Annotated in this window: 57 protein-coding genes (2 of these 57 cut by a window edge); 24 read left to right on the top strand and 33 right to left on the bottom strand. The window is 36.2% G+C overall.

Annotation, left to right across the window (positions count from 1 at the left end; translation table 11 throughout):
* The 6 genes from GWI68_RS08080 to GWI68_RS08055 all read left to right on the top strand — a co-directional run.
* Positions 1-875: the 3' portion of a BamA/TamA family outer membrane protein gene (locus GWI68_RS08080; protein WP_166539949.1), read on the top strand. Its footprint begins 268 nt before the window's first position; the window shows 875 of its 1,143 coding nt (coding positions 269-1,143); its start codon lies beyond the left edge, outside the window; it ends in the stop codon at positions 873-875.
* On the top strand, positions 875-2,029 hold the full coding sequence (locus GWI68_RS08075; RefSeq protein WP_166539948.1) for a DUF4056 domain-containing protein: 1,155 nt from the start codon (positions 875-877) through the stop codon (positions 2,027-2,029). The genes GWI68_RS08080 and GWI68_RS08075 overlap by 1 nt, the downstream gene beginning before the upstream one ends.
* A 275-nt stretch (positions 2,030-2,304) precedes the next feature.
* The gene (locus GWI68_RS08070; RefSeq protein WP_109408381.1) at positions 2,305-3,099 is read left to right on the top strand and encodes a protein bax; all 795 of its coding nucleotides are present in this window, start codon (positions 2,305-2,307) and stop codon (positions 3,097-3,099) included.
* A 163-nt stretch (positions 3,100-3,262) separates the two neighbouring features.
* Complete coding sequence (locus GWI68_RS08065) at positions 3,263-4,681, top strand: MBOAT family O-acyltransferase (RefSeq protein ID WP_166539947.1); 1,419 nt, start codon at positions 3,263-3,265, stop codon at positions 4,679-4,681.
* Positions 4,668-5,870: an SGNH family hydrolase gene (locus GWI68_RS08060; protein WP_166539946.1), complete on the top strand. Its 1,203-nt coding sequence runs from the start codon at positions 4,668-4,670 to the stop codon at positions 5,868-5,870. Before GWI68_RS08065 ends, GWI68_RS08060 begins: the two co-directional genes overlap by 14 nt.
* Positions 5,845-7,077: an SGNH/GDSL hydrolase family protein gene (locus GWI68_RS08055; protein ID WP_109408384.1), complete on the top strand. Its 1,233-nt coding sequence runs from the start codon at positions 5,845-5,847 to the stop codon at positions 7,075-7,077. The genes GWI68_RS08060 and GWI68_RS08055 overlap by 26 nt, the downstream gene beginning before the upstream one ends.
* Positions 7,078-7,143: 66 nt before the next feature.
* On the opposite strand, the gene GWI68_RS08050 is transcribed toward GWI68_RS08055, so the two are convergent.
* The 4 genes from GWI68_RS08050 to gntR form a co-directional block, all read right to left on the bottom strand.
* Complete coding sequence (locus tag GWI68_RS08050) at positions 7,144-8,082, bottom strand: CZB domain-containing protein (protein WP_166539945.1); 939 nt, start codon at positions 8,080-8,082, stop codon at positions 7,144-7,146.
* Positions 8,083-8,232: 150 nt separating this feature from the next.
* Positions 8,233-9,570, bottom strand: coding sequence for a gluconate transporter (gene gntU, locus GWI68_RS08045; RefSeq protein WP_088494488.1), 1,338 nt, complete (start codon positions 9,568-9,570; stop codon positions 8,233-8,235).
* Positions 9,567-10,121 carry a gluconokinase gene (gene gntK / locus GWI68_RS08040; RefSeq protein WP_166539944.1) on the bottom strand — a complete coding sequence of 185 codons (555 nt, stop codon included), beginning with the start codon at positions 10,119-10,121 and terminating at the stop codon, positions 9,567-9,569. The genes gntU and gntK overlap by 4 nt, the downstream gene beginning before the upstream one ends.
* A gap of 289 nt (positions 10,122-10,410) precedes the next feature.
* The gene (gntR, locus tag GWI68_RS08035; protein WP_109408387.1) at positions 10,411-11,406 is read right to left on the bottom strand and encodes a gluconate operon transcriptional repressor GntR; all 996 of its coding nucleotides are present in this window, start codon (positions 11,404-11,406) and stop codon (positions 10,411-10,413) included.
* Positions 11,407-11,637: 231 nt separating this feature from the next.
* Here gntR and GWI68_RS08030 point away from each other — a divergent pair, with 231 nt between their 5' ends.
* From GWI68_RS08030 to GWI68_RS08005, 6 genes are all read left to right on the top strand, one after another.
* Positions 11,638-12,669: an iron ABC transporter substrate-binding protein gene (locus tag GWI68_RS08030; protein WP_166539943.1), complete on the top strand. Its 1,032-nt coding sequence runs from the start codon at positions 11,638-11,640 to the stop codon at positions 12,667-12,669.
* Positions 12,666-13,664: an iron ABC transporter permease gene (locus GWI68_RS08025; protein ID WP_166539942.1), complete on the top strand. Its 999-nt coding sequence runs from the start codon at positions 12,666-12,668 to the stop codon at positions 13,662-13,664. Before GWI68_RS08030 ends, GWI68_RS08025 begins: the two co-directional genes overlap by 4 nt.
* A complete protein-coding gene (locus tag GWI68_RS08020; RefSeq protein ID WP_166539941.1) occupies positions 13,661-14,455 on the top strand; it encodes an ABC transporter ATP-binding protein in 795 nt (264 codons plus the stop codon). Before GWI68_RS08025 ends, GWI68_RS08020 begins: the two co-directional genes overlap by 4 nt.
* On the top strand, positions 14,442-15,266 hold the full coding sequence (locus GWI68_RS08015) for a class I SAM-dependent methyltransferase (RefSeq protein WP_166539940.1): 825 nt from the start codon (positions 14,442-14,444) through the stop codon (positions 15,264-15,266). Before GWI68_RS08020 ends, GWI68_RS08015 begins: the two co-directional genes overlap by 14 nt.
* The gene (gene modD, locus GWI68_RS08010) at positions 15,263-16,117 is read left to right on the top strand and encodes a ModD protein (RefSeq protein WP_166539939.1); all 855 of its coding nucleotides are present in this window, start codon (positions 15,263-15,265) and stop codon (positions 16,115-16,117) included. The genes GWI68_RS08015 and modD overlap by 4 nt, the downstream gene beginning before the upstream one ends.
* Before the next feature lie 269 nt (positions 16,118-16,386).
* On the top strand, positions 16,387-18,333 hold the full coding sequence (locus tag GWI68_RS08005; protein WP_166539991.1) for a TonB-dependent receptor: 1,947 nt from the start codon (positions 16,387-16,389) through the stop codon (positions 18,331-18,333).
* Positions 18,334-18,435: 102 nt separating this feature from the next.
* On the opposite strand, the gene GWI68_RS08000 is transcribed toward GWI68_RS08005, so the two are convergent.
* From GWI68_RS08000 to GWI68_RS07920, 17 genes are all read right to left on the bottom strand, one after another.
* Positions 18,436-19,494 carry an IpaD/SipD/SspD family type III secretion system needle tip protein gene (locus GWI68_RS08000; protein ID WP_166539938.1) on the bottom strand — a complete coding sequence of 353 codons (1,059 nt, stop codon included), beginning with the start codon at positions 19,492-19,494 and terminating at the stop codon, positions 18,436-18,438.
* Between the two features lie 2 nt (positions 19,495-19,496).
* Positions 19,497-20,345, bottom strand: a complete 849-nt coding sequence (locus GWI68_RS07995; RefSeq protein ID WP_166539937.1) for a type III secretion protein — start codon at positions 20,343-20,345, stop codon at positions 19,497-19,499.
* A 16-nt stretch (positions 20,346-20,361) separates the two neighbouring features.
* The gene (gene sctE, locus GWI68_RS07990; protein WP_166539936.1) at positions 20,362-22,467 is read right to left on the bottom strand and encodes a type III secretion system translocon subunit SctE; all 2,106 of its coding nucleotides are present in this window, start codon (positions 22,465-22,467) and stop codon (positions 20,362-20,364) included.
* Entirely contained in the window at positions 22,460-22,975 is a 516-nt protein-coding gene (locus GWI68_RS07985; protein WP_166539935.1) for a SycD/LcrH family type III secretion system chaperone, read from the bottom strand. The genes sctE and GWI68_RS07985 overlap by 8 nt, the downstream gene beginning before the upstream one ends.
* A gap of 134 nt (positions 22,976-23,109) precedes the next feature.
* Complete coding sequence (locus GWI68_RS07980; protein WP_166539934.1) at positions 23,110-24,165, bottom strand: EscU/YscU/HrcU family type III secretion system export apparatus switch protein; 1,056 nt, start codon at positions 24,163-24,165, stop codon at positions 23,110-23,112.
* On the bottom strand, positions 24,158-24,931 hold the full coding sequence (gene sctT, locus GWI68_RS07975; protein ID WP_166539933.1) for a type III secretion system export apparatus subunit SctT: 774 nt from the start codon (positions 24,929-24,931) through the stop codon (positions 24,158-24,160). The genes GWI68_RS07980 and sctT overlap by 8 nt, the downstream gene beginning before the upstream one ends.
* Positions 24,932-24,934: 3 nt before the next feature.
* Positions 24,935-25,189, bottom strand: a complete 255-nt coding sequence (gene sctS, locus GWI68_RS07970) for a type III secretion system export apparatus subunit SctS (RefSeq protein ID WP_166539932.1) — start codon at positions 25,187-25,189, stop codon at positions 24,935-24,937.
* Positions 25,189-25,848 (bottom strand): EscR/YscR/HrcR family type III secretion system export apparatus protein, encoded by a 660-nt coding sequence (locus tag GWI68_RS07965; RefSeq protein WP_166539931.1) that lies wholly within the window; start codon positions 25,846-25,848, stop codon positions 25,189-25,191. The genes sctS and GWI68_RS07965 overlap by 1 nt, the downstream gene beginning before the upstream one ends.
* 3 nt (positions 25,849-25,851) lie before the next feature.
* Positions 25,852-26,781 carry a FliM/FliN family flagellar motor switch protein gene (locus GWI68_RS07960; RefSeq protein ID WP_166539930.1) on the bottom strand — a complete coding sequence of 310 codons (930 nt, stop codon included), beginning with the start codon at positions 26,779-26,781 and terminating at the stop codon, positions 25,852-25,854.
* Positions 26,778-27,668: a hypothetical protein gene (locus tag GWI68_RS07955; protein ID WP_166539929.1), complete on the bottom strand. Its 891-nt coding sequence runs from the start codon at positions 27,666-27,668 to the stop codon at positions 26,778-26,780. The genes GWI68_RS07960 and GWI68_RS07955 overlap by 4 nt, the downstream gene beginning before the upstream one ends.
* A complete protein-coding gene (locus GWI68_RS07950) occupies positions 27,649-28,110 on the bottom strand; it encodes a type III secretion protein (RefSeq protein ID WP_166539928.1) in 462 nt (153 codons plus the stop codon). The genes GWI68_RS07955 and GWI68_RS07950 overlap by 20 nt, the downstream gene beginning before the upstream one ends.
* Positions 28,094-29,395 carry a type III secretion system ATPase SctN gene (gene sctN, locus GWI68_RS07945; protein WP_166539927.1) on the bottom strand — a complete coding sequence of 434 codons (1,302 nt, stop codon included), beginning with the start codon at positions 29,393-29,395 and terminating at the stop codon, positions 28,094-28,096. Before sctN ends, GWI68_RS07950 begins: the two co-directional genes overlap by 17 nt.
* Before the next feature lie 2 nt (positions 29,396-29,397).
* On the bottom strand, positions 29,398-29,811 hold the full coding sequence (locus tag GWI68_RS07940; protein WP_166539926.1) for a type III secretion protein: 414 nt from the start codon (positions 29,809-29,811) through the stop codon (positions 29,398-29,400).
* A 9-nt stretch (positions 29,812-29,820) separates the two neighbouring features.
* Positions 29,821-31,914, bottom strand: a complete 2,094-nt coding sequence (locus GWI68_RS07935; RefSeq protein WP_166539925.1) for an EscV/YscV/HrcV family type III secretion system export apparatus protein — start codon at positions 31,912-31,914, stop codon at positions 29,821-29,823.
* Between the two features lie 22 nt (positions 31,915-31,936).
* On the bottom strand, positions 31,937-33,025 hold the full coding sequence (gene sctW / locus GWI68_RS07930) for a type III secretion system gatekeeper subunit SctW (protein ID WP_166539924.1): 1,089 nt from the start codon (positions 33,023-33,025) through the stop codon (positions 31,937-31,939).
* 4 nt (positions 33,026-33,029) lie between these two features.
* Entirely contained in the window at positions 33,030-34,748 is a 1,719-nt protein-coding gene (gene sctC / locus GWI68_RS07925; RefSeq protein WP_166539923.1) for a type III secretion system outer membrane ring subunit SctC, read from the bottom strand.
* On the bottom strand, positions 34,732-35,442 hold the full coding sequence (locus GWI68_RS07920) for a helix-turn-helix domain-containing protein (RefSeq protein ID WP_227336109.1): 711 nt from the start codon (positions 35,440-35,442) through the stop codon (positions 34,732-34,734). Before GWI68_RS07920 ends, sctC begins: the two co-directional genes overlap by 17 nt.
* 324 nt (positions 35,443-35,766) lie before the next feature.
* Between GWI68_RS07920 and GWI68_RS07915 the strand changes: the two genes are divergently transcribed.
* Genes GWI68_RS07915 through GWI68_RS07885 form a run of 7 tightly spaced genes read left to right on the top strand, consistent with a single transcriptional unit; the run spans position 35,767 to position 39,864 of the window.
* On the top strand, positions 35,767-36,849 hold the full coding sequence (locus tag GWI68_RS07915) for a hypothetical protein (protein ID WP_166539921.1): 1,083 nt from the start codon (positions 35,767-35,769) through the stop codon (positions 36,847-36,849).
* A gap of 49 nt (positions 36,850-36,898) precedes the next feature.
* Positions 36,899-37,165 (top strand): type III secretion system needle filament subunit SctF, encoded by a 267-nt coding sequence (sctF, locus tag GWI68_RS07910; RefSeq protein WP_109408410.1) that lies wholly within the window; start codon positions 36,899-36,901, stop codon positions 37,163-37,165.
* A gap of 21 nt (positions 37,166-37,186) precedes the next feature.
* The gene (sctI, locus tag GWI68_RS07905) at positions 37,187-37,474 is read left to right on the top strand and encodes a type III secretion system inner rod subunit SctI (protein WP_166539920.1); all 288 of its coding nucleotides are present in this window, start codon (positions 37,187-37,189) and stop codon (positions 37,472-37,474) included.
* 2 nt (positions 37,475-37,476) lie between these two features.
* Positions 37,477-38,250, top strand: a complete 774-nt coding sequence (gene sctJ / locus GWI68_RS07900) for a type III secretion inner membrane ring lipoprotein SctJ (protein WP_166539919.1) — start codon at positions 37,477-37,479, stop codon at positions 38,248-38,250.
* Positions 38,228-38,785, top strand: a complete 558-nt coding sequence (locus GWI68_RS07895; RefSeq protein ID WP_166539918.1) for a type III secretion protein — start codon at positions 38,228-38,230, stop codon at positions 38,783-38,785. The genes sctJ and GWI68_RS07895 overlap by 23 nt, the downstream gene beginning before the upstream one ends.
* The gene (locus tag GWI68_RS07890; RefSeq protein WP_166539917.1) at positions 38,766-39,437 is read left to right on the top strand and encodes a type III secretion protein; all 672 of its coding nucleotides are present in this window, start codon (positions 38,766-38,768) and stop codon (positions 39,435-39,437) included. The genes GWI68_RS07895 and GWI68_RS07890 overlap by 20 nt, the downstream gene beginning before the upstream one ends.
* Positions 39,427-39,864 (top strand): hypothetical protein, encoded by a 438-nt coding sequence (locus tag GWI68_RS07885; RefSeq protein WP_166539916.1) that lies wholly within the window; start codon positions 39,427-39,429, stop codon positions 39,862-39,864. The genes GWI68_RS07890 and GWI68_RS07885 overlap by 11 nt, the downstream gene beginning before the upstream one ends.
* Here GWI68_RS07885 and soxR read toward each other — a convergent pair whose 3' ends face one another.
* Positions 39,865-40,314 (bottom strand): redox-sensitive transcriptional activator SoxR, encoded by a 450-nt coding sequence (gene soxR, locus GWI68_RS07880; RefSeq protein ID WP_088494455.1) that lies wholly within the window; start codon positions 40,312-40,314, stop codon positions 39,865-39,867.
* A gap of 110 nt (positions 40,315-40,424) precedes the next feature.
* On the opposite strand from soxR, the gene GWI68_RS07875 reads away from it, so the two are divergent.
* From GWI68_RS07875 to GWI68_RS07855, 5 genes are all read left to right on the top strand, one after another.
* A complete protein-coding gene (locus tag GWI68_RS07875; RefSeq protein WP_166539915.1) occupies positions 40,425-40,847 on the top strand; it encodes a DoxX family protein in 423 nt (140 codons plus the stop codon).
* A 45-nt stretch (positions 40,848-40,892) separates the two neighbouring features.
* The gene (locus GWI68_RS07870) at positions 40,893-41,999 is read left to right on the top strand and encodes an efflux RND transporter periplasmic adaptor subunit (RefSeq protein WP_166539914.1); all 1,107 of its coding nucleotides are present in this window, start codon (positions 40,893-40,895) and stop codon (positions 41,997-41,999) included.
* Positions 42,000-42,011: 12 nt separating this feature from the next.
* Entirely contained in the window at positions 42,012-45,089 is a 3,078-nt protein-coding gene (locus GWI68_RS07865; protein ID WP_166539913.1) for a MexW/MexI family multidrug efflux RND transporter permease subunit, read from the top strand.
* Between the two features lie 181 nt (positions 45,090-45,270).
* The gene (locus tag GWI68_RS07860) at positions 45,271-45,645 is read left to right on the top strand and encodes a type II toxin-antitoxin system RelE/ParE family toxin (protein ID WP_166539912.1); all 375 of its coding nucleotides are present in this window, start codon (positions 45,271-45,273) and stop codon (positions 45,643-45,645) included.
* Complete coding sequence (locus tag GWI68_RS07855; protein WP_166539911.1) at positions 45,617-45,916, top strand: helix-turn-helix transcriptional regulator; 300 nt, start codon at positions 45,617-45,619, stop codon at positions 45,914-45,916. Before GWI68_RS07860 ends, GWI68_RS07855 begins: the two co-directional genes overlap by 29 nt.
* 71 nt (positions 45,917-45,987) lie before the next feature.
* Here the strand turns inward: GWI68_RS07855 and GWI68_RS07850 are convergent, their stop codons facing one another.
* The 11 genes from GWI68_RS07850 to GWI68_RS07800 all read right to left on the bottom strand — a co-directional run.
* The gene (locus GWI68_RS07850) at positions 45,988-47,292 is read right to left on the bottom strand and encodes a protein-tyrosine phosphatase family protein (RefSeq protein WP_166539910.1); all 1,305 of its coding nucleotides are present in this window, start codon (positions 47,290-47,292) and stop codon (positions 45,988-45,990) included.
* Between the two features lie 203 nt (positions 47,293-47,495).
* Positions 47,496-47,822 carry a multidrug efflux SMR transporter gene (locus GWI68_RS07845; RefSeq protein ID WP_004245856.1) on the bottom strand — a complete coding sequence of 109 codons (327 nt, stop codon included), beginning with the start codon at positions 47,820-47,822 and terminating at the stop codon, positions 47,496-47,498.
* Between the two features lie 83 nt (positions 47,823-47,905).
* Positions 47,906-48,322 (bottom strand): multidrug efflux SMR transporter, encoded by a 417-nt coding sequence (locus GWI68_RS07840; RefSeq protein WP_166539909.1) that lies wholly within the window; start codon positions 48,320-48,322, stop codon positions 47,906-47,908.
* Positions 48,323-48,357: 35 nt separating this feature from the next.
* Positions 48,358-49,056 carry a hypothetical protein gene (locus tag GWI68_RS07835; protein WP_166539908.1) on the bottom strand — a complete coding sequence of 233 codons (699 nt, stop codon included), beginning with the start codon at positions 49,054-49,056 and terminating at the stop codon, positions 48,358-48,360.
* A 17-nt stretch (positions 49,057-49,073) separates the two neighbouring features.
* Positions 49,074-49,718 (bottom strand): phosphate propanoyltransferase, encoded by a 645-nt coding sequence (locus GWI68_RS07830; protein WP_166539907.1) that lies wholly within the window; start codon positions 49,716-49,718, stop codon positions 49,074-49,076.
* Positions 49,718-50,221, bottom strand: coding sequence for a BMC domain-containing protein (locus tag GWI68_RS07825; protein WP_166539906.1), 504 nt, complete (start codon positions 50,219-50,221; stop codon positions 49,718-49,720). The genes GWI68_RS07830 and GWI68_RS07825 overlap by 1 nt, the downstream gene beginning before the upstream one ends.
* Before the next feature lie 13 nt (positions 50,222-50,234).
* On the bottom strand, positions 50,235-51,185 hold the full coding sequence (cutD, locus tag GWI68_RS07820; RefSeq protein ID WP_109408425.1) for a choline TMA-lyase-activating enzyme: 951 nt from the start codon (positions 51,183-51,185) through the stop codon (positions 50,235-50,237).
* 100 nt (positions 51,186-51,285) lie between these two features.
* Positions 51,286-54,714: a choline trimethylamine-lyase gene (cutC, locus tag GWI68_RS07815; protein ID WP_166539905.1), complete on the bottom strand. Its 3,429-nt coding sequence runs from the start codon at positions 54,712-54,714 to the stop codon at positions 51,286-51,288.
* Between the two features lie 56 nt (positions 54,715-54,770).
* Positions 54,771-55,919, bottom strand: coding sequence for a 1-propanol dehydrogenase PduQ (locus tag GWI68_RS07810; protein WP_166539904.1), 1,149 nt, complete (start codon positions 55,917-55,919; stop codon positions 54,771-54,773).
* A 7-nt stretch (positions 55,920-55,926) separates the two neighbouring features.
* A complete protein-coding gene (locus GWI68_RS07805) occupies positions 55,927-56,190 on the bottom strand; it encodes a EutN/CcmL family microcompartment protein (RefSeq protein ID WP_036934514.1) in 264 nt (87 codons plus the stop codon).
* Positions 56,191-56,216: 26 nt separating this feature from the next.
* A protein-coding gene (locus tag GWI68_RS07800; protein ID WP_109408428.1) for an acetaldehyde dehydrogenase (acetylating) crosses the window boundary here: on the bottom strand, positions 56,217-57,671 show its 3' portion. 213 nt of this gene lie beyond the right edge of the window; 1,455 of the gene's 1,668 nt are visible here — the last part of the coding sequence; the start codon falls outside the window, past its right edge — the gene reads right to left on this strand; it ends in the stop codon at positions 56,217-56,219.

Here is a 57,671-nt window from a genome sequence, read left to right as displayed (position 1 = left end):
TCTCGTTAAGCGGTTTTGGCTCATCAACCGGTGCTTTTGGTATGACCTTTAGCAACTACACTTACCTAATGGATGATACGTGGCGCTTTTATCTCACAGGAACATTAAATAATGTTCCTACCAATTATTGGGGAGAGGGTTATCACGAAGGACGTGTAAAAGATCATTTCGGCGAATTTCGCTCTCAAGAATTGCGTCTAACGCCCACGTTACTGCGTCAAATTACCAAAAACACTTATATAGGATTAGGGTGGGATTATTCTAGTCTACAAGCTGCTGCCCCTGATAATCCCTTTAAAGCCTATATGAATGCACGTGATTTACCTTTGCGTTCAACTAGCTCAGGAATAACTGCTCGCTTTACTTACGATAGTCGCGATTTTTTACCAAACGCTTATCGAGGGCAGGCTTTTGATATCAGTTATACCCATTATTCATCGGATACTGGCAGTAATAACCGCTTTAATGCGACACAGATACAATATAACTACTATTATCCCTTAAGTGATACTGCGGTATTGGCATTTGATAATTATGCCCGTTTCACATCGGGTGATGTGCCTTGGAGCCAATTGTCTAAATTGAGCAATGGGCACCAAATGCGAGGCTATTATGAAGGGCGATATCAAGATAATCATGTCTTTTCAACCCAAGTAGAGTACCGTCAAAAGCTCAATTGGCGACATGGCATTGCTCTTTGGATGGGCGGTGGTACGTTAAGCGACCAAGCACGTGATTTAGGCAAAAGCCATTGGCTACCTAGTGTTGGTGTGGGTTATCGTTTTGAATTTAAACCACGTATGAATGTACGTCTCGATTTTGGCATAGGTAAAGAAAGTACAGGATTCTATTTTCAAGTAGGTGAAGCATTTTGATGTTTAAGCGGTTTCTTTTTATCAACACCATTGTCTTCTTCTTATTTATTGCAGGTTGCACTCAAGTCACCCCTGTAAAATCTCTGCATGCCAATCTTGATAGTGTTACCCATGAAGAAGCAACACAGCTTTGGCAAATACCTGAACCGCTAACAGCACCTAATGGCTTAAGGCCTTGTTGTGCTTTTGGTTATAACTTAAAAGTCAAAGCGTTTGAAATACCCGTTCCTTTTTATCGTATTGATAATGTAGTTGAAGCTTCGACACTAGGTAACCATCGTTATAACGATAGCTTTTGGCTGGGTGCAGCGGCCGTATTAGGTTTAGGAAGTGAAAAATCAGGTTTAATTTACTCTCATAAAGGAGGATTCCTTGATATCGCCCATATTCGTGATACCGCAGATTACACTTACTACCTCTTTAGCCATATCTATCCAAAGTTAGGTCAAGAGTGGACGCTAACGCTAAGCAATGAACTGGCACAACGTAAAATACACTTTAATGCTTTTACCCCACCTAAAGATGAAACAGAACGCTATACCTTAAGTGCTTATCTTGCCGCACGATTAGGTTATCGTCTTGCGGTATGGCATGAAATTGCACAATGGTATGGTTTTCGTTCTGTGCCGGGATTCTCTGAAGGTATCTCTGCATTTTCACCTGAAGATCTCTATTCCAATTTAATTGGAGCAAGGCTTTCTCTTACACTTATTTTAAAGGGTCATGCCACCAGCCTTGAGCAATATAATCAATCGATGCAGGGCATTATTCCTTCCGCACTCTACCAATTAGAAGCTCAACCCCGCCAATTAACGCAACAATGGTTTGATGTGATTGATGGACAATGGTGGGATAGTCAACAACGTGTTCCTGACAAATTTTTAGTTTTAATGCGTGATTATCACATCTCGGACAAGCGGTATCCGGTGTTACCTTTTGAGGAAACAGCATCTCCACATTACCTCACATTACCTAGTGCTTATTCTGGTTACGTTTTAGAACAATTAGCAGAATTTCAGCTTTGGCCGACAACGAAAATGGCAAGTTTACCTCATCCAAAAACCTATTGGCATGAGGCGGATTTTACTGATTTAACAGAAAAAGCGCGTGAAATTGATAATAAAATTAGACCAAAAACAACAAAAATTGACTAAATAATAAACAAAATTGACACATTAAAAACCCTTAATTTTACTAAATTTGGGTTAAGTCATGGCTTTTTACATAAGATAAATTTAAGTTTACATCAAAAAAGCATTTTTTGTTAAAGAAGAAAAGCGATTATAAAACGAGGCCTTCCAGTAAACCTTATACATTTATTTAACAAATCACTCGTAGTTATCCTAATGTGAGGTGATATTTTGTAGCTATGAAAAAAGTAATTTGCTAGTATTCGTTCGATTTTTATCCAGTTAAACGAGGAGAAGCAATGCCCTCTCAATTGATGAGGACAAGTGCCGTCTTCGCTTTCTTGATTTCACTACTATTTACTGGTGTAAGTTTTGCTTCAACCAGTACCAGCAGTTCCCAGATACTGCAGGCGTATTCTTTCAAAAGCACGTCAACACCGTTGCCAGATTTGAAAAGATACCCTTCGGGAACACAGCGTAAGAAAGCGTTTTTAAATGTCATAGTTCCTATTATTGACAATGTTAATAATAAGATAATGAGAGATCGTGAGTGGTTAACTGCTCAACGTAAAGCCCAGCACTGGGGCAGCGCAGATTTAAAAAAACTGCGTGAAATCTGTCAATACTATGGCGTCACATGTACCAGCCCTAAAAAAGTAAATTGGGATTCGTTACTGACTCGCGTTGATATTATTCCGACACACTTTGTCGCAACGCAAGCCGCTACAGAATCTGGCTGGGGAACATCAAAGTTGGCACAACAAAATAACAATCTATTCGGTATGCGATGTGGGAGTCAGTCTTGCAATAACGTTCCAGGGAAAACCAAAGGCTATGCAGCCTACCCTGATATTGAAGGCTCAGTGATTGCTTATATGCGTAATCTCAATACGCACCGCGCCTATAATTCATTGCGCTCCTCAAGAGCACAGCAAAGAATGACGCAGCAACAACTCGACTCTCGCCAGTTAATCACTGACTTGAAAGGTTACTCAGAATTGGGTTCAAGTTATAACGATTATCTGACCGAAATGTTCGACTCAAATAAAAAACTGATCACTCAAGTTCAGTTACAGTCGAAACAAGATAGTTAAGCCTTAACAGGCTTTCATCTGGCAAAAAGCCACTTTTCTTTCTAGAGAAAAGTGGCTTTTATTTATCACAAGATAATCTTTTGATTGAAAGCCAGCTTAGAATTCATAATATATGGGGTAACACGTTTGGTATGACTTTTAAATCACACCCTTAGAGCCATTTATGAATTTTTTTTCATTCGAGTTTCTCGGAGCCTTTGTTAGCTTTTTTATTCTATACTGGCTCTTCCAAAAGCACGTTAAGATCCAAAATATTCTACTGATTACAGTCAGTTATGCTTTTCTCTTTAATGTAGATTATCGTCCTGCGATTATCTTATTAAGCTATACACTGTTAATTTATTTACTGGCAAATATATTAACCAAGTACACCTCTTCTAAAGTCATATATTGGCTATTAGGGTTATTGGTGGGTGTCTACTTTACTGCCTTTAAATATTACTCCTTTTTCCAAGAAACGCTGACACAAGCATTCCAACAATGGGGACTCAGCATTGAGTTACCGCTGATTGAATTACTTGCGCCATTAGGGCTTTCATTCTATATATTCCACTCGGTAAGTTATGTGGTTTCTGTTTGTCGAAAAGAGATCCCCAAAGCGCCGTTTTTGGATGTGGTGCTTTATCTATGCTTTTTCCCAAGCATCGTAGCTGGCCCAATTAATCGTGCTAAAGAATTTCTTCCGCAAATTCAGGCTCCAACCCGAAAAATCATTGATTACAAAGGGGCGATTATGCTGATTGTGTTGGCTATCGCAAAACTCTTTTGGTTGAGTGGTTGGTTTTCAACAAACTATGTTGATCCGGTCTTTAATGCACCCGATTTAGCGCAAAGCGGACAAGTGCTGGCGGCAGTTTATGCCTACGCATGGCATATCTATTTCAATTTCTCAGGTTACACCAATCTTGTCACTGGTATTGCGTTATTACTGGGCTTTGTCGTGCCTCGTAACTTTAATGCCCCTTATTTAGCGATAAACTTAGCCGATTTCTGGCGTCGCTGGCACATCAGTTTATCTACCTTTATTCGTGATTACGTCTATATTCCTTTAGGGGGGAATCGTAAAGGCGTGATTAGGCAGAACTTTAATGCCTTTGCCGCGATGGTGATTTCTGGATTATGGCATGGCGCTGCCATGACCTTTATTATTTGGGGTGCTATTCATGGGATTGGTGTGGTGCTATTAAATATTAAACACCGCCTCTTTCCTGTGAAGAAAAATGCCCCACCGAGCGCGTTATCGTCATTAAATATGTTGTTGTCATGGATAATCACTTTCCACTTTGTTTGCTTTGCGTGGATATTTTTCCGCAGTCAAACTGTAGGTGATGCGTTTGTGTTAATACAACAACTCTTTAGTACAGGCGCTTGGGCATCATTACAAGCTGAAGGTTTAACGCTCTTTATGTTCTGGGGACTGTTCTTGCTTTATCCTTGCTTTGTGACCTTAAGAGATATAGTGGCTCGTCTTGAGAAAAGAGTGCCGTGGTATGTTTATCCTCTACCACTTGCGTTGATCCTCACAATTATTTTTATGTTGTCTCCAGATGGGGTGCCAGGATTTATTTATGCCAGCTTTTGATTTCTGCTCAAACCTAAAAAAGACAGCAAAAGTTACCTTAATGGTGCTGTTGAGTACCCTTTTGCTGATTTGGCTAAACCAAACATCACTAGAGCGCTTTTGGCAACAACAATATCATCGCCCTGCACCTTGGTCGGGGCTTTCTCATTATTACGCTTGGGAAGTGGGGGGACAACTGCGTGATGGTGTATTTGTTGCAATAGCAAGCTATGGCGATTATCTACAGGTTCACCATCCTGATAATCAGGCAAAACCTATTGTACAAACCTCCACACCAGAGCAACTTCCTGAAGGTTTTGCCGTTGGCTTGCACTTCTTTAATGGATATACGCGACCTGCATCTCAACTAACGCAACGCTTTCCGCAATTATTAGAGCGTAAGCAAACAATGGGAAGATTACCTTACCATTCTGTTACTGACGTCTCCGATGCGGCATTAGAAGCCTTAAAACCTATCGTTCAAAAAACAGAAATTATCTTATCACCAAAAGATAAAGTCCTATTTGCGGGTGACTCAATGATGCAAGGTGTCGCACCGTTACTTAAACGTCAACTGCAAACGGATTACAACATCAGCAGTATTGATTTAAGTAAACAAAGTACAGGGCTTGCTTATCCGCGCTTTTTCAATTGGCCACAAACTATCGCCACACGTTTAGCCAGTGATGACAGCATTAAATTACTAGTGGTCTTTTTAGGCCCTAACGATCCTTGGGATATGCCACCTGATGGTGGTGGGCGTTACTTAAAATTTGCTAGTGAAGCATGGGAATCAACTTATCGAGCGCGCATTGCAGGTATTATAGAAAATGCCAGACAGAATAATGTCACGGTTATTTGGGTTGGGCCACCCAATATGCGCAAGCAGAAGTTATCTGAAGGTATGGCATACCTTGATAAACTTTACCGAGAAGAAGCTGAGAAAATGGGTGAAATTTACCTTTCCGTCAATGATATGTTTAAATATGAGAAAGATATTTATTCTGATTATATGGGTGATGGTAGCAGCCGTGTTAAGTTAAGAGCTGGTGATGGTATTCATTTTAGCTTAAAAGGTCAGCAAATTATTGCTCAACAGGTATTTTCACGTATTCATCTTCAAGAAGAAACAAAAGAAGATAATGCAGTCGATGATGTAAAAGATAAAAACACGGTTATTGTAAATGAAACAATTAACGCACATCCTTGAGCGTAAAACTTTAGTCAGTAGCTCAATTATACTGGCTTTGGTTTCACTCTTAGTTGCTTGTAACCAAGACACTGAAAAAACAGTGAAGTTACCTACCCCCACAGTATTACCTGCTGATGGTTCAAGACAGCTCTACAACTACCACGATCCTCACTTTTCAAGCTTTGTTAAAAAGTTACAACAAGGCCGTCAAACAGTGCACATTGTTCAGTTAGGGGATTCTCATACTGCGGCTGATTTTTTCAGTGGTAAGTTGCGTGAACGTTTTCAAGCCGATTACGGTAATGGCGGTATTGGTTTTATTCCTCCGACTAATATCGCTGGGCAACGTATTGCAAACGTACAATACCAAAGTGATAAAAAAGCATGGACACTACTTTCAAGCAGAAAAGATAGCGATCCTGATTTCCCATTAGGTGGGTTTATTAGTGAACCACAAGCTAAATGGGCTAAATTACAGTTATCTGAAAACCCAGTAACTCAGCAACGTTATCAGTTACAGGCGCTCTATAAAACGCCAACTACAGCACAAGTAAATGTACAGTCATCAACAAGCAAAGTCCTTTCATTATCGCAAACACAAGGTAAATGGCAGTTTTCAAATCCAACAACGATAACTTTTCCAGTCAGTATAACGGTTAGTAAAAGCCAGCCAGTTAAATTAGGAGGTTGGCTGATCACCAACCAACAACCTGGTGTCATGCTCTCCTCATTAGGTATTAATGGCGCAACAATCAATATGATGGATAGATGGGGTACGCAATGGACAGAAACATTGGGCCAGCTAAATCCCGATATGGTCATTTTAGCTTATGGTACCAATGAAGCCTTTAATGATACCTTCGATTTGAATGCCTATCGCCAACAACTGACAGATAAAATTCGTCAAATTCGCCAACAAGCACCGAATAGCGCTATCTTATTAATTGGGCCGTCTGATTCAGTTAAAAATAAAGAAGCCCCTGATTGCCGTTCACAACAGCCTCAATGGCTCAGCGATATTGTCAGGATACAAAAAGAAGTGGCTCAACAAGAGAAAACACTATTTTGGGATTGGCGTGACTATATGGGGGGAGAATGCTCGATAAAAGCTTGGGCGTTGTATGATTTAGCAAGGCCTGATGGTGTGCATCTTTCTCGTGAAGGGTATGAGAGCAGTGCTAATACGCTGTATAGTCAATTGAATACCTTAATGAACAAAAGCTAATTCAGTCTTTCAAGATACCAAAAGGAGCTTATTGCTCCTTTTTACTTTTCTCATTGAGTGGATTAATCACTCATCAATGAGATTTAATAAAGCATCCACATACTTGATAACATCAACACTGGCTTGTTCCATATGTTCGATATACCGAGTTACCGCCTCTTGATTGCCCTCTATATTGGCGCTCAGCGCTAAACGACCACATTCATGCACTAACTTATGGGGTTCTTCTAGGCGACGAAAAGCCTCAGTATTTGCGAATTTCCGACCATCTCCTTGATAATACCATTTTCCTAATCGGCACTCTGTATGCTGATTAACACTGTTTTCATCATCATGATTAAGTAAGTGGATGTAGATAGCTTCTTTCCATAAAACATGATCCAGTTTGATGGTATTAAAAAACTGTTCCATCGCAATAAACGTAAAAAGATGTTTTAGGTCACCTGCTTGTTCTGATAATGACACCAAGTTCTGGTGGCCTTCTACAACCAATTGTTTAACTTGTTGTACATGTTCTCGGTTTTTTTCTGTGACTTCTTTAATAAGAGTAAAGCGAGCATCTAAATTATTATTAATGGTGGCAATAGAAGAGGCTTGTTGCTGAATTTCTAAGGATAACTTTTTCATCTCTTGAGCTAATACGGCAAAACCTGCACCTTCACGGCCGATATGACCAGCTTCAATCGCTGAATTTATCGATAAAATATTAGCCTGATTTGAAAGCCTATCAATATTGCAGGCGCTATCTTTGATTTTTTTTAACCAGCCTGAAAAATTGTCTATCTCTTCTCTGCTATGTGTAAAATGCGCATCAATTTCATTTAAAAATTGAGCTAATGACTGGGAATTATCTAACATTTCACTAAAGAGATGTTCCATTTCCTCAAGCAGATTAAGCTTGTCTTGTAGCTTATTGCTGGATATTAAGATGGAATTTCGAATAAGCGTGATTGTGTGAATATTGCAATCAGTGTGTTTAATAAAAAGCGAATTATAGTCAACCATAATATGACAACCCTAGTGTGCCCACCGAATAAAGAGCCTATAGGTTAATGAGAAATTTGGTATTTTCTGTCACATTTGATAGTCATTTATTGCAATGAAAAAAAACGCGTCAAAAGACGCGCTAAATAATGTGAAAATAAAGATTAGATATTAAAGAAAAGCGAAGAAGATCATGCCTATAACTGCACCCGTTGTGCCAAGAATAGTCTCCATTAAAGACCATGTTTTTAAGGTTTGTGCTTCTGTAGCACCAGTAAATTTACCAAATAACCAGAAACCTGAGTCATTAACGTGGCTAAGAATAATAGAGCCACCAGCGATACACACTGATAATGCCGCCATTTGAGCGCCACTGTAACCCAACTCATTGATAACGGGTAAAACTAAACCAACTGCGGTTAAACAAGCAACCGTTGCAGAGCCTTGAATAACACGCACAGCACCAGCAAGAATAAAACACGCCACCGCAATTGGCATACCAGCACCAATTAAAGCATTACCTAATGCAGGGCCAACACCTGAATCTACAAGTACTTGTTTAAAGACACCACCCGCGCCAGTAACCAGTAAGATGATCCCCGCAGGTTGGATTGCTGCAGAACAGATTTCCATTACTTTTTCTTTGCTCATACCACGACGGATCGCAAGACCGTAAATAGCCACTAAACAAGCCACAAGAATCGCAATAAATGGATGACCAACAAATTCAAGGATGTTGTACAGCTCTGAACCTTTCTCAACGAAACGCGCACCAATAGTTTTGCATCCCACTAACACTAAAGGTAATAACACCAGTGCAAGACTGAAACCAAAAGAAGGCATTTTGTTTTGGCCTAAACTTGGTTCAGACAAATCTTTTGGTAATTCTAAGGTAACGTAACGGCTGATAAAGTTACCGAAGATAGGACCTGCTAATAACATGCCCGGAATAGCCGCACACAGACCAATTAAGATCATCCAACCAAAATCAGCATTCATTTGGTCAGCTAACAGCATCGGTGTTGGTCCCGGTAATAAGAAGGCGGCAGCACCAGCAACACCCGCAAACAGAGGGATCGCCATTTTTACCACATTGCCACCAGTACGGCGAGCAACAGCAAATACAACACCAATTAACAAGACAACGGCGACATCAAAGAACAGAGGTAGAGCACAAATTAAGCCAGCAATACCCAATGCGTAGTTAGCTCGTTTCTCACCAAAATATTTTAATAATCGAACTGCGATTTGGTCTAATGCCCCAGTTTCGTGTAGCACTTTACCGAACATTGCACCCAGTGCGACCACGATAGAAAGGAAACCTAATGTTCCGCCCATTCCGTTTTGCATAGTTTGCGTGATTTTTTCAAGAGGCATTCCAGAGAAAATACCTGCGCCGATAGCAACAATCATCAATGCAATAAATGCATGCAAACGCGCATACATAACGAAAAAGAGTAATAATAGAACCGAGCCAACCGCAGTTAGCACAAGCGTTAATGTACTCATACTGTTTCCCCTTCAAAAGCCCCTTGTGTCACTGAATTTATTTTATTGATTGCACTTTCAATTACATCATCAAGTGGCATTGAAATATCAATTTCATACACATCATTTTCAGCGTTGGTTGGCTCTTCTAAGGTTTCAAATTGAGTCACTAACATTTGAGGTTTAAAGAAGTGCCCTTTACGTGCTTTTAAGCGGCTTTCAATCAGCTCATAGTCACCTTTTAAATATAAAAAGTGCAGGCATTGATTGCCGTCTCTTAACATATCACGATACTGTTTTTTCAATGCAGAACAGACAATTAGCGATACGCTATTAGTTCTTTGCATCGCAAAAGCAGCATCATTGAGTGCTTGTAACCAAGGTTTGCGATCTTCATCATTTAAAGCATGGCCTGATGCCATTTTTGTAATATTTGAGCGAGGGTGTAGGAAATCACCGTCTAAAAATGCGGCACCTGTACGTTGTGCCACACCACTTGCGACCGCAGATTTACCACTGCCTGATACCCCCATTAAGATGAAAACATGGTGTAGGGATTGGGTATCGTTCATAGAATGCTCCTTTAAGGCAGATATTAAGTCTTTTTTGTAATGTTACCCGTAACTGTTACGGGTAACATATCCGAAGTGGTAAGGTAAATACAACAACGAAAATCAACTAAGAAGTGAAAATGTGAGGCGACTCTCAAATGAAAGTAAGATGATCTACAAACTGACAACAAAATATTGGAGAAGCAACTCGATATTTATTTAAGGCTCAATAAAAAACCCTACTGTTAATTATTTCATAACAATAGGGTTATTAAATGATAAATCTAAATATTATCAATAACTTAAATTATTATATGCTTTCACCTGTAATAATGCGAAAACCAACATCAATAACTTGTCCTCGAGCAATTTTGCCTTTCATACGCTTAAGCAATAAATCTGCCGCTTGTTGTCCCATTTCATCACGCGGAGTAAAGATACTCGCCAGACGAGGTGTCATTACTTGCCCTACGTCATGTCCATGAAAACCAGAGATGGCGATATCATTAGGCACTGAAATACCTAAGCGCTGGCACTCAAAAACAGCACCAATAGCGATATCATCATTGGTACAATAAAGCCCGTCTAAATCAGGGTATTGTTTACGTGCTGCATGTAATAATTCAGCACCTAAAGAATACGACGAACTTTTCGGTGTCATTACACTGCCTGTCGGTAAGCCTGCATTTTGCATCGCTTTCTCGTACCCGTTTAAACGCATTAGAGTACGCTCATCCTGTCTTGCACCAAGATAAATAACACGCTTACAACCGCGCTTGATCATTTCACTGACCATCTGTTGTGATGCATCAATGTTGTCTAATCCCACGGCAGAGTCAAAACAAGGTGAAACGCTATCCATGATTTCCACCACAGGAATACCTGCTGTTTCTAGCATTTTTATTGTTTTTGGCGTGTGTGTTCTTTCTGCAAGAATAAGCCCATCAATATTATAAGAGAGCAATGAAAGTAGGCGTTCTTCTTCTTTTTCAGCACGATATCCGTAGTGCGCTAACATGGTTTGATAACCGTATTTATCGGTCACTGATTCAATACCACGAATAACTTCAGCAAAAACTTGGTTAGTTAAAGAAGGTAGCAATACCCCAATCGCATGACTGGTAGAATTAGATAAAATATCAGGGGCGCGATTAGGAATATAATTAAGACTGTCTAACTCGCGCGCAATTTTTTCTCGTAAAGCTTCAGAGACCTGTTCTGGGTTACGCAAAAAACGACTCACTGTCATTTTGGTAACACCAACTCGCGAAGCTACATCCTGTAATGATGGGCGTTTTTTCTTCATTTTATATCGCAACTATCCAAAAACACTCGTATTAATACGCGCTTTAATTTTCCAAGAACGCTGATTATAGCCCTAGGTTATACACTATTTCGAATAAAGTTTTTCAGATGTGTGCTTAGATTTGATTTTGACTGATGATCCCTTGACTTAAGCCAAAGGAAATATAGTATTCTTCGCTGTATAATAAATGAAACAACGATATCAATATAAAACAATAAACAGTGTGAACTTATGGCGATCCGTAGACGACAATTTCTAACTTACCTCACAACAATTGCGACATTATCTGCACTTCCGCATTCGGTAAGAGCCGCGATAACCTCGCGTATTGCAGCACAATTTGGTCACGTTCCGGCATCAACCGCGATCCATCGCGTGATCAGTGCAGGACCTCCGACCGATCAATTATTGCTCGCATTAGCCCCTGAAAAACTATTAGGTTTCTCATCCCTTAACTTAGAGAAAAGCCCTTTATTTGCAGAGGATTTACGTAAATTACCCCGTTTAGGGCGATTATCAGGACGAGGAAGTACCCTCTCTTTAGAAGCCTTACTAACGTTAGAACCCGATGTCATTATTGATAGTGGAAATGTAGATGAAACCTATCGCTCATTAGCGAAACGCGTTTCCGATCAAACGGGTGTGCCTTATGTGTTAATTGATGGCACATTAAAAGATAGTCCTGCCCAATTGCGTCAAACAGGCGCTTTATTAGGGGTTACAGAAAGAGCAGAAACATTAGCGCTAATTGCAGAGCAATATCTTAGTGATGCCGCCTTGTTTGCTTCTACACAAAAAACAAACCCTCGTTTTTACCTTGCTCGTGGAGCGAAAGGATTACAAACAGGCGCAAGAAGCTCTATTCATACCGAAGCTATTGAAACATTAGGCTTTGAAAATGTGGTAGATATTCCTAATTTCACTGGGTTAACGGATGTTTCACCAGAACAACTGTTGATGTGGGATCCTGAAATTATCATCACACAAGATGAAAATGCCTATCAGCAAATTATGCAAGATTCTGTATGGAAAAGCATTCAAGCAGTTAAAAACAACAAAGTACTACTGTTTAAAGGCTTACCATTTGGTTGGTTAGATGGTCCTCCGGGTATCAACCGTTTAATGGGGATGCGTCGCTTACAAAGCCATTTTGACGCTCGAATAGAAAAACAAGCTGCTCAAGATCTGCAAAATTACTTTGCTCATTTTTACCATACGCAATTAAGTGCTGAACAATGTCAGCAATTATTGGGGTATTCATGAGTCAATCAGTACGCATCACGCTTTTATTTGCGTTATTCTCCATTGTTGCGTTAATTGCGATCACAAGTGGTAAGTATTCACTTACTACCAATGAGCTATGGACTCTAGTGAGTAATAAATTAACGGGCAATGTAGAGTATAACCGCACTGAAACTGTCTTTTGGCAAATAAGATTTCCCCGTGTTCTGGCGGCAATTTTAATTGGTGGAGGATTGGCGATTGCGGGTGCGGCTTATCAAGGCATGTTTCGTAACCCTTTAGTATCACCTGATATTCTTGGAGTTTCATCAGGTGCAGGCGTAGGAGCTGTATTAGGTATTTTTCTTGGGCAATCCATGTTGTCAATTCAACTTTTCGCTTTTGCGGGCGGTTTAGCAACGGTTGCTCTAGTCTACTTTATTGCGAGGCTCGCAAAACAACACGATCCAGTACTCTCCCTTGTGTTGGTTGGTATTGCTATTAGTGCATTATGTGGCTCCGCAATTTCATTAATGAAAATCCTTGCTGATCCTTACACTCAATTGCCTTCAATCACCTTTTGGCTCTTAGGCGGTCTTTCGACTATTACCGCTTCTGATTTAATTTCCGTTGCACCTTTAATGTTAGTCGGATTTATTCCACTCATTTTATTACGCTGGCGTATGAATATTCTCAGTTTATCTGATGAAGAAGCCAGAGCATTAGGTTTAAACGTCGAAGTAACCCGACTTGTCTTTATTTTGTCTGCGACATTAATAACTGCAAGTGCAGTTTCTATTGCGGGTATTATTGGTTGGTTAGGTTTAATTGTTCCCCACATTGCAAGACTGTTAGTGGGCGCTAACTTCAGTCAACAGTTCCCAGTTTCCTTGCTTGTTGGCGCTATTATGTTATTAATCACTGACACATTAGCCCGCACAATTGCCAATATTGAACTCCCTTTAGGCATTTTAACCTCCGCCATTGGTGCGCCATTCTTCTTAATGTTGTTACTGAGAACGAGGAAAGGCACATGATCATTGCTAATGCAAAGCAACTCGCCATTGGTTATAAAGGCAAAACCTTAATTAAAGATCTCTCATTTCACATCAAACAAGGGCAAATCATCTGCTTATTAGGCGCTAATGGTTGTGGTAAAACAACGCTAATGCGAACGCTATTGGGTCTGATACCTTGTATTGATGGTGAGATTAATATTGCGGGTAAAATACTAAGTGAGTGGTCACCAACAGAACTAGCCAAAGTGGTGGCATATGTACCTCAAGCAACACATATCCCCTTTTCTTTCAATGTTATTGATATGGTTGTAATGGGGCGAGGTGCGCATCTCTCCTTTTTTTCGATGCCTAGCTCACAAGATAAAACGATGGCAATGGAAACCTTAGAAATGCTCTCGCTTTCTCATCTTGCTCACCGAACTTTTGATACCTTAAGTGGCGGTGAAAAACAGATGGTATTAATTGCACGCGCTTTAGTGCAACAACCCAAATTGTTGATTATGGATGAACCCGCAGCAAGCCTTGATTTTGGTAATCAAATCAAACTGCTTACCCAAGTTAAAGCATTAAAAGCATTAGGGATCAGTGTTTTTATGTCCACACATCACCCTCAACATGCCGCTTCTTTGGCAGATGATGTCATTTTGCTGACACCTCATGTGCCCGTTTTGCAAGATAGACCTGACATTTTGCTGACACCCGATAATTTAGCGCACCTTTATGGTGTACAACCAACAGATATTCAGGCGCATTTTCACGCCTACTCTGATAATAAAAATGACCATAGGCAAGAATATGAACACAATTGAAACCACAGATTTTGCTGAACTTTATAAAAACCATATGGTACAGGCAGAAAGAACCAAAAAAGAGCCTGAGCATTGGGATAAACGTGCTGAAAAAATGGCAGAAACCTGTGCCAATCCTAACGATCCCTATTTAATAAAATTTCGTGAAATGATGGATTTCACTGGTGCTGAAACTCTCTTAGATGTAGGCTGCGGTCCTGGCTCTATCAGCATTCATGTGGCAGATAAATTCAAAAAAACCATCGGTATTGATTACAGTACAGGAATGTTAGCAGTCGCTAAACGCAGAGCCGAACAAGCAGGCATCAACCACGCAGAATTTATAACGTGCTCATGGGAAGATAGCTGGGATGAGCTTCCTCGTTGTGATATTGCTGTCGCTTCACGTTCAACATTGGTCATGGATTTACAAGCAGCACTATTAAAACTAAATCGCCAAGCCAAATTACGTGTTTATACCACTCACACCGTTTCGCCAACCTTTGTTGATCAACGCATTATTCGCTTACTAGGTCGTGAGGTTCCTACGCTTCCAACGTACATTTATGCTGTGAATATGCTAAACCAAATGGGTATTCACCCTAAAGTGGATTATATCCGTAGCCGTAATTGCCAAAGCAATTTCAATAGCCTTGAGCAATTTATTGAGGGTATTAATTTCTCTGTAGGACCTTTAAGCGAAGACGAAATTGTACGCCTAACAAATTACTATCATGAAAGTATTGAAAAAGGTGTTTCACTGATTTCGCCAACTCGTGATTGGGCAATGGTTTCTTGGGATGTCGTTCCTGAAAGTGAGCTGAACCTATGATTTATTATCCTGATGCCTTTCTTGATAATTTGTTGATGGAAGATATCCAATATGGCGACCTCACCAGCCGAGCGCTGAATATTGGTGATCAACTAGGCACAATGACCTTTACACGCCGTGAAGCGGGTTGCGTCAGTGGGATCACTTTAGGTTGTCGCTTATTGGAAAAATTAGGATTAAGAGTAATCGCACATCAACAAGATGGCGATTTTGCTAATGCAGGTGATTGCTTAATCACGGCAGAAGGCCGTGCTGATGCACTACATCAAGGCTGGAAAGTGGTACAAAACGTCCTTGAGTGGAGTTGTGGCGTGAGTGATTATATGGCAAGAATGCTAGATATTTATCACCGCTATCAACCTAAAGGGCAAATTGCGTGTACACGTAAAAATATCCCTAATACTAAATTACTGGCGACCCAAGCTGTACTGGCGGGCGGTGGTGTCATTCATCGCCAAGGTTGTTCCGAAACTATTTTGCTCTTTGCTAACCATCGTCGATTTTTATCAGAGCCTGATAATTGGGCACAACATGTTAAACAGTTACGCCAAGCTGCACCTGAAAAATGCATTGTTGTAGAAGCTGATGATATTGAACAAGCAAGAGAAGCGTTAAAAGCACAACCTGATATTTTACAGCTCGATAAGTTCTCTATTGAAGATATCGCACAGCTACAACAAGAAATACCTCACATTGCACCTCATTGCCATCTTTCCTTGGCAGGTGGTATTAACTTAAACACAATTGAAAAATATGCACAGACAGGCATCAATTTACTGGTGACATCTGCGCCTTATTATGCACCACCGACGGATATTAAAGTTCGTCTTTACCCAAAAAGATTAAATTAAAATAACAACTTATAAGTAAGTGAGTATTTACATATTTAATCAATAATAAATAAAGACAACATCTACTGAATGTAAAAGAAGTTATAACAAGGAAATGGTTGTAATGGCATAGAGGAACATCTTTGCTGAGCTTCTTTTATATGAATTTGTTGCTTTATTTTATAAAAAAACCGAGCGCTAACAGATGTCAGTGCTCTTTTTGTTCATTTATTTTTACGCATATCGTTATATAAAAAATTATATATAGATTGTGAACTGAGATTGGAATGATGAAATTAAAACCTCTATGCTGCTGTTTATCTCTAGCTCTATTACCCAGTATTGCTCTTGCTGACACCAATTATGGGCAATCTACTCCCGACTTATTAACCGTATGGAGTAGCCCAATTGCAGCAAACCCAGATATATTAACGCAAGAACAAATGCTTGAACAAAATAAGGTCAATGCGGCGCAAGCCATTGCAACATTACCTGGTGTTGTAATGCAAAAATCGGGTAACCGTAATGAGTACACCATTAAAGTACGTGGTTTTGATAGCCGTCAAGTACCTGTATTCTTTGATGGTATCCCGACTTATGTTCCTTATGATGGTAACTTAGACTTGGCTCGTTTTACCACAAACGATCTGGCAAGCATTGAAGTCAACAAAGGCTATACCTCATTACTGCAAGGCCCTAACTTAATGGGTGGTGCAATTAATATCACTACTGCGACGCCGAAAAAGCCATTAGAAGGAAGCATTGCTTATTCTCAAGGTTTTGCTCGTGGTGCTGATTATGCACACAATATGAGTGCACGCTTAGGTGCGCGTAATGATTTAGGCTTTATTCAAATCAGTGGTAGCCAATTAAAACAACGCTTTACTCCAATTCCTGGTGCTGATGAAAATAATGTGGCTGCGGGAACTCATGGACGTCGTGATAATTCAGCAACAGATGATAAACGTGGCATGATCAAAGTGGGTTGGACACCACGTGCTTCTGACGAATATACCCTAACTTATGTAAAACAAGACGGTGAAAAAAATAGTCCACCATCAACATTGGGTAAAGGTAAATTTAAATATTGGGCATGGCCGGATTACAACAAAGAAAGCTATTACTATAGCGGTATTACTCAAATTACTGATGGTATCAAATTACAAAGCCGTGCTTATCACGATAAATTTGAAAATACCCTTTATATGTACCCTAAAAAAGGTGATACACCTGATTACAGTCACTATGACGACTACAGTACAGGTGCTGCATTACAATTAGGTATCGATACCCGTGAAAATGATCTGCTCTCTTTCGCTGCTCACTGGAAAGATGACGTTCACCGTTCTCAAAAAGAGAAAAATGGTGATTGGATGCGTTATAAAGACAGAACATGGTCTTTAGCAACTGAATATCAATGGGCTGCCACTAATGATCTCGATTTAGTGGGTGCAATTAGCTATGACTGGCGAGATAGCGTTGAGACTGACAAAGGCGCTGATGATAACAAACAAACAGCCTTTAACTGGGAAATGATGGCAAAATATTCATTAGCCAATGATGATGCTGTACGTTTCTCTGTGTCTGATCGTAGCCGCTTCCCTACACAAAAAGAACGTTACACAAGTGAAAAACCCAAAGATGGCTCTAAAGGGATCATCAATCCAGATTTAGATCCTGAACGCGCATTATCTTTCGACTTAACTTATGAAGGACATATTACGGATAAATGGGGTTACCAAACCAGCATTTACTATAACCGTGTCAGTGATGCAATTATGGCACACACCGTTTATCGTGGTGGCAATGCATTCTTCCAAAACCAAAATAGTGGGCGTGTTGACTATGTTGGGCTTGATTTAGGTACTAAAGGTAATGTGACAGATTGGTTAGAGCTAGGCTTAAATTACAGCTATATCCATAGCGATCCTAAACAAGTAGCACATGTTGAAGGTTTACCAAAACATAAAGCCTATATGTGGATGACATTTATTCCTGTTGAACAGGTTCGCTTTACCATTATGGAAGAAGCACAAAGTTGGACCTATAACCGCATTGATGAAAATGACAAACTGGCAGGTTATGCAAAAACTGACCTTCGTTTAGATTATGATTTTGGGTATGGAGTTTCTGCTAATGCTTCTGTAAATAACCTTTTTGATAAGTCTTATGAATATACTCAAGGTTATATGGAAGATGGCCGTAATTACTGGCTAGGTATTGAATATAAATTTTAATTTAAATTATTATTTATAAAAAAAAGAGCTGATATCTATCATATATCAGCTCTCTTTTATTCGTAAAAAATCTTATCTTCCATAATATTACTCAATATAACCTTAGAAACGTAGAAATCCTTTTGCCATTTCTAGTAATGTATTCATTGTACTACTAACTATTTTAACAAAATTATCATAATTACTATTTGCAGTGCTGTATTTTTTAGAAAACTCATCAAGATTGTTATTTAGTTTTTTCTCAAATGAATCTAACATCTTTTTTAATAGATCAAACTCTGTCTGTAAAATATCTTGTGATCCCAATCCTTTATCTTTTAAAGATTTTAACAAGCTTTCAAGATCAGTAAAATCAATTTGTACATTGAACCAAAACTCAAGATAAGGATCCAAATAATGGTCACTACCTTCACCATTACCTTTAATCACTTTTACACCTTTTATTCCATTCAACAAATTTCCTAAGGCCTTCATTGCTCTGTTAATATCATCTTTATTATCATAGAAAATTTTCTCTCCTTTTATTTCACGGTAGTAACGCCCTTCCTTATCTTTCTTAAAAAATAAATCTAAGCTTAATAGTGGCTTACCACTATACTTATTTTTTAAATCTTGTAGTTCATTATAAAAATCTTCAAGATGAATATTAATACGGCCTTCTTTTTTAGCGGCTTTAGTCGCTTCACTCAATTTAGATAATAACGTTCTTATTGCACTCACAAAATCCATATAATTTGAAAAAAGATCTTTTAATACATCTAAATAATCTGCCTTACCTGTATTAATCGTCGATTTAATATCATCAAAAAGATCACTTAATGAATCAATAAATTTATTTTTATCATTATTACCTAAGTCTTCTGCTGTTTCTATTTTAGATATAGATGATAAAATATCTTTACTTTCTAATCTACTAGAATTATATTTTTGATTTTCAACATATTTAGATAAACTATAAGCGATTTTTTTTGAATTTGGATTATCAACGAATGACACATCAAAATCTTTGATTAATTTTTTGCTCGCTAAATAATCCTCATTGCGTTCAATATTTTTTACTATATTATTAAGTTGATCTTTATCCACTTTTTTTTTAGTTAAATATTGAGAATAAATATTTTCTTCATTAGGTAAATGATAAGATCCCAAATTATTAATCATAATTAACCTTTTAAATTTGAACCTATTGTAGATGCAACATCTTGTGTTGCACGAATAATAGTTTCGATACCTTGTAAAAGTGCTTTGATAATATCGGCCTCATTTCGCTGTAGTTCATTATTATTATTAACTAATTGTCCTGCAACGGAAGTTGCGGCATCATTTCCTTTTACTTCAGCTTCAATACGGATTGCCTCAGCTTGCATAGGTTGTTCCGCTATCCCACTCAATGAAGGTGCAATATTCGTTAACGTATTTCCTTTTAATATTGTCTGGTTAGTATTTCCAGTGACTAATCCTTTTCCCATACCAAAAATAGACATAGACGCACCACCAATATTTAAGCCTAATGAAAGCCCTGCACCAGTTACTGAAGCAGCTACAACCATATCTGCTTTTTTATTTAAAATATTTTTTGAACTATCGGCTAATATTATCTCTATACTCATTAACATATTTCCAAGCTCTCTAGATCTTTCGAACTTTTCAATCATTGCTTTGTAATAATTAATAAAAAGATTAATTAACGCCATCATATCATCTGATAAAAAATTAAACTCACCTACTTTTATAACCGTATTTTCTCTTAAATTAGACTTTGATAACTCCAATTCATCCAAAAATGATTTCATTTTACTGTGATTATATTCCGGCCCTTTTAATAAAGGCTTATTTTCATTTATTCTTATGTTATCTTTGCTAAAGCTAATTCTAGTGAGATATTCTGAAGATGTTTTATTGGGTGTTTTTAGCCCTTCAATATTCTCTATTTCATTTTCATTCCTAATATTTGATACATCTTTATTAAAAAGAGTATTTAAAAAGTTATGATTATCAATTTTCATATCCATTTTATATTCCTTTTTATTAAGCAGAGATTCTTTTCGCTATGTTAGATTTAACTTTACTACTTATAGAGTAGCTATCACTCATATTTTTTAATATTTCCGTAATTGTATCCATATTATCACTATATTCTTCCATGATTTTATCCATAAACTTCTGAATTAAATCTAGAATTGCATTTAACTTTTTACTATCAGCAACTGATCTCATAATATCGGCTGATATTATATTGCTATAAATGTTAATAGTATTGGATGTAACTGAATTTAATAATTTAGCACTTACAGCTATTCGATGAATTGTATTCACCGCTTTTTCTGACATATCTTCTGTTATCATATGGCTAACTTTATTTAATATAGTAGTTATTTTTTGCAATAATACATTGTCGGTAATTTTTGTAATCGCTTTATTTATTGCTTTCAATATTTCTTCCATTGCTTGCATAATGATTTCTTTAATCATATTACCGAGCATTTTCTCAAGACAATCATTTAATACTTTTTTTAATGTCTGTTTAATTTGCTCATTGAATATTTTTTTCGCTGCATTGGTTATGCCATTAATTGCTGGCCCCGCAACAAATGTTAATGCTATAGCAGCAACAAATAAAATAATGGTAATAAAAATTTTTAGTGCCATTTTCATTTTGTCATATATTTCTTTTTTAATATCATCAATTTTATCGACAAGACCTAAATTTTTAAGCGTGTCTAAAAAAACTTCAAACATATCCATTAAAGCATCAACCATTTTATCAATCACTTTCATAATGGCTTCTGAAACAGGTGCCATTATTTCATCCATAAAAGATTCACCATGAATGGCCTGATAAATCTCATCAGCGACTGTTAATGCTACATCTGCAACTAAAAGTGTTACAGCCACGGCCATTAATGCTAAAGAGGCGCCAGCTGTAAAAACAGCCGCAATACCGGCAAAAATAGCGAGAAAACCACCTAAAATCTTTAAACTAATTCCTGCCCAATATTGAATTTCTTCTTGTTTTTTAATTTTTACTTTTTGATCATCAACCTTATCTCTCAATGATTTTTCTGTTACTTTTTGCATTTCTTCAAAAAGCTTTTGCTCATTTTCAGAACGTTGTAGCATTACTTTCATTGTTAGCTCTCTAACTTTAGCAAGTAAAAAAGTAAGTAATGCCAAACCTGATAAAGAGCGAGAGGCTATTTCAAGTTCTATATGACTCTGGGTCAAAGTCAGGTCAATATAAGCCTTTTTTGCACTTTGCATTTTCTTAGTAAGAAGATCATCACTCTTATTATCAATAATATTCTTAAGATGATTAAAATTTGTTGAGATTGATTTTAATTTTTCGTCACTCATCGAGACATGGGGAGCTATATTTGATATTTCCTTAAAAAAATCCAATATATCACTGTGTAAATCATCAAGATCATATAGCTTATTTTTAGATATATCATTGGGAAGATTTAAAGCAGGATATTTCCCTATTAAATAATCTTCCATTTCAGATTTATTATTAAATTTTTTATGGATAAGATCATTAACAATCTCTTTTGGAATATTTTTATTATTTAAATATTTGCATACCTCACTTTCTGTTTTTAATCCTTTTTCTTGTATAGAGTTATATACTGCCATCCAATAATCAACATTGGCATCTTGGTATTTTTTTACATCACCTAAAATAGATTTATAATCTTCAACCAATCCTGCTATTTTCTTTTCTAAATAATCAAATTGATGTAAAAAATCTTCGAATTTATCTGTGTCTTTAATAGAGTTTAAAATACCATCATTAATTATTCCTTGATACTTTAATTGTAAATCCAAATAATTATTTTCTTTTTTTTTCTCTTGACTACTCCTTTCTATTCTTCTTGATTTATTTTGAGATGAATCACCTACTTCAGGTTTTATATCTATATTAGAATTTACATTTTCCTGCTCTTCAGGTGGCCTTAATATAGGTACTGAAATGTTTTCATTTTTTTTTATAAAATATGAAGAAATAATTTTCTTGTTACTGTCATTGACTGTATTTTCTTTTTTCGTCAAGTTCTCAACAATCTGATCCTTTTCGTCCATTTTTAATGAGACTAAACGATTAGATATTAAACCATTAACAATAGTATCACTCATTTTCATCTCCTTTATTTTCATTAATGACGACCAAAGGGATATCTTTTAAAGATGTTAAATAAATCTCTGCTTTCTCTTTTATGATAGGATCTTTTATATTTAACGATACTTGATGAAAACAATATTTTGCTTTCTCTTTTTCGCCTAAAGATAAATTACATTGCCCAGCATAAAACATAGGCCTATAATCATTATTTGCATTTAAATAAGCTAAAGCATAAAGATCTATGGCGGCTTGATACTGTTTTTTTAATTGCTTAACTGCAGCAAGTCCCATGATATAATCAACATTATAAAAATCATAAAGACATAAAAATTTGAAAATAGCTTCGGCTTCATCCAACTTTCCTTTTTGGTAGAAATCGTAAGCAAATGAATAAATTCCTTCCATAAATCCTTCTGGAATTGTGCCTTCATCTTTAATAGTCTTACCATTTTGGACAATGGAAACAATGTAACTTGCTAATTGATCAAGTTCTTTTTCTGACATCTTTTCATATAGTGACATGATGTTAATCCTTTCATCAAGGATGAATAATTAACAAAATCATAAAATAATGGTTATAAAATAGCTTTAATAAAACAAACGTTATTATTTATAAAAATAAATACTATTTATTTAAATAAGATAAATGTATTTTTCTATCTATAGTCCATTTCTTCTCTTAATCTACCATCTAATTCAACTCTTTTTAGCCAAATTAGGAGATCCATAATATCAAGAAGATCAGTATCGATCATAACGTCAAAAAGATGATATTTATGATATAGCTTTCGAGCCAATTCTGGATATCGAACTATTGGTGTGCCTACTTTTTTCGCATATGTTTTTACAGCCAGTGCTTTTGCATTTTCACACTTCAACGAAACTAATGGCATAATATTATTATCAGGATCAAAGTAAATTCCCACAGCAATATGAGTCGGATTAACAATTACAGCAGAAGAATCTCTAATCACTTTTTTCATTGGCTCATCAAGTAACTCTTGGTGTAAATATTTGCGTTTTGATTTTATTTCAGGATCTCCTTCCATATTCTTATTTTCTTGTTTTATTTCATGTTTTTCCATCATCATATCTTTCATGAAAAGGAAGAAATCAGCAATAATATTTAAAGTAAGAAGTGGTAATGAAAGAATAAAGAAAATAAAAACAAAATCGACAACAACAGAGCACCATTTTTCTACTACAATATTTAAATTAGAGCGATAAAGTAAAAATATCTCTTGGCTATTTATTACCATAAAAACAAAACAAACCACTAAAAAAACGATAATAAAAAGTAATGTTTTTATGAAATCCTTTATTGTTCTTAAACTAAATATCTTCTTAAAACCAGAGATTGGATTGATATGATTTAAATCTATTTTTAATGCTTCAGTTGCTATTTTAAATCGAGACTTAAACAATGAGATAGTAATACCCACGAAAGCAGTAATAATCAATACAGGTATAATAATATTAAAAAATAGCTTTGATATTATTTTAATATAACTTTCTAAATTAATATGTGTTGGATTTAATAAAATAGATTGGTAAAATTCAATAAATTCTGTAAAATTAACTCGGTGAAAAAGATAGATAATGCCAATAATATAAATCACACCTGAAGTTAACTCTTTATTTTTAAATGTTTGCCCCTTTTTAGCTGAATCATCTAATTTCTTTTGTGTAGGTTTTTCTGTTTTTTCAGCCATAATAAAAACTCATAAAGAGAGTATGGAAATACTGATAATTAAAAAAACCTGATAATTCATTTGTCATTGCTGAAGTAAAAAAAAGCAGAAGTGCAGAAAAAGCAATAATGCCCTTAATACATAAAGAGAGTGAAAATGCATTCAACTGAGGACAGAAAAGGGAATAAACACCTAATGCTACTTCACTAAGAAACATCAAAACTAATACAGGTGAAACCAAAACAATAGCCACTCGTACTATATCGGTCAACCATTTTCCTATTAGTGAATAACCAATATTTTGATTAAAATAGCCAACAGGAAAAACACTATAACTATCTTTTAAGACTGTCATTAATGTTACTAAACCACCAAACTGCAGAAAATAAGCAACACAAAATAATCCCGTTAGCGAAGCAAATTCTGAAGATTCAATACCTGTTGTAGGATTAATAGTATCACCAATACTAGCCCCTCTTTGATTATCTACAAATTCACCAAATGCCGAGGCTATCCAAAATGGCGTTGCAAGTAACAATCCGATAAAAAGGCCAATAATAATTTCACTAATTAGAATAATAACCCCGTTATCTCTAATATCATCTGAAATAGGAATACTGACTTTTATACCCAATGCAACATAGAAAATAATAACATATTTTAAAAATTGGCTATTAAGAATTCTACTATTTAAAAAAGGAATAAACATAAATGCAGGAAGTAAACGTGCCATAAGAAAAAAGATATCAATAAGATAAACTTTAAAATATTCGAAGATTATTAACATATTTTATCCAGCGAATCCTATCGCTAACATTTCTTTTGCATAGATCAATAATTTTTCCCCCATCCACCCCATTGTCATTAATAAACAAACAAAAACACACACTAACTTAATTCCAAAAGGTAATGTTTGTTCTTGTATTTGTGTAATTGTCTGTAATAATCCAATAATTAATCCAACAAAAGTGGCAACGGCAATAGGTGCTGCTGATAATAAAATAATGAGATAGATTGCCTTATTAGCGGCATAAACCATATCCATTATTTTACCACCATCAAATCAAGGTATTGATTTATCAGTCCCTTTGATAATAATGTCCAGCCATCCATTGCAATAAATAAAATTAACTTTAAAGGGACAGAAAGTGTAATCGGGCTCATCATCATCATTCCTAATGCCAGCAAAATACAAGAAACGATCAAATCAATCACAATAAAAGGTAGATAAAGATAAAATCCAATAATAAATGCCGATTTTATCTCGCTTAACGCATAAGCAGGTAATAAAGAAAATAGTGAGCTTTCAATTTGTTCATCGTCGTCTATGCTGTCTGGTCGATACCCTTGAGCTTTATCAAAGAAATCTAATAATTCTGGTTCTGAATATCGGTATAAATAATGCTTATATTCACCTAATGCTTCATCAGAAAAACGTTCTAATGATCCTGGCTCTCCTAAATTAATAGGATTATTCACAAGATATTGATAGCTATTTTTAGTCATTGGCGTCATAACAAATAATGCCATCATTAACGCAACTGCATTTAGAACCATATTAGAAGGTACCTGTTGTACACCCAAAGCATTACGCGTCATAACAAGCACTATCGAAAATTTAAGATAACACGTACCTGCGGCAATAATAAAAGGCGCAAGTGTTGCCAAGGCAAGCGTTAATATCAATGTTGTAGAGCTTTCCATTATTTACTCGTTATGTGAAAAAGAACGTTGGATCTCAACAGCTAAACGATCACCGACCCTAATCAATTCTCCTTGAGCAATAGAAAGGCCATTTACTTTTAAAATAATTTGTTGATGTGCTTCTTCAGGCAGCATGATATGTTGCCCTGATTTCAGATTTTCTATTTCTTCAATTAATAGTGTTTTACTGGCTAAAATAAAAGAAACAGTGACAGGAATATTACCGATGGGGGCTAATCTTTTCTCTTCATCAGTAGTAAAAGGTTGACTCTCTATTTCATGTGCTGATTTGTTTTGTTCATTACTGTCTAATACTTTTGATTCATTCTCATTTAATAGCTGCACACTATTTTCCCCATTCCACTCAAATTTAATCCATTTTTTCTCACCTAAAAATAAATTAGATGATATTTTTTCTATAAGTAATAAATCACCAAGTAATATATTTTTTAATAATGAAAGAGAAAGCTGGCTCGTTCCTAAACAAAAATCTCCTATAACTCCTAACTTATTATTAGATAGCGCTATCCATTGAAAATGCCCTTTTATTTCATGAATAAAAACATCACCAAGATCACTGCTAATTTTGGGATAGGCACCATTTACTGATTGACCTAAATAAATATCCTCTACACGCAATAAAAAAGGTATTGATGAAAATGAAAGTAAAATCTGAGTATAATTTCGAATAAAAAGAGAACACAAATAAGAGGAAGGAACCAATTCCCAATCAATCTTTTTTTCAGGATAAAGCCTATCCATAACGCAATTAACAGACATTAATCCATTAAAGAAACCAAGTGAATTTTCCCCATAGATAGAAAAATAATAATCTCTTTTATCTACTGAATATGATTGAAATGAGGCAGAAAAACATCGCATGGTGTTATCATCATCATTATCTTTTATACATGCTAATAATGATGTATTCATAAATCACCATCCTTCTTTTTAGGATCTGCATCAATTGAAGTAATATAGTCATATTCATTTTCTGAGCTATTTTCTAACGACAATATTGCTCTACCTTGATATTGATTTAAATTATCCAGAGAAGTTTGGTAAACACGTCCTGTAGAGGCAATAAATTGCATCTGATGTTTCATAAAAAAAAGAATTTTTATTTGATGATGTTCGTTTCCCCACTTCTTAAAAACATAAGTAATATCATTTTTTTCGGTGGATTGTTTTGTATGTAATATTCGCCAACAAGGCACTTCAAGTGGCGATTTATTCACCGTTTTGACCTCTATTTGAGGTTGTTGCACAAATTCTACTTTTTCAGATAATTGTGCAGAATTAGTATTATTTTCCGTATCAACTTTATGTGTATTCTTTATTTCACTATTAAATACATCGTTTATCTCATTTTTTTTACTAACATTATCTTTAATATTATTTTTTTTATTTAACAAGTCATCATTAATGATGATATTCTTTACTTCAAGATTTTGTTTTGTTTTTTTAATTTCACTTGCTCTTATAATCAATGCTTTAATAATTGATTTATCAGATGTTTTTTCTTCTATTCTATTGGAAAGAAAAAATAATATATTTCTATTCATCAGGAATAGTCCTTCACTCTCTTCTCTCTCTTCTCTCTCTTCAATATCTGATAATATTTCTAAATCCTTGTTTTTTTCATTTAAAAACACATTAGATTTATTTAATTTTAGAAATGTTTCTAATTTCATTTCTAATTTCTGTTTATCTTTAGGAAAAAACTTTTGACATTGATATAAAACCATTTCATCAAAATTACATTCATCACTAGGAATTATGTTGTTTATTTTTACATTATTAGATAATATCGTTGTCATACAAAGCGATCTCCTGTATATCATATTGTTCTAAACGTTCTAGATATACCTGTAATTTTTTCTGCTTTCTATCAAAATAGCGTTGCATTTTCTTCTGTTTTTTTATTGTAATAATATATTCTTTTTCAAGTTCTTTTTTTTCTTCTTTCAATTTTTCTTGTTGAATAATTATTTCTTTAAGCTGAGTTTGACATAAATTCAATGAAGATAAGACAATCGCTTTTTTTCTTCTTTGATGATAAAAAGAAATAATGGAATAAATACCTATTTTTTCATAATTGGGTATTTCATTTTTCAATAATTCCATTAATTTCTTTTGTTCTTGTCTTTTATTTTCCGCCTCAACTAATAGTCTTTCATATTGATACTGTTTTTTTTCAATTTTTCTTTGTCGCTTAACTAATAAATCAATGATAGCTTGTTGTTTAATTGGCAATCTCATACAATTTTTCTAATGTTTGCTGAAATTCTGCTTTTTCTTTAAATGACTGCATTAAAAATTTTTCAACTTTAGATTGTTTATTCACAGCTTCATCATTTAATGCACTATCCCCAATACGGTATTCACCAAATTCTTGTAACAGTTTAATATCCTGTAATCGCATTAAAATTTGTCTTATTTTTAATCCTGCCTGTTGTTGTCGTTCATCTGTAATTTGCTGAAAAAGGCGACTCACACTCGCTAAAATATCGATAGCAGGATAATGACCTGATGCGGCTATTTTTCGTGAAAGGTAAATATGACCATCAACGATAGAGCGAACCTCTTCACCTATTGCATCAGGTTCATCATCACTTTCTAATAAGACGGTGTAAAATGCAGTAATAGACCCTCGTTTTGTCACACCAGGTCTTTCTAGAATGGCGGGCAATGTATCAAAAACTGAAGCGGGATAGCCTTTACGGACTGGTAATTCGCCTGCTGTTAACGCGACATCTCGTAACGCCCTGCAATAGCGTGTTATTGAATCAATAAATAAAACAACATGTTTACCTTGTTCACGAAAATATTCAGCAACTGTAGTCGCCACTAATGCCGCATTACAACGATCAACCGCAGGTTTTTCTGAGGTTGAACAAATCAATACGACCTTATTACACCGACTATCTTGTTTTAATTCTTCGACAAATTCGGTAACTTCTCGGCCTCGTTCACCAATTAATCCGATGACAAATACATCTGCTTGAGAAAAACGAATAATCATATTCAGCAACATTGTTTTTCCTGTTCCTGCACTGGCAAATATTCCCATTCGTTGTCCTAAACCACAACTTAATAATCCATCTATTGCACGAACTCCTGATTGAAATAATGTTGTGATAGGTAATCGTTCATGATATGCGGGAGGCTGCGCATGAACAGGGTATAATTTAGAAGGTAAATCTTCTGATAAGTCTTTACCGTCAAATCGTAATAAACAATGCCCTTTAATATCAATCATGCTGCCTAATACACGATGATTTAGAGCAACAGAGAAAGCCTCACCTGTTGGCTCTACGATAATTTGCAAAGAATAGCCTTGAGAGTTGCCCATCATACTCAATATTGTTATTCCGTGGCGAAATCCAATAACAATAGCTTCACCAATTGGCATGCTATTTTCTATGCTTTTTCTAATTTGGCAAATTTCACCAATAAAAACATTACGCAACATCACCTCAAGAATATTACCTTGTATCCGAATTGGGTGTGCTGCATAACGAAAAGGAGAAAACGCGTTAGCCATAACTAATTAATAAATTGCTGATTAGTTCGATTCATGGCTTGAAAAAATTCATCTATCGCTTTTGCCATTGTTTCGCCATTTTGCAAGGCTATTGGCATAAAAGAAGCGCGTAACTCTAAATCATTTTCAACTTTAACTAACGCTGGTTGGCCCGGATAAAAGCTTTCTGTTTCTGAGTTCACATGACTTAATATAATTTCTGCGCTATTTTGTTTTAATTGATTTTCATCATATTCACGTAATACCGACCAAATCATAGGAACATTATCAACAATTAATAAATTAATATCAGGCATATCGCCTAAGCTAATCGTAATAGTTGAATGGTTATCAATAGAGTGCCCTCCAGAAAAAAGGTCTGTTCGACCAATAACGTTCATAGCATCGATAAGTAATTGTGCAAGATCAAATGACATATTATTCCTCTAAATAGTTTGTAAAACATTTATTTCAATATCTGATGATATTTCATCGTATGATAAAACAGATAGTTGTGAGAACTGTGTTTCTAGTAATTTTCTTACAAATCGTCTTATATCAATTGCAGTTAATAAAACATAATTTTGAATGTATTTTATTTCATCAAGTGCAATGGTTATTTTTTCTAAAATAACATCAAGCTCCGCAGGTTCTAAATTTAAAAATGTCCCTGATGATGTTTGCCTAATTCCATCACGAATAATTACTTCAATTTCATTAGATAATATAACAACATTGAGCTGACTATTTTTAGAAAAAAAACCACTTATATAACGAGAGAGTAATGTTCGAATATGTTCAGTGAGCAAAATAGGATCTTTTTCTTTTCCACCCCATTGAACTAATCCACCAATAATCGTTTTAATATTTCTTATTGGTATTTTTTCTTGCACTAATCTCTGTAAAACTTCATTGATCCTTTGAATAGAAATTTGCCGATAGCATTCTTTCATTAATTCTGGTGATTTTTCCTCTACTTTATCTAGTATATCTTTTGTTTCTTGTATACCTAAAAACTCCACAATATTTGCTGTAATTAAATTGGAAAATTTTTGATAAAAATAATCTTCTGAACTTATAAGTTCAAAATTAAGTTTCATTAATAATGATTTATTATCTTCATCAGTCCAATAAGTTTTTACTCCCTTACATTCTAACTCAATATATTTTAACCCTAAAGAAAAGAATTCATCTGTCGGTGCTTCTATATTAATAAGAGGAAAAGAACAATAAAACTCATCCGCTTTAACTTCATTAATTAAAATGATGACTTTATCTTTATCAATAGTATCAGAATAATAAATTAAGATATCGGGAAGTAATACCCCATATTGTAATATAAATTCTTTCTTTAACCATTTATCAAAGACCTTTTTTGTTAGATAACTTTTCTTTTTCACTGAAAGCGTTACGATTAGTGGCTGTGTTTCTGCTTGCGATAAAGAAATTGTTTCTGTTGCTAATTGGTTTTCTTCTTCTTGTTCTTTTTTTCCAGAAAAAAGATTAGACATAATACCTTTTTTCTCATCACCTTCTTCATGATGAGGAGTATCACTATTCTCAGAAGTTTTCTTTTTTTTATCCCAAATGTTTTTTTTGAAAAAATAACATCCAATAATCGTAGATAAAATAATAAAGACGGGCGTTGGAAAGCCAGGTAAAAAACCAATAGCAAAAGCAAGCAATGCAGTGATTAAGAGTGCGAAGTCTTGAGATAACAGCTCATTCATAATACTTGAGCCTAAGTTTTTATTTTCATCTCCGACTCGTGTCACAATGAATCCAGCACTAATTGAAATTAATAAAGCGGGAATTTGTGCCACTAAACCATCACCAATGGTTAATAATGTATAAGTTTGCAACGCTTGAGAAAGTGACATCCCCATTTGCGCCATACCAACAGACATTCCACCAATTAAATTAACAAAAATAATCACAATGCCGGCAATAGCATCGCCTTTAATAAATTTCATTGCACCATCAAATGATCCATAAAGCTGACTTTCTTGCCCTAATTCCTTCCGCCTAATTTTAACTTCATCATTATTAATGATGCCTGATTTCAAATCCGCATCAATGCTCATTTGTTTACCCGGCATACCATCAAGAGAAAAACGTGCAGCGACTTCGGCAACTCGTTCAGAACCTTTTGTAATAACAAGAAATTGCACTACTGTCACGATAGAGAAGACCACAAAACCAACAACTAAATTTTCTCCAATAACGAACTCACCAAAAGAGGTAATAATTTCTCCAGCATCGGCATCCAATAAGATAAGTCGGCTAGTACTAATTGATAGAGCTAAACGAAATAACGTTGTAATCAAAAGTAATGCGGGAAACGTCATAAAGTTTAATATTCGAGTGACATAAAAAGAACTCATCAATATCAATAATGCAATCGTGATATTAAGACCTATAAGAAAATCAACCAAATAGGTAGGCAATGGCATAATTAACATTAAAATAACTAAAATTATCACTGACAACACAATAAGTTCTGGGCGATTTCTTATCGAGAAAAGAAATTTATATATCATTATTAATATCCATTAAAAATAATTATTTGTTTTTTCTTAATTCGAATTTTTCCATATGAATATACTTATCCATAATAGTTTGTATTATTTTTTGGCAAGAGATTCTATTTTCATTAGATAAATACAAGCATTCTGGATATCTATTAAATAGTGTTCTTATTATTTGTAAAAATCGCATCTTTACCGTTATTAATAAACTTGAAAATTCTTTGGATAATAAACCCAACAAATAGATATTCATTTCATCGGGTATTGTCATACCATGATAGAACAATTGATAAAGCTGTTTTTCTGATAATATATGCTGTAATTCTTTTTCTTTAAAAAGATCCATTCCTAATGAAATAAAACTATATATTGCTCTTAATTTATTGACTCTTTCTAACAGCAAACCAAACTCTGAACTTTGTGAGCAGCTCGGCATCAAAGATTGCATATCATATAACAAACCTTGTGCCAAAAAGGTAAAAATAGCCGTACATCGTTCAATATCATATTCTTCTATTAAAAACTGAAAGAAATAAATTGGCTCTAAATCTAAATCAAGATAGCTACGATAAAGATCTCGTAATACAGAGGGATTAAGTAATAATAATTTACCAAATATTTTTGCTTTTAAAGCGACATTAATCCCCGCACGAATATTTTTTGCATTTTCTCCTTCAAGCATACGCACAATTTCATTTTCTATCTCAGCATCTAATTGCGCACCTAATTTTTTCTTTCTAATTAATTCCCGTAAAACCATAATCAAATCACTATCGTCAGGAAACATCTGTCGTAAATAAGCCAATAAGTCCAGTAAGCTTTGATCTGATTTTTTAAACATTTTTAATACTTTATCTAATTTTTGATCTGCACCTTCCTCTGTAATATATAAAGTATTGTTTCCTCGTTCTGCTTTTTTATCTAATCCTTTTCCATAGCGTTGTGAAAATTGCGAGGCAACCATCGACATATCATCAGCAATTTCCATCAATTGGTTTTGATAGTTCTGTCTCTCTGAAATTTTAGGCTGCTTATATTCGTTATCACTTCTATTTTCATGATTAACTTTATTTTCTTTTATTGCAATTTGAATCGGGATCGTCGATTTAATTGGCGTAACCATGGCATTACCTCATAAAATTCTGAAGTTGTTGCAATGCCTGTGTCGTTTTTTTATTCATCGGTTGAAAAGGATCATCACTTAATGATTGTGAGATATCACTGTCAGTGCTTCCCAATAAACGTGGCTGTAACATAAAAATACGTACCATCTTTTTATTGTTATCTGATTTATATGTAAATAGTTTGCCCAATAATGGGATCGCACTGAGAACTGGAATTTTAGATTCCGCATTTACATTATCTTCTCGTGTATATCCACCAATAAGCAAACTTCCACCTTCTGAAACTCTTGCTACGGTACTAATATTAGTACGATTAATCGTAGGTAGACGTTCATTATCTTTACTTGAATCTTCTTTTTTTTCTGCGCCATCTTCCAAGTTGATGATCATTTCAATCTCTTTATTAGAGCTACCAATACGAGGTAATACACTCATCATTGTGCCAAATGTTGTTGATTCTAATGTTGCAACTCTTTCCCCCTTAATTTGAGTATAAAAAGTCGTATTATTATCAAAAATTGCAGGAGTATTTTCCTGAGTTAACAAGATGGGTCTTGATACCATTTTTGCATCACCATCATCACTTAATGCTTTAATTTTACTGAGAAAACTAAAACCCGATGCTGGTGTTAAACTCGATGTATTAAATGAAAAGGCGTGATTGCCGGAGTCAAAACGCGCACTCCAATCAATCCCTAAGCTATCTGCCTTACTTTTCGAAATATCTATGATCCATAGTGAAAGCTCAACTTGCCTTTTAGGCTTATCAAGCTGAGTAATTAATGAATGGACTAATGCTAAACCTTCCCGACTAGTTTTAACTAATAAGCTATTTGATGCAGGCAACGGTACTAACTCAACATGATATTGTCCCATTTGAGTGACAATAGGTGTTGTCGAATAAGACGCCTCTTCACTTTCGCCATTACTACTATTCGTATTTAAAGATGCGGAATATGTATTCTGTTGCTCTCTATTTCGCGACGCTCCATTCATTTCTTGTGTTTGTGAATGAAATAGCTGCTGTAATACTGTCGTAATACCTGGTAGTACAATTTTTTCATCACGTAATGAATAGCTACGATCTTGAACAAAGGTATTTTTTAGTGCAAATATCTGCACAAATTCCTCTCCATAACGAGAGCTCCCCGTGGGAACTTGATTATTCATTGTTTGTTGCTGTTTTTCTGCCGCAACATTATCAAGATAATCTGCAGCGGCTCTCGCTAACTTAAGATAAATAGGTGGCCCAGATAAATAAAAAGTACGCTTATCTTTTCCTGCTCGTAATGGAAAACGTAGGTCGTACAAACCAACATCTTGCAGATATTCCTTGAGCTCATAAATACTAATATTTCTTACTTGAAATAATGCTTGCTCTATTTCAGTATTGTCATACACATAAATTGCTTCACCATCATTAAAATAAAGTAATGACATACGGCGAACCATCGACTCAAATGCCTCTTGAGGCGAAGCCAATGAAAAATTACCGGTGATCCTTTTTTTCTTAACAGCCTGACTTAAAATAAAGGGCTTATTGAATTTATCTGATAAAACAAAGAAAAACTGCTCGATACGGGTATCAACAGCAATAAACATATCGGGTTTTTTACTTTGATGTGTATAAATAATTTGCTCTTCTTCTGCTTTGACAGATAAAGGCAAACTACAACAAAGAAGTATCCCAATAATAAAACAGACTTTATTTTTTATATTCATAAAGAAAACGACCAATTCGGCGAAATTCCGTTGGAGTAATACCAAATAATGTTTTAATTTCATTAGAGAAATGTGATGCAGAACTAAATCCATTATCAACGGCGATTTGTGTTAATGATTCATCCGTTGAAAGCGTTGTTAAAATCGATGAAGCAGCACGCCATGAACGTAATTGGCTTTTACCGCAGTTCCCCAAATAGCGTTTGCATAAACGCCTAAAATGCGTACCAGATACGCCATAGCGTTCCCCTATTTGTGCAATATTGCTTTTTTTCTCATCTAAATAACTAATAAGGTGCAAAATAAGCCAATAACTTTCACTATGTCTTATCGTCACAAAAAGTGGTTCTAATTGGCTATTCTCTTTTAATGCTTCACTAATTAAAATATGCTCTAGTGTTCCTTCGCTATTTTCTATATGAAAAATCTTCTGATTAATATCAAATTCAGTTCCAATAGCTGTCATTTTTGAAAAATCACGCGCATAATCAATAAAAGCCAATAATCGAGCACATATAAAAAAAGAACGTTTTTCTATTTTCCAAGTATGTGGTTCAGATTGAAAAACAATATTCTCATTTTTCGCATTATAAACAAATGCCTTACCTTGTACTATCTTTACGATTTTATTTTCATATATTTTTATCGGCGAACCATCACTCAAAGGAATACAATAGAATAAAGAATCACCCATCAATATATCATTGTCACCATTTATCTTTATATCATTTATTAACATAATAGAACCTTAAAAATTATAAAAAAACAAAAATAACGGTAATAACATTAATACCGAAATATTATTTATGCATTATGATTTACAGCACTTTAGATATAATAACATTAATAATTAGTGATAAATATGTACAATCATCCAGATTAGTTTAAATTTTACAAGATATTTTTATTAAAAAACACTTAAACTGTAAAATAATAAACCTTATTTTAAAAATAAATAAGATTAATTAAATTATTATCCAAACCTATTCACGGGAAATATTAATAAACAAAGTTATTTATGAGCAATTATATTTTTTATTATCTTTATATTTTAAACGGGCCATTAAAAGGCACAAAAACATCACTTTCATCTCATCACTATTCCATTTTGTTATATAACGGTGAAAATAGAGAAAATAGTGAACATAAAAATAAAATCAATTTATACATTCCTTTTGATGATGATTTCTCAAATGTAAATATTGATATTAAACTTGATCAAAAAAATGACAATGGTAATTTATTTACTATAAATAATAATAAGTTAGGGAAAATAAAAACAGAAAAATTAACATTAGATAATCCCATTTATTTAAATGATATTCCAATCTTATTGATTAGCAAATCAGATAATATAAACATTAACGAGTTGAATTTTAGTTTAAATAAAATGAAGGTAAAAACTTATTCTACTGTTTTTATTTTCATTTTTACTTTAATACTCAGTTTGTTTATTTTATATTACTTATTAAAAGATAATAAATTTATTGATGGAACAGTTGATATACCGATTCAGTTATCGCCTCTTAATTACAAGGGAGAAAACAATCATCTCTGCCTCTATGATGATTCAGTACCGGAATGGATAAAAACAGAAAATAGAGAAGGTGAATATATTTATGTTGATATTAATAAAATTAAAAATTCACTAATATCCAGACAGCATAAAATCAATCACTTGATTTTATCAAATAAAGAAAAACCAAAATTAATATTTATTTATCAAAATGAAATTGAAAAAGAAAAGGAGATAAATGCTATTCATCATCAATTTCCAGAAAATTGTTACCCTGAGGTTATTTCACTTTCTATGAATAATTTAATCAATGAAATCAATAAAATTTCTTTTATTCAAAAATCTGACTATGAAATAAAGAAAGATAAAAATAGGCTTGTATTAATATTTAATAGCAACTTATCTTATCAAGATAAATCAACGCTAAATCAATTTATAAAAAAACAAACATCCTTTTTTGGTAGAAAATTTATATTTTACCAAGAGAATATAGGTAAATCTGAATTACAAAATAAAACCATGCTACAAGAAAGTAAAGGCTATATCTTTATTGATAATAAACACCTTTATTTTCCTAATGGATAAAAATCTCACTTTTGATAATGACACTTTAATACTTTAAGAGAACGATATTATGTCAACTAGCCCAACAGGGAATGCGAATACTGAAGATGCAAGCTCAATTCAAAATATTGATGACTATTTTCAAAACCCCGTAAAAAACCAAAGCGAGGCTTTAAAGAAAGCCTTAGAGGCATTAAAAATGGATACGTCTAATGCTGCGGCATTAGCAGATTATCAGGCCAAACTTGCGGAATATAATATAACGCGAAATGCTCAATCAACATCCATTAAAGTCGTAAAAGATCTTGCCATGAGCATTATTGGTAATATGCGCTAACCTTTTATTTATGGAGTACCTATGGCAATTACGCCCATCACATCTATTAATTTATCCACTTTATCTGATACATCTGATGAATTAAGCCACAATTCATTGGCGTCCATAACGACAAAAAGTATTGCGGATAGTTTGCGATATGAACAACAGATACAAGAAAAACTTTCTACACTCAGTCAATTGACGGATGTTCAAAGTTATACCCAACTTCAAACAACGCTCAATGATTACACCATTACGATGAATCTCGCCAGCACATTGGTCAGAAAATCATTAAATGTTGTCGAAACATTATTAAAGGCACAATAGTAATGAGAGCTAAGTCTTTATTATGCGCGCTATTATTTTGTCTATTTCCATTGCTTTCGGGTTGTAAAGACCAATCACTTTTGACGGGCCTTAATCAACGCCAAACAACACAAGTACAGGCGGTATTGCAAAAACATCACATTACGACAACCCAAATCGCGCTGGGTAAAGGTTTATTCGATATTACAGTTAAAAAAGAAGATTTTGCCATTGCAGTACAAATTTTAGAACAATATCAACTACCAACCAATGCACGTATTGAAGTGACACAAATATTTCCTTCTGATGCATTGGTATCCTCACCTCAGGCAGAAAAAGCACGGCTGATTTCTGCACTTGAGCAACGCTTGGAACAATCCTTAATCACAATTGACCATATTATTGATGCAAGGGTTCATATCAGTTATCCCCTTTCATTATCAGAACGGGGAACTCCTGCTCCTCATGCCTCTGTGTTAATTTTTTATGAGGAAAATACATTGGATAGTGACCAACTTAGTGAAGATATCCGTGCTTTTATTAACAACGCATTTAGTGATATGAGCATAAATAATATTACTGTGTTACTTTACTCAAGAAATATAAATAAACTCACGAAGCCCAACTTAGTTATTCCCGATGAAAATCATTCAATTTTCTTTCAATATGGCTGGTTAATTGCGCTGATATCAATCAGTATCATTATTATTTCCGTTGTGCTGCTAATAAAGCATCGTCGAGAAAAAACAATATTGCGAGAGGAAAAGCAAAACCATGCTCACTCTTCAGCAATTTGAGCGGATATCTATCGTGATGTATGAACCATTACAATATATCCATCAAGATTATTATCAATTAGTAACACCCAATGACGATCTCATTTGGCAAAAGCTTTCAAACCGTCAACTTATTCAACAATACCATCTCAAAACCGAAATCGATTTTGATCTTGAGAATGATCCTGTAGCAAATAAACTGGTTACGCAATGGTCATACTTGCCTCAATGTGCGCTTTTTTTAGGATATCTTTTCTCATCATCAGCTCTTTTACAGGTTGATAATTACTATCAATTATCCCCTACATTACGTGCATTTCTTTCTCTAAAACCGATTTTATTTGCTGAAGAAAAAATAGATGACATGCTCGGAGAACCTCAACATATCGGCTATCAACTCTTATTAGATTTTATTTCTTCGATATCCAATGCGTTAGCACAACGCTTTGTACTCTGCTTCCCCAAAGAAAAAAAGCGAATTACGTTGCCTGCAAAACTGCATTTATCACATTCTATTTTCCTTTTGGTACTGAATTATGTTGCGATCCCTGCCTGAAACTCTTTTGAGTTATACCTGTGAGGGTGTGCTTATTCGTTCTCGCTATCTACGACAATTAGACAATATTCGTAGAATAGAGCAAATAACACATAAAAAGATAAAGAAACGGCTGATTGAACTTGAGAAAAAACAAGAATTACAATCTGTTGAAAATAAAAAACAGGCTTATGCTGAAGGGTTACAGGTATTATTAGGCGATATCCTGACGCTATGTACACAATATCACACCGAATTATGTCGTCACGAAATACAACAAAGAGAATTAATTGTTCAAGAAATTGCCCACTATTTTCAATCACCACAAATGCAAATAGAACTAACAAAACATCTGATCACCACAGTACCAACAGATACTAAATTAACATTAGAGATCCCGAAAACACTGCGTTCTTATGTGGAAGAATTACTTAATGGCCAAGACGTTGAATTGATCTTTCATAATGAATCTACACTTTCTATCAATTCAGGATCACACGTTGTTTTTTTTGATCCCCCTTTATTCACTCAAGATCTGAAAAAACAGTTCCATCAATACTATTGCGAGAAAAATCATATGCTGTTTTCTCAAGAAGTGAAAATGCGATTATTGGCTTATATACAAGAGTTTGATGAAAACACAGTAGATAAAGGTACTCACGATGAAAATTGATCCTCAATATATTACTCATCAAATTAATAATGCAAAAGCGACATCTCATCGTCCATCATCAGCATTAATGACAAAAAAAGAGGATCCCTTACAAGCCTCTCTTAACCAAGATTTTTATCAACAGTTGCAAAATCTCAATCTTAACAATGCAAAAGATATTCTTCATTTTTTAGTACAGTATGAAGTTAAAAATAGAGATAACCAAACAATTAAAGAAAATCGCCAACGAGCCATCTTAATGTATGCACGTCAACAAAGTGCTTTAGAACACACAGAAAACCAAGATGAAATTAATCAGGCCTTGGTTTCATTTCTCTCTTATCAAGGTTTTTATCATCAGATTACCCTCGAATTATTGGGAATGACAGACAACCAAGATACTTATGAGGGATTTTTCAAACCAGATAGTACATCGTTTTCATTTTGATTATAGGATCTGAGGCCCTGCACCCTTTTCACCTAAAATATCATCAGGATTGCGCAACGGACAATCACTCAATGATAGACAACCACAGCCAATACAGTGGTCAAGCCCGTTACGTAATCGTTTAAGACGACGAATGCGTTCATCTAGTCGCACTTTCCAATCCGTTGATATTTCGTGCCATTGTTCTGCTGTTAATTTACTATTTGGCGGATATTTTCCCAATATTTCTTGAATTTCTTTTAACGGAATTCCCGTACTTTGAGCCGCCTTGATAATTGCCACATAACGCAATACAACCGGTGGGTAACGCCGCTGATTACCTGCACTTCGATAACTCTCAATTAACCCTTTTTCTTCATAAAAATGAAGTGTTGAAATAGCAACACCACTACGTTTTGCCACTTCACCTACTGTAAGTGCTCTATTGAAATCTATTTTCTCTTTTTCCATCTTTTCCTCTTGACCTCAACTTAACTTGAGGTTTTATAGTCCTCTCCTCAAATTAAGTCAAGCCAGTGGGATGCTGGTTTTTGTTTTTTAAGATTGTTGAGGTCAGATGAATGCCAAGTTCAGTTGCACGTATTCTCGAAAGCCATTCTTTATGGTTTATCGCTAGATTACTTATTCTTGTTTTATTTCTTTCTTCTGGCTTTGCCAAAGTCTTTGATTACGAGAATAGTTTGGCGGAAATGCGCGCTGCGGGATTGGAACCTGATTGGTTTTTTAATATTGCCACTGCGATCGTCTTATTTTGTGGCTCACTTTTAGTGCTTTTCGATCGCTATCTATGGCTAGGTGCTGGCGCTTTAGCTGTCTTTTTATTTTTAACTATTGTGATTGTTCATACCTTTTGGGATATGACGGGAGATAAAGCCATGCTGTCGATGTTTTTTGCAATAGAGCATCTAGCCGTTATTGGCGGGTTAATGACCACAGCCATGGCAAGTCATTTCAGAGCGTTATGGAAAAAAGCTAACGCATAAAACCATAAAAAATAGAAAAACAGTCACTATGAGATCAACAATAATATGAATAAGAAACTTACTCTTACTGTATGTGCTTCACTCTTTTTACTCAGTGCAGGAGCTGCGGTTTATGCAACTACGTCATCTGATGAGGATTCATCACAGCAATTTGCTTACCCCCCTACTAAAGTGGCATTAGCAACCGTACAATCATCAAAATTACCAAACAATATGCAAGGTGTTGGGGAATTAGAAGCCGCACGCCAAGTCTATTTAGCCGCTGAAACCAATGGTCGAATTGCTGTGATTAATTTTGATTCAGGACAAACGGTTAAAGCCGGTCAAGTTTTAGCTAAATTAAATGATGAACCTGAACAAGCGGAATTATTGCGTTTACAAGCACAATTAACTAACGCGGATAAACTCTACTCCCGCACAAAACAGCTTTATAGTAAAAATGTCGCAGCCGCTGCGCAATTAGACAGTACATTATCTGAGCGCGATATGATCGCCGCATCCATTCGTGAAGTGAAAGCGCGAATTGCACAGAAAGCAATAAAAGCACCTTTTGATGGCATTGTTGGAATAAAACTTGTTCATGAAGGACAGTATCTCAATGCGGGTGAACGTGTTGCATCTTTAGTCGATGCGAGTCATTTAAAACTGAATTTCTCACTTGATGAGCAAGCTGCTCCCAAAATTTCCGCAAAACAGCCCATCAATATTGAGGTCGATGCTTATCCAGAGATGGTATTTACAGGCTCTATTAATGCCGTCGATCCTCTTATTGGTCCATCTCGTACTGTACAAGTACAAGCTGTTTTACCTAATACCGATAACAAATTAAAAGCGGGCATGTTTGCTCGTGTACAAGTTACTTCTCCAGATAGTCCTATGGTATTAACCGTACCAGAAACGGCAGTTACTTATACTGCCTATGGAGATACCGTGTTTGTAGCGCAATCTGACAATCAAAAAAACCTTATCGCTAAGCGTGTCTCTGTGAAAGTTGGATTGCGCTACAACGGCATGATTGAGATAAAAGAAGGCTTATCCCTTGGTGATCAAATTGTCTCATCTGGCCAAATTAAATTAAGTGATGGCATTTCAATTGAACCTATTGAGCAAGATACATTAACACTAGCTCAATCAGCGACAACAAAACCATAACGGGAGTTAATAATGAAATTTACCGATATTTTTGTTCGGCGACCTGTTTTGGCATTAGTTGTTAGCACATTGATCCTGTTACTGGGCGCATTTGCGTTCAGTAAACTGCCAGTTCGTCAATACCCTATGTTACAAAACTCAACAATTACGATTGCAACAGATTATCCTGGTGCTTCGTCTGAATTGATGCAGGGATTTGTTACCCAACCAATTACACAAGCGGTTTCCTCTGTTGAGGGAGTTGATTATATTTCTTCATCTTCAGTACAAGGTAAAAGCTTAGTTACCGTCAGAATGGAGTTAAACCGCGATCCAACTCAAGCTTTGACGCAAGTAATGGCGAAGGTAAATCAAGTTCGTTATAAGCTGCCAGAACAAGCTTATGATCCGGTGATCGAACTTTCATCAGGAGAATCTACAGCGGTAGCTTATGTGGGTTTCTCAAGTGAACAGCTTTCTATTCCCGAACTCACAGACTACCTTTCTCGCGTTGTTGAGCCGATGTTTTCATCCATTAATGGCGTTGCTAAAGTGCAAGTATTTGGTGGTCAACAATTGGCCATGCGCTTGTGGTTAGATGCAGACAAACTGGCTGGTCGTAACTTAACGGCAAGCGATGTCGCAAATGCAGTACGCCGTAATAACTATCAAGCTGCCCCAGGTAAAGTAGAAGGCGAGTTTGTAATTGCCAACGTTTATGTCAATACTGACCTCACTAATGTCGAAGAATTTAAAGACATGGTTATCATTAATGATGGCAATAATCTTGTACGTTTGCGTGATGTCGGTACTGTCGAATTAGGTGCTGCGGCCACTGAAACCAGTGGTATTATGAATGGTAAAAAAGCCGTATTTTTAGGTTTATTCCCGACACCAACAGGCAACCCACTCGTGATTGTTGATGGTATTAGAGATCATCTTGTTGATATTCAAAAAACCTTACCCCCTAGTGTCGATGTAGAACTGGCATTTGAAACCTCACGTTTTATCAAAGCCTCTATTAACCAAGTAGTACAAACCTTAATTGAAGCGATTTTAATCGTTATTGCGGTTATTTATCTCTGTTTGGGATCGTTCCGTTCTGTTCTTATTCCTGTACTTGCCATTCCGTTATCGATGCTAGGTGCTGCCGGATTAATGCTTGCCTTTGGCTTTAGTATTAACTTGCTCACCTTGCTAGCAATGGTTTTAGCCATTGGACTTGTCGTAGATGATGCAATAGTCGTTGTTGAAAATGTGCATCGCCATATTGAAGAGGGTTTATCGCCTGTTCAAGCCGCTTTAGTGGGGGCGAGAGAAGTTGCCGGTCCTGTAATTGCAATGACGATCACTTTAGCCGCTGTTTATGCTCCGATTGGTTTAATGGCTGGATTAACAGGCGCATTATTTAAAGAATTTGCCATAACGCTGGCAGGTAGTGTGATTGTATCCGGTATTGTGGCATTAACTTTATCCCCCGTGATGAGCTCATTAATGCTAAAACCAAAAGAAAATGAAGGCAAAATGGCTAAAATGGCTGAGTTTGTTTTCGATAAACTGGCTCATTATTATGGTTACGTGCTTAATTTTTCTTTAGCTAATCGCTGGTTAACCGTTGTTTTTGCCTTAGCCGTGTTTGTCAGCTTACCGTTTTTATATAGCCAGACAAAACAAGAGCTGGCACCTTCAGAAGATCAGGCGAGCGTTTTAACTGCTGTAAAAGCGCCACAACATGCAAACCTTGCCTATGCTGAACGCTTTAATCAGAAGCTTGATGAAATTTATATGAGTCTACCTGAAACAGACAGTACATGGATAATTAACGGTACAGATGGGCCTTCAGCCAGCTTTGGTGGTATTAACTTTGATGGTTGGGATTTACGTGATCGCAACGCAGATCAAATCCAAGCTGATTTACAAAATCGCGTCAACAATGTGGAAGGTACCAGTATTTTTGCTTTCCAATTAGCCTCTCTACCCGGCTCAGTGGGTGGATTACCTGTACAAATGGTGCTACGTAGCCCATTAGGTTACCCCGTTTTGTTTGAAACAATGGAACAAATAAAACAACAAGCAAGAGAAAGCGGTTTATTTGTCGTGGTAGATAGCGATTTAGATTACAACAATCCCGTTGTTCAAGTTGCCATAGATCGAGCTAAAGCCAATAGTTTAGGCATTCGTATGCAAGATATTGGTGAATCACTCTCACTATTAGTGGGTGAACACTATATTAATCGTTTTGGTATGGATGGCCGCTCTTATGATGTGATCCCACAAAGTGTACGTCACCAACGTTTAACGCCTGCAGCTCTTGCGGGGCACTATATTCGTACTCAAGATAATGTTTTGATCCCATTATCAACCGTTGTGAATATTACGACTCAAGTTGAACCCAATAAACTGACACAGTTTAATCAACAAAATGCAGCTATTTTCCAAGCGATCCCCGCACCCGGTGTAACAATGGGGCAAGCGGTCGCTTTTCTTGAAACCGTGGCTAATTCATTACCTGCAGGTTTTAGCCATGATTGGCAATCTGATTCTCGCCAATTTACTCAAGAAGGAAATACGTTAGTCTTTGCTTTTATTGCCGCACTTATCATTATTTACTTAGTGTTAGCTGCACAGTATGAAAGTTTGGTCGATCCTTTGATTATCTTAATTACTGTACCGCTATCAATTTGTGGCGCATTAGTCCCTCTCGCTTTAGGGATGGTGACGCTAAATATCTACACTCAAATTGGTTTAGTCACACTAATAGGGCTTATCAGTAAGCACGGTATTTTAATGGTGGAATTCGCTAATGAATTGCAAGTTCATAAAAATCTAAACCGTCGAGATGCCATTATTGAAGCAGCAAAAATCCGCTTACGTCCTGTCTTAATGACCACTGCAGCAATGGTTATTGGGCTTATTCCTCTTTTATTTGCCAGTGGTGCTGGGGCGAATAGTCGCTATGGATTAGGGCTGATTATTGTGTCAGGCATGTTAGTCGGCACACTGTTTACTCTGTTTGTGTTACCAACGATGTATAGTTTCTTGGCTCGAAACCATCAAATCAGCGCTCAAACTGAGCGTCAAAAGCAGTTACAGCAAGTCAGTGAGCAATAAAACTAAAAATAACAAAAAGTAATATCGTAAAACCAATCCCCATTGTGAATACAATGGGGATTTTATTTATTAATGGGAATGCTTTGAAAAATAAACACTACCTTGCTACTCTGACGAGCATTAAAATATAAGCTGTAGCTTATCATCCTGTAAATAAGTTATAACTTATATTAGGTGAGCTGTGTGGAATGTATTCTTTACAAATAATTTCGATTCTTGGTTATTAGAACAAAACATCGAGTTACAAGAACGCGTTTTAGCGGCCTTACAGAATTTAGAGGTTTATGGGCCTAGGTTACCAAGGCCATATGCTGATAACATCAAAGGTTCAAAATATCCGAATATGAAAGAGCTTCGAATACAACACACAGGAAAACCTATACGAATATTTTTTGCGTTTGATCCAACTAGAAGAGCCATTGTGCTATGTGCAGGAAATAAAGCTAACAATAAGAAATTTTACCAAACGATGATCCATATAGCGGATCGAGAATTTACCTCATATCTTTTATCAATAAGAGAAGACAATGAAAACACTTCAACAAGCTATCGCTGAACGTTCTCCTGATAGCCAAGAACGCATAAAAAAAATGGCTGATGAATTGATACTAGAAACAGGGCTGCAAATCTTAAGAGAAGAGTTAAATATTTCGCAAAGAGAACTTGCTACCCATTTAGGAATTTCTCAACCTGCGATTACCCAAATAGAGCAAAGAGGTAACGATCTAAAACTAGCAACATTAAAACGCTATGTTGAAGCTTTAGGCGGTAAACTTAGCTTAACGATTGAATTACCTACTGGTGAAGATCGTGTTTTCCATCTTTAAATTTAAAGAGATAACAAAGAGTAATATCGTAAAACCAATTCCCATTGTGAATACAATGGGAATTTTATTTATTAATGGGAGTTATTTTTTAATAATGAAATACCGTTTGCTAAAGCAAATGCTGTTAATTCTGCAAGTTGTCTAATTTCATATAGTGCTAATGGTGTTCTTTTTTCTCTTATCTCATGCACCATTTCTTCTAAACTTGTTTTGTTTTTTTCATCAGGTGACATATTCATCATTCTTTCAACGAGAAGCATTTCTATCGTTCTTCCAATACCACCAAGACAGTGAACTAAACTATTTGAATTAGCAGACGGCTTTATTTTTTCTTTTATAGAAAAAAGTGTCATTTCTAATTGAGTTGCATCTACTTCAGTATGATCTTTCCAATTAGGAATATGAACAAAATTTATTTTTTGAGTTCCCTGCGAGGAGTTTACTATCTTAGGATAAATTGTATAGTTCAATATATAGTCTTTATCTTTAACGATTATATTTTCTTTAGAGGTCTGACTTTTTACATTTACATCATTATAACTACTGTTACTCTCGAAATATTTTACATTTTTAATTTTATTTTTAATATCATCATCTGACGCAAGAATATAAACAGTCTCAATTTTATTTTCTATTAGAGAATTTAAATAATTAGCCATGTTTTTTACATCATTTTTAGGGTATTGCGAAGCAACCCTTAAAGAGTTATCTTGAGTACCGCTAATTATATTAGCGGGTAGTTTTTCATTATTATATTTTAATAGATTTTCATTACATAAATTCATCCCAAACCTAGAATTATCTATTTTTTCATATCGAGAAGATAAATAATTATTTGAAATTAAATTATTAAATAATATCTTACACGTATTTAAAATATTCACTATATCTGGGGCATCACTTTTTAGTTTACTGTTTACAGCCGTTAAAAAATCCGAAGAATTCGCTATGTTACGATTACCTTTCTCATCAAAAATATAAGCTGCAGGTTTTAAGATACTGAATGATTTTGTCTGAATAGGTACTTGTGTACTCAAATCCTGTGTAGTATTTCTTAATTCTCTAGGTGGTAAGTTTGGCGGATTATTCACTTTAACGCCCTTAGGCGGTAAAGCAGGCAGATTATCAATACTACTTGGTTGATTATATATTTGTTGAATTTTAGTAGTGTTATGTAATTTAGTGTTATGTAATTTAGGAGAACCCCCTATCATCGTTCTTGGTGCTAAATTAGGTGTATGCAATTTTTGATTGGTATTCCTAATATGACTAATACTATTATGAGCGACATTCTCTTTCTTAACATACCTCATTTCTAAATCTCTATTTATTTTTTCAACATTTGGACGGCTAAAAAAATTTACGATTGAAAACATATTTGACCCTTTTATAATTTACATTTAAATAAAAACCTCCAAATGTTATATTCACTTAAATTTTTAAATATAAAAAAAACATCTTTTTATAGCTAATGTTCATTTTAAGAAACACAAAAAACATAAAAATGCCGATACAGTTTAATAACATATCGGCATTTAAGTTAAAAAGGTAAAATCACTATCTAATTGATGAAGTTAGCTTACATTGTAGAAAATGTATTCATAATTATCCCACCAGAGATAATCAATGCCATCGAGAATATAGCTGGTAAATCTGGTTTTTGTTTATATAAAATCATCGCAACTAACGTCACACCCACAATACCAAAACCACACCACAGTGAATACGCTACACCCACAGGGATATATCCCATTGCACGCGTCAAGGCAAAATAACAAATACAGTAAGCAGCAATAACTAAAACAGAAGGCGCTAATTTACTAAAGCCATTTGTTTTTTTGATCATAGACGTGCCTGTGATTTCAGAACCGATAGACAGCGCCAGCCATAAGAATCCGGTAAACATAATTGTTATCCTTATTTATTTTAATAAACACTTATTTATCAAAAAATAGTTTTATTAAAAAATAGATTTATTAAGAAATAGATTTATTTATTAACTGGCGATGCAGTCTGTTTAATATTAGGAGTTTCAGTTGTTTCTTCTTCCTCTTCTTCTGATCCCATTTTGGAGAAGAGATTCATAATCACAATACCACTGGCAATAACAGCCATACCTATCATTGCCGCAGTATCAGGATGTTGACCATAAAACAACATACCTAAAGAAGAAACCACTAATATACCTGTACCAGACCATGTTGCATAAGCTAAACCAACTGGAATATTTTTCACTGCACGCGATAATGAGTAATAACAAATAACATAAAGAACAACAATTAAGCATAATAATAATGTTTTAGTTGTACCTTCACTATTATCAAACATTTTTAAGGTAGAGGTTGCTGAGGTTTCTGAAATAATAACCGCCAGCATCCAAAGCCATGATTTAGCTTTTGGTGACATAATAAGACTCCTGAGTTATCAGATATAGTTTAATATTAATTTTTTAAGCTTTTTAAATATTCAATAGCAGAATCTGTCAATTTACCTTGTGATAAACAGTATTCTCCAGGCTTATTCATTACTTCATTTAAAGTAATATAGCGATTATTATTTTCTTTTTTGATTTCAGGGTAACATTCAGTTTCTTTATTATGATTATTATCAATCAAGTGAGTTTCTATTTCATTGATGGAATAAAAAGAAACACCTAATAACTTTAATCTATTAATATTTTCCTGAATAAGCAGGTTGTACTCTTTATTTTTATTTAAACCTAAAATCTCATTTAATTCACTTTCTGGTTGGCAAAAATAAGGTAATGCAATGATAGGAATATTTTGAGCAAGTGCAGAATGAATTAGCTTTCCTTCTTCACTTATAAATAACCCGTTAATAATTTCACCCACCAGCTTTTTATCAAAATAAGGAACAAACAGTGCATGGTAAGTCGATAACTGCTGGCAATCGAACTCACTCGCATTATGTATTTCCCCTAGATGACGCCATTTCGACAAATCATGACTGACTTGTGCCTGTGTTGTGACAAAAAGAGAAAATCGAATATCAGAAAAAGTGTTGATACGTTGACAGATTTCATCTTGGTATCCCGGTGCAGGGGTAAGTGCTAACAATACCGACTTTTTCATTCTTTTTTCTATTTCAGCAACAATCCTTTCAATTAACTGATTGTCCATTACGTCACCTCATTGTCTTAGCTGACAATAAATACGCTATCGTTGTTACGAAGCCCAGCAGCATTAGCTTCATCAGTATCTATATGAAACTCAAGGGCAAACTTTTCACTAACACGAACAACGACTTCATCAAAAATCAGGCTACGCTCACCTTCTGTTTTTACATGTACCTTTTGTCCATTGATGACGTTTAACATTCTGGCGTCAATTTCGCTCATATGAATATGGCGTTGTGCGCAAATGACTTGTTCTTTTAATTCAACATGACCCGCTGGCCCCATTAAAACAGCATTGCCAGAACCAACTAAATCACCCGATTCACGTACTGGTGCTTTTATACCTAATGCAAAACAGTCAGCTTTTGAAATTTCTAATTGGCTTTGCGGACGAACTGGTCCTAAAACACGAACTTTACTGATCGAGCCTTTAGATCCCACAACAATTACACACTCTTTTGCTGCAAACTGACCCGGTTGTTTAAGATCTTTAAACGGAGTGAGTTGATAACCTTTGCCAAATAATGCTTCAACATCTTGTTGTGAAAGATGCACATGTCGATTAGAAATACCAACAGGGATTGCCATTCCTTGAGTTCCTCCCGACATCACGCCATGTGCAGGCAAACGAGATAGGATTTTTCCCATGAGTTGTTGATTAATCATTATTTTTTACCTTTACGGCCTTCTGGTTTGATCTCTTTCTTACTGCTTTGTACTTTGTCTGTTGTAGCTTTAGTTTCAGCAGCAATATTTTGAGCCTGTAAATCTGCAACGGCTTTTGTGGCCTCTAGCTTCTCAACTTCGTTTTTAACCGGGGCTTCAACGATTGTTTCAACGACTGTTTCAAGAGCAATTTCTGGCTTTTTTTCAGTAACAACCGGTGCTTTTTTCTTACTTTTTATGGTTAGTAATTTGGTGATAACACTTGGTTCTGGCCTTGCAATAACTAATGAACCAATCACTAGCTCTTTTTGGCTAACCACATCAACACCATGATCAACCGCAGTCCTTACTGCACTGATCTCGCCTTGAAAACAAATTGATACCAACCCAGATCCTACTTTTCGGTATCCTATAATTTCCACGTTTGCCGCTTTACAAGCCGCATCAGCCGCTTGAATGGCTGCGGTTAATCCTCGTGTTTCAATCACACCTAAACTGTTCATCTTTCTCTCCTACTTAGTGACGGACAAGACGGATATCGAAATCAAATTTCTTAAAGAAGGCTTCTAAACTGTCTAACTCTTCTGGTGTATAACTAGGATCGGTTTTTATTGGGTAGATCATTTCCAATTTTTCGTATTTATTACGCCCAAATTGATGATACGGAAGAATATCAATACGCTGAATATTGCCGCGTTTTGATAGCTCCATCGCGTAATTAATTGCTCCTGTAATTGCATCATAAGAGTCGTTATAACCTCTAACTAATGGCATACGAATAACCACATTGGCACCGAGATCCATTAAACGTTCTAAATTACGACGGACATTTTCATTACCAACGCCAAACAACGCTTTATGCTGAGTAGTATCAATGTGTTTGATATCAATCAGAAATTGATCAACGACTTCCGCTAATTTTTCATAATTCGCCACGTTAGTGGTCGCTTGCGTCTCCACTGCGGTATTGATCATCATCTTTTTACATTCTCGTAAAAGCGCAACCGCGAAATCAGTTTGTAGACTCATTTCACCGCCCCCGATTGTGACACCACCCCCTGAAGAGATGTAAAAGTCATAATCTTGCATGATGATTTTCATTAGTTCAGAAACAGAAACATCTTTTCCCATAATATCAAGAGCATCTGAAATACAGACCTCTTCACATTTACGGCAGCCGATGCAATCAACGCCACGATCAACACGGTGAACTTGCTTACCATTTTCATTGGTTGTCATGTAATGCACACCCGCAGGACAAACATCGACGCATTTACCGCAATCCACACACTTGTCGTGAGAGTACATCACTTGAAATTGACTGCTGAGACCTTCTGGATTGGAACACCAAGGGCAGCGGATATTACAGCCTTTTAAGAAAACGAGAGTACGAATACCATCACCATCATAAATAGAGTATTTTTGGATATTAAATATCCGCCCTCTTATTTCTGCTGCCGTCTCCATCTTTACGCCTCCAAATCTGCATCAAACATCCCTGTTCGATAAATTTAAATCTTGTCTTGTCGATTAAAAGGGATAGCCTGCGCCATCCCTATGGCTGTAATTAGAATTTCTCAATCACAGTACGACTGATAATTTCATCCTGAACTTCTTTACATAATTCAACGAAGTAAGCACTGTAGCCAGCAACACGGACAATTAAGTCACGGTATTTTTCAGGCTCTAATTGCGCTTTTTTCAGTACTTCATTATCGACATAGCTAAATTGCATCTGGCCATTACCTAAAATGGAAGCCGTTCTTAATAAGGTAATTAAACCTTGGCGGCCTTCATTGGTATCTAACAATCCTTTCAGGAATTTGAAGTTATGAACCATTCCGATATTCATGGTTTCAACATTCATTTTACTGATTGATTTAATAATCGCTGTTGGGCCATGTTTATCCGCACCTTGGGTTGGGCTGATACCATCTGATAATGGTTTCCATGCCAAACGACCATTTGGTGTAGCTGCGGTTAATTCGCCAATTGGCGTATTGTTAGAGATAGACAACGTGCCATGACTGAATGTGGAGTAGAGCATCTTATATTTACGACATTCACGCTCAGTCCATTCCGTTATATCCAACGCATATTGGTCAACAACATCATCATCGTTACCAAATTTCGGTGCGTTCAAGCAGTCACGTAATAACTCTTCTTGGCCTTCAAAATTCGCCAATAGACCGTCACGAATTTGTTCTAACGTGTATTTTTTATCTTCATAAACTAATTTACGAATAGCGGCCATTGAGTCCACATAAGTCGCTAAACCGGAGAAGATCAGACCTGGGCCATGGTTCACCATTGCACCACCTGCGGTCACATCTTTACCTTGTTCCATACAGCCTTCAACCAGTAAAGACATTAATGGTTTTGGTGCAATATCACGGTGAACACGTTGGCTGATCACTGTACCAATTGCCGATAAACGAACGATATGCGCTACTTGCTCTTTTACAGCGCGATCGAAATCTTCATAAGTACGCAGGTCACGTAAATCACCTGTATCTAGACCTTGATAGCTATCAAACAGCACCATACGACCGCGGTTTAATACAAACTCAATCGCGATAGGCCATTGGGTATAACCTGTTGATGTCCATTGATAAATACGGCCTGATTTTTGTGGTTCAACACACCCCATCAAGCAGTAGTCACGCGCATCTTCAAAATCGAAGCCTTTACGCAACATCATCTTGATATGAGAATCATCGAAGTGACATGCAGGGAAGCCCATACCGGCTTTAACCACATCAACAATTTTTTCCATGTATTGCTGTGGTGATTGGTTATGAATACGACATGCTAATGATGGTTGATACACTTTTACAAAACGTACAGCATCCATAATTAGGTACGTTAAATCATTACACGCATCGCCACCTGTACGTTTTTGTCCACCGATGGTTAAGTTGATAAATGGTTGATAACCAGCAAAATATTTCGCACCTAACTCACTCGACATCCACATTAATTCAGCACATTTGATGATAAAGGCTTGCATCATTTCCAGTGCTTGCTCACGAGTTAAACGCCCTGATTTGATGTCGTTTTCATACATTGGGAAGCAGTATTGATCTAAGCGACCTAAAGAAAGACCCGTTTGGTTTTCTTCAACTTCAAACAATGACTCGACTGTCCAAATACTTTGCAAGGCTTCTTGCAGTGTTTTTGGTGGATTTGCGGGTACATTTTCGTTGACTTGAGCAATCGTCAGTAGCTCTTCACGACGTTGAGGATTGCTCTCTTTTGATGCTAATTCACGTGCATGTTCTGCAATGCGATGTGCATAAGCAATCACACCTTCACAGCTTTCAATAGAGGCTTTATAGAAGTAGATACGGTCAATATCAGCTGGATTTTCCATGCTTAATTCAGCTAATTTAGCTTGCGCATCGGCTTTAATACCGTTCATACCTTTGGTGAATAACAGAACGTCATAACCTGGGCAAGTATCGCCACCACCATTGATTTGGTGATAAGAAAGATCACTCACAAAGGTTTCACCACTAAATTCCCACACACCTGCTTCGCGATATTGAGCTTCACAGATCTCATCCAGAGAGCGCCCTTCCCAGAATGGAACAATCTCTTCACGAATAACTTTTTTGTCTTCTTCTGAAATTTGGAATGGATCTTGTGGACGCGTGCTCATAGTATCGAGTTCATCACGAACCCAACGCCATGCGATATCAGGAGAGAAAGCGCCAGCACGCGGTTTTCCACAAGGGTGTCCAACAATCAGCTCTTCATCTTGAATTAAAATAGGTGCGGTTTCACAAGCACGACGGAATGCTTTTGCACGTAGTAAAATCGGTGGTAAACCTGGATTATTACGAGCAATCTCAGTAAATGCTAATGCTCTGTAGATAGAAACGCTTGGACGTGCTTCTAAATAACGGTTACGTAAACGTTGTAAGCGAGGTGTTAAACCTTCCATCACTTTGAATTCGCTCGCGTCTGCCGTTGGTGCAACAACACTTGCTGAAGGTGCAGCATATTGTGGCTGTGAATTCATACGACCGTTGTATAAACGCACTTGCAGTGAACTGTGTAATGTTGACAAATTCGCGCGCGCTGATAGCAACATTTCTGATAATTCGTTGATGCTTACTCGGGGATCGTTAATATCAACACCCTGAGTCATGGCATCAAACATTGGATAGCCATCAACTTCTTTGGTCGCACGTACTTCGGAAAGCTCTGCTAATTTCAGCCAAACACTTTCAACGATTTCATAAGCCTGTGCTTGTGTTAAACGACCTTGGTCGAGATCACGTTGATAGAATGGATAAAGTGCTTTATCAAATCCCATTGGATTGATGGCATAACTGCCATTTTCCAGATGTAAGACTAATTGCAGTAAATAGAAAACTTGAACTGCTTCTTTAAAGGTTTCTGCTGGTTTTGCTGGTACTTTTCGTAATACCGCAGCGCTATCTAATAATTCTGCTTTACGGTATGGGTTACCTTCCATTGCGGCTAAATTCTCTGCTTTTGCAGATAGAATTTGTGCAAAATATAGCGCTGCATCACATGCATAAATAGCTGATTTACAGTAATTAGCTTCATCCATACTGCTACGATTTACGGCACTACCAATGCTTCTAATTCTGTCTTCAAGCTGAGCTTTAATTGCTAAGAAACCTTGGTTTACCACCAGCATGTAATCAGGTGATGCAACGCTATTGTTAATACTTAAGAAACGGTAGATAGAGTCGCTACGCACTTCTTCTTCAGTGTGGAAAATCGCGCCACGTGGTGTTGATGATTGACTGCCGATAATCAATTCATCTTGTGCAATGTAGCTTGGAAAATGACGAATAAATTCATAAAAACGTTGCGCAGGTTTAATCGCTTGGGGCACACCTGCAATGCTGTTGTCTAATGAATCAAAAATGGTTGCACGCTCTGTGCTGATGGAGCTATTACGTGAAACTAAACGTTCTGCCAGCATTTTTACGCGTGGCGTCAAAGAATATTTGCCCATGTGAGGCTCTCCTGATGTTCTTTACTTGACCTAATCGGTATTAATTCGGTTGAGCATTAACTGTGTGATACACCGGCAAATGCCTGACGATACAATGTTTCTAATTGGTGTGTGTTTACGTCACGCGGATTTGTCGGCGTACAGCTATCTCGTAAAGCCTGTCCGACCATTTCCGTTAAACGGGCATAAAAGTCCGCTTCACTGACACCGGTATCGCGAATACTCTTCGGCATACCCATTTCATCTTTCAATACATTAATAGCGACGATTAAACTGGTGACCCCTTCTCTTACCGTATTAGCCGGAAGTCCTAGGCTTTGAGCAAGATAGGCGTAACGCTTGGCTGCTTCGCTATTACAATCACCATGAAAATTCGCATTAAAAGCAATAACATGCGTCATCAATAACGCATTTGCTCTACCGTGAGGAACGTGAAATACACCGCCTAATGCGTGAGCAAGACTGTGTGTAATACCCAGCGAGGCGTTAGTAAATGCCATTCCTGCAATGCAAGATGCGTTATGCATTTTTTCACGGGCAAGTAAGTTGTCACCTTGATGATGGCAATCAATAAGATGGCTAAACACTAACTTGACGGCTTTCTCTGCCATTGCATCAGAAAAATCAGAAGCAGCTTTAGAAACATATGCTTCTAGTGCATGGCAAAGCACATCCATTCCCGTATCAGCAGTAATTGCTGGCGGTACAGACTTCACCAACTCAGGATCGAGAATGGCGACATCAGGCAACATAAACTCATCAACCAAGACCAATTTTTCACTGCGTGACTTAATCACTGAAAATGAGGTCACTTCCGAACCTGTACCACTGGTGGTTGGGATCGCAATAAATTGTGGTTTTGTTCTGTTGCTCTCTTTACGGGTATGCCAGAGGGAGTACATAACGGCTTTCGCGGCATCAATCACCGACCCACCACCGAGTGCGATAACCAAATCTGGATAATGGGCATCCATGATTTTCATACCACTCACAATGGCTGAAATATCAGGATCTGACGCAACATCATCGTAAACTTGGAACTCGATACCCCGTTGCAATAATTTATCGGTAACTTTATTTGCAAAGCCAAACTTCACCATTGCTTTATCTGTCACCACAAATGCGCGGCGGGCAGTTAACCCAGAGAGAAAATTCAGTGCATTGGTGCCAAACTGAATTTTGGGTTTTATCAGAAACTCACTCATGTCGTTATTACTCCTTACTGTCCCGATAAACCTTCTCAACAATGGCAACCACTGACATCGCTTTGTAACGTTCTTTGTTCAGTGCAAAATATTCTTCAGCCAACACAACATCGTTGATACCTGCACCTACACTATCCACTGCCACATAAGTTTTGTTTTTCAGTGGCTTAAGCTCATCATCTAAAGTGGCAATCATTAATAAATTGCTGCCTTTAAGTTCTGGGCTTTTTTGTGTCGCTACTACGTGTCCGATTACCTTTGCGAGGATCATGGTTTATATCGCCTTATATCAATGAGTTACTTACTCAGACGTCCGAGAACTTCCTTGATAATGCGTTCCACGTTTTCTTCAGTAATATCACCTTGTTCAATCACTTGTTGCGCGCAAGCACTTACCGTTGTTGCATAAGGAGACGCACCAAAGCGATCATCACCTTCAGTTTGACGTTGTGCAGTTGCACACTCAGCATGAACAGGCGTTAAAGAAGGTGAACGAAAACGATCATCATCAAGAATGCTGGTCTGGTGATTTGCACTGGAAACAGAGCAAGCAGAAACAGCAGGTTGAGCAGCTTCTTGTGCTAAAGGACAAGGTTGTTTTAACTCTTCGACGGTACGCACGCCATAACCCACTTTACGAATATTCAGTAAATTCATTGGGCCGACATTGTCAGAGCTAGAACCGCCACCTACAGCCCCACAGCCTAAGGTTAACGCTGGAGTAATATTAGTGGTTGCACCGATGCCACCTAATGCCGCTGGGGTATTAATCAGAATACGGTTAACCGGTTTTTCTAGAGAAAACTGACGAATAACATCTTCATTTTTGGTATGAATAACTAAGGTATGACCTAAGCCTTCATTAGTCAGTAATTGCACCACACGATCGCACGCTGATTTCCAATCTTCTTCGATATACATCCCTAAGATTGGGCATAGTTTTTCGCGTGAATACGGATTTTTAGGTGAAACGGTATCTTGTAATGCGATTAATACACGCGTATTTGCTGGCACACTAAAACCTGCACGCTGACTTAAATAAATCGCATCTTTACCCACAACGGCTGGGTTAATTGTGCCGTTAGCACGCAGCAACATTGAAGCCACTTTGGTTGCTTCTTCGTCATTCATAAAGTAAGCACCTTGCGCTAATAGCTCACGGTGAACTTCGTTATAAATGCAACGTTCAACGATAATGGATTGCTCTGATGCACAGATAACGCCATTGTCGAATGTTTTACTGGTGATGATATCGCTCACTGCTTTTTTGATATCTGCACTGCGTTCAATAAAGGCAGGGCCATTACCTGGGCCACCACTGATGGTTGGCGTACCTGATGCATAAGCAGCACGCACCATACCTTCGCCACCAGTAGCTAAAATTAATGACACATCTTTGCTGTGCATTAATTCTTTTGTCGCTTCCAGTGTCAGTAATGTCACACCATCAACAATACCTGCTGGTGCTCCAGCCTCTAAAGCGGCTTTTTTAACAATTTCTAACGCACGGAAACTGCACTGTTTTGCATTTGGATGCGGAGAGAAAATAATCGCATTACCCGCTTTCAGTGCAATTAGGGTTTTATAGATAATGGTTGATGTTGGGTTAGTTGAAGGCACTAACGCCGTGATAACACCTAAAGGCACGCCAACATCCATGACTTTTTTCACTTTATCGTCATTGATAATGCCAACGGTCTTCATGTCTTTCATATGTTCATACACACGCAATGACGCGAAGGTATTTTTCAG

Origin of the sequence: Proteus sp. G2669 (genome assembly GCF_009915245.1) — a bacterium.
GTDB lineage: Bacteria > Pseudomonadota > Gammaproteobacteria > Enterobacterales > Enterobacteriaceae > Proteus.
This window is presented reverse-complemented; position numbering and strand designations above follow the sequence as displayed.

What these genes read in the sequence shown, in the direction of transcription:
- GWI68_RS08065 (WP_166539947.1), top strand. Translation starts at nt 3,263, where the DNA reads ATGAATTTTTTTTCATTCGAGTTTCTCGGAGCCTTTGTTAGCTTTTTT.
- GWI68_RS07835 (WP_166539908.1), bottom strand. Translation starts at nt 49,056, where the DNA reads ATGGACAATCAGTTAATTGAAAGGATTGTTGCTGAAATAGAAAAAAGA.
- GWI68_RS08025 (WP_166539942.1), top strand. Translation starts at nt 12,666, where the DNA reads ATGAGTCAATCAGTACGCATCACGCTTTTATTTGCGTTATTCTCCATT.
- sctW (WP_166539924.1), bottom strand. Translation starts at nt 33,025, where the DNA reads ATGGTTACGCCAATTAAATCGACGATCCCGATTCAAATTGCAATAAAA.
- GWI68_RS07890 (WP_166539917.1), top strand. Translation starts at nt 38,766, where the DNA reads ATGTTGCGATCCCTGCCTGAAACTCTTTTGAGTTATACCTGTGAGGGT.
- GWI68_RS08050 (WP_166539945.1), bottom strand. Translation starts at nt 8,082, where the DNA reads ATGGTTGACTATAATTCGCTTTTTATTAAACACACTGATTGCAATATT.
- GWI68_RS07865 (WP_166539913.1), top strand. Translation starts at nt 42,012, where the DNA reads ATGAAATTTACCGATATTTTTGTTCGGCGACCTGTTTTGGCATTAGTT.
- GWI68_RS07850 (WP_166539910.1), bottom strand. Translation starts at nt 47,292, where the DNA reads ATGTTTTCAATCGTAAATTTTTTTAGCCGTCCAAATGTTGAAAAAATA.
- GWI68_RS07920 (WP_227336109.1), bottom strand. Translation starts at nt 35,442, where the DNA reads ATGGGTGATTCTTTATTCTATTGTATTCCTTTGAGTGATGGTTCGCCG.
- sctJ (WP_166539919.1), top strand. Translation starts at nt 37,477, where the DNA reads ATGAGAGCTAAGTCTTTATTATGCGCGCTATTATTTTGTCTATTTCCA.
- GWI68_RS07995 (WP_166539937.1), bottom strand. Translation starts at nt 20,345, where the DNA reads ATGGATATGAAAATTGATAATCATAACTTTTTAAATACTCTTTTTAAT.
- GWI68_RS08070 (WP_109408381.1), top strand. Translation starts at nt 2,305, where the DNA reads ATGCCCTCTCAATTGATGAGGACAAGTGCCGTCTTCGCTTTCTTGATT.
- GWI68_RS08075 (WP_166539948.1), top strand. Translation starts at nt 875, where the DNA reads ATGTTTAAGCGGTTTCTTTTTATCAACACCATTGTCTTCTTCTTATTT.
- GWI68_RS07950 (WP_166539928.1), bottom strand. Translation starts at nt 28,110, where the DNA reads ATGAGATTGCCAATTAAACAACAAGCTATCATTGATTTATTAGTTAAG.
- GWI68_RS08020 (WP_166539941.1), top strand. Translation starts at nt 13,661, where the DNA reads ATGATCATTGCTAATGCAAAGCAACTCGCCATTGGTTATAAAGGCAAA.
- GWI68_RS07935 (WP_166539925.1), bottom strand. Translation starts at nt 31,914, where the DNA reads ATGATATATAAATTTCTTTTCTCGATAAGAAATCGCCCAGAACTTATT.
- sctI (WP_166539920.1), top strand. Translation starts at nt 37,187, where the DNA reads ATGGCAATTACGCCCATCACATCTATTAATTTATCCACTTTATCTGAT.
- sctF (WP_109408410.1), top strand. Translation starts at nt 36,899, where the DNA reads ATGTCAACTAGCCCAACAGGGAATGCGAATACTGAAGATGCAAGCTCA.
- GWI68_RS07985 (WP_166539935.1), bottom strand. Translation starts at nt 22,975, where the DNA reads ATGTCACTATATGAAAAGATGTCAGAAAAAGAACTTGATCAATTAGCA.
- GWI68_RS08005 (WP_166539991.1), top strand. Translation starts at nt 16,387, where the DNA reads ATGAAATTAAAACCTCTATGCTGCTGTTTATCTCTAGCTCTATTACCC.
- GWI68_RS08030 (WP_166539943.1), top strand. Translation starts at nt 11,638, where the DNA reads ATGGCGATCCGTAGACGACAATTTCTAACTTACCTCACAACAATTGCG.
- GWI68_RS07805 (WP_036934514.1), bottom strand. Translation starts at nt 56,190, where the DNA reads ATGATCCTCGCAAAGGTAATCGGACACGTAGTAGCGACACAAAAAAGC.
- GWI68_RS07870 (WP_166539914.1), top strand. Translation starts at nt 40,893, where the DNA reads ATGAATAAGAAACTTACTCTTACTGTATGTGCTTCACTCTTTTTACTC.
- cutC (WP_166539905.1), bottom strand. Translation starts at nt 54,714, where the DNA reads ATGGGCAAATATTCTTTGACGCCACGCGTAAAAATGCTGGCAGAACGT.
- GWI68_RS07895 (WP_166539918.1), top strand. Translation starts at nt 38,228, where the DNA reads ATGCTCACTCTTCAGCAATTTGAGCGGATATCTATCGTGATGTATGAA.
- sctS (WP_166539932.1), bottom strand. Translation starts at nt 25,189, where the DNA reads ATGGATATGGTTTATGCCGCTAATAAGGCAATCTATCTCATTATTTTA.
- cutD (WP_109408425.1), bottom strand. Translation starts at nt 51,185, where the DNA reads ATGGAGACGGCAGCAGAAATAAGAGGGCGGATATTTAATATCCAAAAA.
- gntK (WP_166539944.1), bottom strand. Translation starts at nt 10,121, where the DNA reads ATGAACGATACCCAATCCCTACACCATGTTTTCATCTTAATGGGGGTA.
- GWI68_RS08055 (WP_109408384.1), top strand. Translation starts at nt 5,845, where the DNA reads ATGAAACAATTAACGCACATCCTTGAGCGTAAAACTTTAGTCAGTAGC.
- GWI68_RS07960 (WP_166539930.1), bottom strand. Translation starts at nt 26,781, where the DNA reads ATGAATACATCATTATTAGCATGTATAAAAGATAATGATGATGATAAC.
- GWI68_RS07885 (WP_166539916.1), top strand. Translation starts at nt 39,427, where the DNA reads ATGAAAATTGATCCTCAATATATTACTCATCAAATTAATAATGCAAAA.
- GWI68_RS08000 (WP_166539938.1), bottom strand. Translation starts at nt 19,494, where the DNA reads ATGATTAATAATTTGGGATCTTATCATTTACCTAATGAAGAAAATATT.
- GWI68_RS07855 (WP_166539911.1), top strand. Translation starts at nt 45,617, where the DNA reads ATGAAAACACTTCAACAAGCTATCGCTGAACGTTCTCCTGATAGCCAA.
- GWI68_RS08015 (WP_166539940.1), top strand. Translation starts at nt 14,442, where the DNA reads ATGAACACAATTGAAACCACAGATTTTGCTGAACTTTATAAAAACCAT.
- sctE (WP_166539936.1), bottom strand. Translation starts at nt 22,467, where the DNA reads ATGAGTGATACTATTGTTAATGGTTTAATATCTAATCGTTTAGTCTCA.
- GWI68_RS07955 (WP_166539929.1), bottom strand. Translation starts at nt 27,668, where the DNA reads ATGACAACGATATTATCTAATAATGTAAAAATAAACAACATAATTCCT.
- gntR (WP_109408387.1), bottom strand. Translation starts at nt 11,406, where the DNA reads ATGAAGAAAAAACGCCCATCATTACAGGATGTAGCTTCGCGAGTTGGT.
- soxR (WP_088494455.1), bottom strand. Translation starts at nt 40,314, where the DNA reads ATGGAAAAAGAGAAAATAGATTTCAATAGAGCACTTACAGTAGGTGAA.
- GWI68_RS07980 (WP_166539934.1), bottom strand. Translation starts at nt 24,165, where the DNA reads ATGGCTGAAAAAACAGAAAAACCTACACAAAAGAAATTAGATGATTCA.
- GWI68_RS07965 (WP_166539931.1), bottom strand. Translation starts at nt 25,848, where the DNA reads ATGGAAAGCTCTACAACATTGATATTAACGCTTGCCTTGGCAACACTT.
- sctT (WP_166539933.1), bottom strand. Translation starts at nt 24,931, where the DNA reads ATGTTAATAATCTTCGAATATTTTAAAGTTTATCTTATTGATATCTTT.
- sctN (WP_166539927.1), bottom strand. Translation starts at nt 29,395, where the DNA reads ATGGCTAACGCGTTTTCTCCTTTTCGTTATGCAGCACACCCAATTCGG.
- GWI68_RS07940 (WP_166539926.1), bottom strand. Translation starts at nt 29,811, where the DNA reads ATGTCATTTGATCTTGCACAATTACTTATCGATGCTATGAACGTTATT.
- GWI68_RS07825 (WP_166539906.1), bottom strand. Translation starts at nt 50,221, where the DNA reads ATGAACAGTTTAGGTGTGATTGAAACACGAGGATTAACCGCAGCCATT.
- GWI68_RS07830 (WP_166539907.1), bottom strand. Translation starts at nt 49,718, where the DNA reads ATGATTAATCAACAACTCATGGGAAAAATCCTATCTCGTTTGCCTGCA.
- GWI68_RS07915 (WP_166539921.1), top strand. Translation starts at nt 35,767, where the DNA reads ATGAGCAATTATATTTTTTATTATCTTTATATTTTAAACGGGCCATTA.
- GWI68_RS07840 (WP_166539909.1), bottom strand. Translation starts at nt 48,322, where the DNA reads ATGTCACCAAAAGCTAAATCATGGCTTTGGATGCTGGCGGTTATTATT.
- GWI68_RS08060 (WP_166539946.1), top strand. Translation starts at nt 4,668, where the DNA reads ATGCCAGCTTTTGATTTCTGCTCAAACCTAAAAAAGACAGCAAAAGTT.
- modD (WP_166539939.1), top strand. Translation starts at nt 15,263, where the DNA reads ATGATTTATTATCCTGATGCCTTTCTTGATAATTTGTTGATGGAAGAT.
- GWI68_RS07875 (WP_166539915.1), top strand. Translation starts at nt 40,425, where the DNA reads ATGCCAAGTTCAGTTGCACGTATTCTCGAAAGCCATTCTTTATGGTTT.
- GWI68_RS07845 (WP_004245856.1), bottom strand. Translation starts at nt 47,822, where the DNA reads ATGTTTACCGGATTCTTATGGCTGGCGCTGTCTATCGGTTCTGAAATC.
- sctC (WP_166539923.1), bottom strand. Translation starts at nt 34,748, where the DNA reads ATGAATATAAAAAATAAAGTCTGTTTTATTATTGGGATACTTCTTTGT.
- gntU (WP_088494488.1), bottom strand. Translation starts at nt 9,570, where the DNA reads ATGAGTACATTAACGCTTGTGCTAACTGCGGTTGGCTCGGTTCTATTA.
- GWI68_RS07810 (WP_166539904.1), bottom strand. Translation starts at nt 55,919, where the DNA reads ATGAGTGAGTTTCTGATAAAACCCAAAATTCAGTTTGGCACCAATGCA.